The sequence below is a fragment of the Streptomyces sp. NPDC107517 genome (assembly GCF_055582645.1).
This window is the reverse complement of record NZ_JBVJPM010000006.1, coordinates 1-57,671: the sequence shown is the minus strand read 5'-3', so window position 1 is coordinate 57,671 and position 57,671 is coordinate 1. Positions and strand designations below refer to the sequence as shown.

Sequence of the window (57,671 nt, the reverse complement as noted above, 5' to 3'; positions counted from 1 at the left end):
GCATGGTGGTGCTCCCGTACGAGGATCAGGGCGAGACAGGGTGGGGTCGGGCCAGGGGCGCGGAAGGCCCAACAGGCGGGCACGCCGGACGAGTTGAAGGGTGTGCCGACTCGCGGCACGAGACGCTGCCACACCGGCGGGACGTACCCGCCTTCGGCCGGCTGCTCGGCGAAACTAGGCCGCCGCGCGACCGGCGTGCAAGCCCGCACCGGAAATCGAAACCGGGGTTGCGATGCGCGCAACCCCCACGCTCCCACCCGCGCCGGCCCCTCGTGTGACCACACTCTGACCAGGCACTTCGCCGATGGGCCGACCCTTTACGATGCGAGCGTGAACGAAGCGAACGTCCCCCGGTCCGTCCGCAGCCAAGGCCACGGCCTGCGCCGCGACGTCGACCTCCTCGAAGCCCTCGGCTCGCCCGAGGCCCACCGCACCGGCGGCCTCGGCGTCGTACGCATAGCCCAGCTGGTGGGGCGCGACAAGAGTCAGGTGTCCCGGGCGCTCAAGGCGCTCGCCGACGAGGGCATCGTCGAGAGGGACCCCGACAGCCTCGAGTACCGGCTCGGCTGGCGGCTGTTCTCGCTGGTCGCGCGGACCTCGGAGAGCCGGGTCGTACGCGTGGCGGGGCCCGTCATGCACCGGCTGGCCGCGGACCTGGAGGAGACCACCCACCTGTGCGTGCTGCACGACAGGGAGGTGCGCACCCTGCTCTCGGTGTCCGGACACTCCTACCGGCTGCGCGAATGGGAGGGCCGCGGCTGTTCCGCCTGGATCACCTCCGCGGGGCCGGTGCTTCTGGAGGGCGCCAGCCCCGATGATCTGTATGTGCGGTTCGGCGCCACCGAAGAGGTGTCGGTACCCGACCTCTGGTCCCGCATCCGGCGGGCCGAGGCGGAGGGATTCGCCCGGGAGGTCGAGGAGTTCGAGCCCGGGCTCGTCGGTGTCTCCGCCGCGGTGCGCGACTTCCGCGGCCGGGTCGTGGCCGCCCTCAACGTCACCGCGCCCGCCGAGCGGTTCGCGGAGCGCCTCGACCACGCGGGACGAGCCGCCGCGGCCGCCGCGGCGAAGGTGTCGGCCCAGCTCGGCTGGGAGCCGCGGCAGTAGGCGGAGGCACGGGGGAGCGGTTGCGCTGAGCGCAACTCACGTCTCGATCGCCACAGACGTCTTGTTCCCGGCGGTTAACGGCCCGTAAATTCCTCGCATCCCGGCCCCAGCGCGACGGACAGAGACCCCAGAGACGTCCCCGCCCCGCACCGGGCCTGCCCTTCGGCACGCCCTTTTCGGCCGGTCTGCTTGGCAACACTTTCTTCCACCTGCCGGTTCCGTGCGCCCTGAGCGCCCGCGACCCGGTGCAAGGAGCAGTCCATGGACATCGACCCCGGCGTCGGAACCGACCTCGCCACCGATATCGAGAGCATCGTCAAGTCGCCTTATGGAGAAGGGGACTTGTGGATCGGCGGGCAGTGGCGTGCCGCGTCCGACGGCCGCACGTACCCGGTGTACGACCCGGCCACCGGTGAGGTCGTCCGTGAGGTCGGCGCCGCCTCGGCGAAGGACGCGGCCGACGCCCTCGACGCCGCGTCGGCCGCGGCCGAGGAGTGGCGGCGCACCCCGGCCCGCCGCCGCTCCGAGATCCTCACCGGCGCCTTCCGCCTGATGCACGAGCACAGCGACGCCCTCGCCCGGCTCATCACCCTGGAGAACGGCAAGGCGTACCGCGACGCCAAGGCCGAGGTCGGCTACGCCGCCGAGTTCTTCCGCTGGTTCGCCGAGGAGGCCGTGCGCATCGGCTCCGGCTTCGGCGAGGCACCGGCGGGCGGCTTCCGGCACGCGATCCTCAAGGCACCCGTCGGCGTCACCGCGTTCGTGACGCCGTGGAACTTCCCCGCCGCTATGGCCACCCGCAAGATCGCCCCGGCGCTCGCGGCCGGCTGCCCCGTCGTGCTCAAGCCGGCGCCCGAGACCCCCCTGACCGCGCTGGCCGTCGCCGCGCTGCTCGCCGAGGCGGGACTGCCGGCCGGCCTGCTCAACGTACTGCCGACCGACCGCGCCCCCGAGACCGTCTCCGCCTGGCTGGACGACGAGCGAGTCCGCAAGTTCTCCTTCACCGGCTCCACCGCCACCGGCCGCGTCCTGCTGCGCCAGTGCGCCGACCACGTCGTCAACGTGACGATGGAACTCGGCGGCAACGCCCCGTTCGTGGTCCTCGCCGACGCCGACATCGACGCCGCCGTACGCGGTGCGATGGACGCCAAGATGCGTGGCGGGGGAGAGGTGTGCATCGCCGCCAACCGGTTCTACGTGCACGCCGACGTCGCCGCGGAGTTCACCGAGAAGTTCGGCGCCGCGATGCGTGAGGTCAAGGCCGGGCCCGGCTTCGCCGAGGGCGTCACCCTCGGCCCGATGATCAACCCGGCGGCGGTGGAACGCATCTCCGGCCTCGTCGCCGACGCCGTGAACCGCGGCGCCCGGATCGCCGCGCAGGGCGAGGTCCCCGCCGACGGCGGCTGGTACCACCCGGCCACCGTCCTCACCGACGTCCCCGCCGACGCCGACATCCTGCACACCGAGGTCTTCGGCCCGGTCGCGCCCATCGTCACCTTCACCGACGAAGAGGAGATGCTCGCCGCCGCCAACGACACCGCGTACGGCCTCGCCTCGTACGTCTACACCCGCGACCTGGCCCGCGGCCTGCGGATCGCCGAGCGCCTGGAGACCGGCATGGTCGGCCTCAACCGCGGCCTGATCTCCGACACGGCCGCCCCCTTCGGCGGCGTCAAGCAGTCCGGCATCGGCCGCGAGGGAGGCCGCGAAGGAATCGAGGCGTTCCTGGAGACCAAGTACGTAGCCCTGGACTGGCCCACCCTCTGATTCCCGGCCCGCCCCTGTCCCCACAACCTACGGAGTCCCCATGGCAATGACGCCTGTCTCCCAGCGCCCCCACGGCTCGCCGACGGCGGGCAGCCCCCGCGACCGGGCCCGGCTGCACTTCCGCCTGAAGACCGCGACCCAGTTGGGCCAGGGCCTGGACGGCTACGTCATCGGCGGCATCGGCATGGCGATGACCGCGCTCACCGCGGACCTGCATCTGGGCACGGTCGCCCAGGGTCTGGTCGGAGCCTCGCCGCTGATCGGCATCTTCTTCGGCGGACCGGTCTTCGGCTGGCTCGCCGACCGGTTCGGGCGCCGCCCCGTCTTCATGGTCGACATGCTGATCTTCCTGATCAGCTCGGTGGCGCAGTTCTTCGTGGGGGACGGCACCCAACTCTTCCTGATCCGCCTGGTGATGGGCCTGGCGATCGGCGGCGAGTACGCGGTGGGCGCACCTCTGCTGTCCGAGTACGCGCCCAGCAAGGGCCGCGGCCGACTGCTCGGCAGCCTGGAGATCAGTTGGTACGGGGGATACGCCCTGGCCACCGTGGTCGGCGCCCTCTTCGCCGAGATGGACGGCGGCTGGCGCTGGTCCCTGTCCAGCGGCGCGGTCATCGCCGTCGTCTGTCTGGCACTGCGCGGGGGCGTGCCGGAGTCGGCGCGCTGGCTCCTCAGCAAGGGCCGCACCGAGGAGGCCCAGACGCTCATCGAGCGGTACGGCATCGAGCTCGACGCGGACGCCGAACTCGCCGAGACCGGTGAACAGGCGGGATTCCGAGCCCTGTTCAGCCGCAAGCACCTTCGGGCGACCGTCTTCGCCGGCACTTTCTGGGCGGCGCTCGTCCTGCCGTACTTCGCGATCGGCGCCTTCTGGAGCGAGGTGTTCGAGGCACTGAACATGGGCGACAACGCGGTCGCCGCACTCCTCGTCTACGCGTTCACCGCCGTCGCGGGCGTCACGCTCGGCTGCCTCGTCGTCGAGCGCATCGGCCGCCGCAAGCTCCTGATCCCCCCGTTCTGGATCACCGCGGTCTGCCTCGCTCTGGTGGCCATGTGGCCGGACGTCACGCCCGTCGTGGTGGGCGGTTTCCTGTTCTTCATCTTCCTCAACGCGGCGTCCAGCGCGCTGACGGCGGTGTATCCGCTGGAGGTCTTCCCCACCGCGCTGCGCACCACGGGCGTCGGATTCGCTGCGGCCATCAGCCGGGTGGGTGCCGCGATCGGTACGTTCCTGCTGCCGATGGGACTGGAACACGTGGGCCCGCGATTCGTCCTGCTGGTCGGCGCGGCGGTGCTCGCGCTCGGCGGTCTGGTATCCCACTTCCTGGCCCCGGAGACGACGGACATGGACCTCGCCCACACGGCGCGCGCGGGGCGCTGACACGGGCCCCTGCCTCGATCTCGGCCTCCGGCTCTCGCTCTGCCTATGTGCTCCGACCACCCGAGGGTGGCCGGGGGCATGGGCCGCCGGCGAGGCCGGGGGCCGACCGTGCGGCTCCGAATGTCAGCCGTTCAGGGCGTCGATGAGGGCCTTGACGACGTCATCGGTGGATGCGGTCCCGCCCACATCGCGGGTCAGGATGCCGGCCGCGGTCGTGGTCTCGATGGCTCGGTGCAGCCGGGCGGCCTGTTCGGGCAGGCCGAAGTGATCCAGCATGAGCGCCGCGCTGCCCACCGCGCCGATCGGGTTTGCCAGGCCCTGGCCGGCGATGTCCGGCGCCGAACCGTGCACGGGCTCGAACATGCTGGGGAAGCGGCGCTCGGGGTTCAGGTTGGCGCTCGCGGCCAGTCCGAGGCTGCCCGCCAGAGCGCTGCCGAGGTCGGAGAGGATGTCGGCGTTGAGGTTGGAGGCGACAACGACCGACAGGTCCTCGGGGCGCAGGACGAACTTCGCCGACATGGCGTCGACGAGGACGCTCTCGGTCTCCACGTCGGGGTATTCGGCGGCGACGCGCTTGAAGACGTCGTCCCAGAGGACCATGCCGTACTGCTGGGCGTTGCTCTTGGTGACGCTCGAGACCTTGCGCCGGTCGCGGGTGCGGGCGAGTTCGAAGGCGAAGCGCATGATGCGTTCGCATCCGACTTCGGTGAACAGGGCGGACTGGACGGCGACTTCGCCGCCGGGGCCGCGACCCGCGAGGTTTCGTCCGCCCAGGCCGGCGTACTCGCCCTCGCTGTTCTCGCGCACGACGACCCAGCCGAGGTCGGTGTCGTCGGCCTTGCGCAGCGGGCTCCGGACACCGGGCAGGAAGTGGACGGGGCGGACGTTGGCCCACTGGTCGAAGCTCTGGCAGATCTTGAGACGCAGGCCCCAGAGGCTGATGTGGTCGGGGACGGTGGGCCAGCCGACGGCGCCGAAGTAGAGGGCGTCGAAGTCCTTGAGGCGGTCGAGGCCGTCGTCGTCCATCATCTTGCCGGTCTTGGTGTAGTGGTCGCACCCCCAGGGGAACTCCTGCCAGGCGAAGGAGAAGGCGCCGCCCGAGTCCTGGGCCAGGGCGTCCAGCACGGTGCGGCCCGCGGCGACGACTTCCGCGCCGACGCCGTCGGCGGGAATGGCGGCGATCCTGAAGATCTGGGGTGTGGTCACACGGGCCTCCGGCGATGAGCGGGCACATGGGGTGCGTGGCTGGACGTCCACGAGTCAACACAGGGGCCCGGCACGGCGTCCAAGACCTGCTTTCGATGCGACCCATAGCCGCAGCCGATGGGTGGGGCCGCAGGGCAGGGTGAACCGTCCGGCGGTGTCCGGCGGGTGGCGCGGGGGCCGTGCAGGGGAGGCCGGCGTATCGCCCGACGAGTGAAACGGCGGTTGCTCAGGAGAGGTTGGCGCGGTCCTCGGCGGTTCGCTGCCTGGCCAGGGAGCGGGTCAGGTCCAGGAACGAGCGAGCGGCGGGGGTCAGATGCGCGGGCAGGCTGATCATGGCGATGTGCAGGTGCGCGGTGGGCTCGATGGGTGCGACGGCGGCTCCGCACCGGCGGGCAAGGCGCGTCCAGGCCGCCGGGAGTACGGCAATGCCCACACCGCTCAGAACGAGCGGGAGGATCGACGTGCGATGGTCGACCACGACGACGATGTCGGTGTCTGTTCCGGCCTGGTGATGTCGTCGACGATGGTGCGCATCAGGCTGCCCGGGCGGGACGCTATGAGTTTGCTCCCAGCGAGGTCCTCCGGGCGCAGGGGGACAGCGTCCTGGATCTTCCCTCCCGGCGCGGAGACGGCGACGAACGGCTGGACCTCGACGGGCAGGACCTCGATCCCCGGGGCGTCGACCGGGCTGGCCGCTCCGAGCAGGCCGAGCTCACAGGCGCCGGTGCGCACGAGAGAGATCACTTCTTCGGGTGTGAACGCGGCCCGGGTGCTGACCGTCAGCGAGGGGTGGAGCTCGGTGAATCGCTGGGTCAGGGTGGTCAGCGGCTCGATACCGGGGGACGGCATGACCGCTGTCTCGACGGTCCCGCCGTGCAGCCCCGACAGGCCCGCCGCCTTCTCGCGCACGGCCTCGAGATCCCGCAGGACTCGTCGACTGGGCTCCAGGAGCTCGGCGCCGGCCTCACTGAGCACCACGCCGCGGCCCAGCCGGTGAAAGAGCGAGACGCCCAGATCGGCCTCGAGGTTCGCCATCGCCTGCGACAGCGAGGGCTGTGCGACATGGAGCGCGGCCGCCGCCCTGCTGAACCCGCCGTGCTCCACGATCGCGAGGAAGTACTCGAGCTGCCGGGCGTCCACGGCGCCTCCCCGACCCGTAGACGACAGAGCGATAGCCGCAGCCTATCGGTCAGGCTGCGGCGCAAGCGGCTGGCGTACGGGTGCCGAGTGCTCAGGCATCCGTGACCGGGACACCGTCGTCGACAAGAGACACGCGTGGTCAGCTGCTTCTCTTCTGATGCCGCTGTCGTCGACTCTCACGTGCGCCGAGTGGTCGTGAATGTCTGCGCTTTGGAGTGACGACGCGGCCCGGCTTCGGTGTGCCTGCTGCCCCGTGCCCGAGGCTGTCGGGCGACCGGACCCGCTCCGGTCTTGCAGCCGCTGGGCTACGGGAGGTTGCGGTGCACATTCTGCTGGTGGCGAGCGCGTTCAACAGTCTCACTCAGCGTGTCCACGCCGAATTGCGGGACCGAGGCCACAGTCTGGACGTACATCTCGCATCCACTGACGATGCGCTGCGCGACGCACTCGGCGCCTGCCGGCCGGAGCTGGTCATCGCGCCCATGCTGAAGAGGGCCATCCCCGAGGATGTGTGGCGGGGACACACCTGCCTCATCGTTCACCCCGGCCCCGTCGGTGACCGGGGCCCCTCCTCACTCGACTGGGCGATCAGCGCGGGCGTGGACCGTTGGGGCGTCACCGTGCTCCAGGCCAACCGCGAGATGGACGCCGGCGACGTGTGGGCATCGGCCGTCTTCCAGGTGTCTCCGGTCGGCAAGAGCGACCTGTACCGCAACGAGGTGTCGGACGCCGCGTTGGACGCGGTGCTCCTGGCCGTCGACCGATTTGCCTCGGGCACCTACGCGCCCCTGCCCCAGGCTCAGGTGAGAAACAGGGCCGCGGCGGGAACCCGCCCCTCCTACCCCCAAGGCCTGCGGCGCATCCGCTGGTCGCGCGACAGCACCGAGACCGTGGTGCGCAAGCTGCGCGCTGCCGACTCGTCCCCGGGCGTGCTGGACGAACTCCTGGGCAACGAGTGGCACTTGCACGGGGGCTATCCGGAGGACGAACTGAAGGGGCGCCCAGGGGAGTTGCTCGCCACCAGGGCCGGGGCGATCTGCCGGGCGACAGTGGACGGCGCCGTATGGATTCCCGAACTGAGGCGCCGCCGCAGACCGGGGGAGCCCAGGCCGTTCAAACTGCCGGCCGTTCAGGCCCTCGCCGACCGGATCCCCGAGCTTCCGGAGAGCGTCTTCGCGCCTGACGCGGACCGCGACCGGCGTACCTGGTCCGACATCAGCTACCGCGAGGAGGGGGCGGTCGGGTTCCTGTCCTTCTCCTTCCCGGGCGGCGCCATGAGCACGTCGCACTGCCGGCGCCTGCTCGACGCCTACCGGGCCGCCTGCTCGCGACCCACTGCCGTGCTCGTCCTCGGCGGCACCCGGGACTTCTTCTCCAACGGAATCCATCTGAACGTGATCGAGGCGGCCGATGATCCGGGCGCCGAGTCCTGGGCCAACATCAACGCGATGAACGACCTGGTCGAGGCCGTCCTGACCACCACTGACCGCCTGGTGGTCAGCGCCCTGGGCGGCAACGCGGCCGCGGGCGGGGCCATGCTGGCCCTCGCCGCGGACGAAGTGTGGTGCCGCGCGGGCGTGGTACTCAACCCGCACTACCGTCTGATGGGGCTGTACGGGTCCGAGTACTGGACCTATACGCTGCCGCGCCGCGTGGGCGCCGACGTGGCCGACCGGCTGACGCAGGAGGCGCTGCCGGTGAGCGCGTTGGTGGGGCTGCGGGCGGGTCTGGTGGACCGCCTCGTCGAGTGCTGTCCCCAGGACTTTTCCGCCGAGGTGACCCGTTTGGCCGTCCGGCTCGCCCATTCCTCCGGGATGCAGGAGCGCATCGCGGCGAAGAAGCGGACACGGGAGCGGGACGAAGCCGTCAAGCCGCTGTCCCTCTACCGGGAAGCCGAGCTCTCCAGCATGCTCCGCACCTTCTCGGATCCCCAGGCCCCCTACCACGCGTTGCGGCGCGCATTCGTGCGCAAGGAGCCCTCCACCGAGGCGCCGTCCCACCTGATCCGCGCCGGTGCGGGGGGTCGGTGACCTGTCCGGGTGGTCTGCGCGTGCCCGCGCACGGCCGCGTCGCGCACCGACCGGGTGCCTGCTATCAAGGAATACGAGGGCAGGTTTGTGCCCTTTCGTCGCATCCGTCCCCCTAGGAGGCATCCCTATGGATGCAGCAACGCCGACCGTGGTCGACTCCGACGTACCCGATCTGCCGACAGAGGAAGAATCCCCGACGATTCACATCCTCTGGATCAACGCGGGGCTGAGCTGCGACGGCGACTCCGTGGCCCTGACGGCGGCCATGCAGCCGAGCATCGAGGAGATCGTGCTCGGCGTGCTGCCCGGCCTGCCGAAGATCGCCGTCCACTGGCCGCTGATCGACTTCGAATGCGGACCCGTCGGCGGTGCGGACACCTTCATCGAGTGGTTCTTCAAGGGGGAGCGCGGCGAGATCGACCCCTTCGTGCTGGTCGTCGAGGGATCGATCCCCAACGAGTCCATCAAGCCGGAGGGTTACTGGTGCGGTTTCGGTGACGATCCGGAGACGGGCCAACCGATCACGACGAGCGAGTGGATCGACCGGCTCGCGCCCAAGGCGCTGGCCGTCGTGGCCATCGGGACCTGCGCCACCTACGGCGGCATCCACGCGATGGCGGGCAACCCGACCGGCGCCATGGGCGTGCCCGACTACCTCGGCTGGGACTGGAAGTCCCAGGCAGGCATCCCGATCGTGTGCGTACCGGGATGTCCCATCCAGCCGGACAACTTCTCCGAGACTCTGACCTATCTGCTCTACCAGGCGGCAGGCTCGGCCCCGATGATTCCGCTGGACGACAAGCTGCGTCCGACCTGGCTGTTCGGGGCCACCGTCCACGAGGGCTGCGACCGGGCCGGCTACTACGAGCAGGGCCAGTTCGCCACCACCTACGACTCACCCAAGTGCCTCGTCAAACTGGGCTGCTGGGGACCCGTCGTCAAGTGCAATGTGCCCAAGCGCGGCTGGATGAACGGCATCGGCGGCTGTCCGAACGTCGGTGGCATCTGCATCGCCTGCACCATGCCCGGCTTCCCCGACAAGTTCATGCCGTTCATGGACGAGCCGCCCGGCGGCAAGCTGTCCAGCGCGGCGAGCGGCGCGTACGGGTCGTTGATCCGAAAGCTCCGCTCCATCACGGCCAACACCGTGGACAAGGAGCCCAAGTGGCGCCACCGCGGCGAGGAGTTGACGACCGGATACCGGCCGCCGTGGTGAATGGATGTCCCGCACGGCGCCCTCGGGTGGCCGTCCCAGGTGATCCGACCTCCCGTACGAAGACTTGACGAAGGGCGCTGCACAGAAGATGGCACCGAAGACGAAGACCGACGGCAACGAACTGGTGGAGATGTCCTGGGATCCGATCACCCGGATCGTGGGAAGCCTCGGCATCCACACCAAGATCGACTTCAAGCAGAAGCGGGTGGCGGAGTGCTACAGCACGTCGTCGGTCTTCCGCGGCTACAGCGTGTTCATGCGGGGCAAGGACCCCCGCGACGCGCACTTCATCACCAGCCGCATCTGCGGCATCTGCGGCGACAACCACGCCACCTGCTCCGTGTACGCGCAGAACATGGCGTACGGAGTGAAGCCGCCGCACCTCGCCGAGTGGATCATCAACCTCGGCGAGTCCGCTGAGTACATGTTCGACCACAACATCTTCCAGGAGAACCTGGTCGGGGTCGACTACTGCGAGAAGATGGTCCGCGAGACCAACCCCGGCGTGCTGGAACTCGCCGAGCGCACCGAGGCGCCGCACGCCGCGGAACACGGCTACCGCACGATCGCCGACATCATGCGCTCGCTCAACCCGCTCGAGGGTGAGTTCTACCGCGAGGCCCTCCAGGTCAGCCGCTACACCCGGGAGATGTTCTGCCTGATGGAGGGCCGCCATGTGCACCCCTCCACGCTCTACCCGGGCGGTGTGGGCACCATCGCGTCGGTCCAGCTCTTCACCGACTACATGAGCCGCCTCATGCGGTACGTGGAGTTCATGAAGCGCGTCGTTCCCCTGCACGACGACCTGTTCGACTTCTTCTACGAGGCACTGCCCGGGTACGAGGAAGTCGGCCGCCGCCGCGTGCTGCTCGGCTGCTGGGGCGCGCTCAACGACCCCGAGTACTGCGACTTCACGTACGCCAACATGAGCAACTGGGGACGGAAGATGTTCGTCACCCCGGGCATCATCGTGGACGGCAAACTCGTCACGAACGACCTCACCGAGATCAACCTCGGCATCCGGATCCTGCTCGGCAGCTCGTACTACGAGGACTGGCAGGGCCAGGAACAGTTCGTCACCCACGACCCGCTCGGCAATCCGGTCGACCCGCGCCACCCCTGGAACCAGCACACGATCCCCGCTCCCCAGAAGCGCGACTTCGAGGGCAACTACAGCTGGGTGATGTCCCCTCGCTGGTTCGACGGCAAGGACTACCTGGCGCTCGACACCGGCGGTGGCCCCATCGCCCGCCTGTGGTCGACCGCGCTGTCGGGACTCGTCGACACCGACTACGTCAAGGCCACGGGCGACAGCGTCGTCATCACCCTGCCCCGCACGATGACCAAGCCCGAGACGCGCTTCGAGTGGAAGATCCCGAAGTGGAGCAACGCGCTGGAGCGGAACAGGGCCCGTACGTACTTCCAGGCCTACGCCGCCGCCATCGCGCTGCACTGCGCCGAGAAGGGCCTGGCGGAAGTCCGCGCCGGACGTACCCAGACCTGGGAGAAGTTCGAGGTGCCGGACGAGGGACTGGGCGTCGGCTTCACCGAGGCGGTGCGCGGAGTCCTGTCCCACCACATGGTGATCCGCGACGGCAAGATCGCCAACTACCATCCCTATCCGCCGACTCCGTGGAACGCCAGCGTGCGGGACACCTACGGGACGCCCGGCCCGTACGAGGACGCCGTGCAGAACACCCCGATCTTCGAGGAGAACACCCCGGAGAACTTCAAGGGCATCGACATCATGAGGGCCGTGCGCAGCTTCGACCCCTGTCTGCCCTGCGGCGTCCACATGTACGTCGGTGGCGGCAAGACCGTGCAGAAGATGCACGTGCCGACCGGACTGAGCGGCCTGGCCGGATGAGCGCGGCCACCACCACGGCCCGGCCGCAGGGAAAGACGGCGGTGAACGCGGCGGAGGCCGGCCGGCGAGTCGAGGAGATCATCGACCACCTGACCTCCGAGGACGACTCCGAAGCCGCCCGGGCGGCCGAGGAACTGGTGCGCGTACTGATGGACTTCTACGGCACCGGCCTGGCCCGCATGGTCGCGCTGCTCGACGCGGCCGAGTCCGAGGGCGAACCGCTCGCCGCACTGCTCGACGACGAACTGGTCACCAGCCTGCTCGTCCTGCACGACCTGCACCCCGAGGACACCGCCACGCGCATCTCCCGTGCCCTGGGCAGCGTGCGCAGCCATCCCGTCGAGCTGGTGAGCTTCGACGAAGCCACCGGCACGTTGCACCTGCGCTCCGCGGAGAGCTCGGGCTGCGGCTGCGCGAGCACCGCGGCGGCCGGCCGTCAGGCGGTGGAGGATGCACTCGCCTGCTTCGCGCCGGAAGTGACGACGGTCGAGATTCAGGGGGCGGAATCCTCCCAGGAACCCCCTCTGCTGCAGATCTCGCGGCGGCCCTCAACTGCTGCCGGCAGCGCGCCCGTCTCGCCGAAGGCACCATGAGTACGCCGCACGAGCGGACTCGTCCGCCCGCATCGGGGCTGCGGCGGTTCGCGGCGCCGCGCACGCCTCGGCCCGAGACGTGCGAACTGTGCGGAGCGCCGATCGACGACGGCAACCACCGGCACATGGTCGACACGGAGAACCGCGCCCTCGCCTGCGCCTGCACGCCGTGCGCCATGCTCTTCGAGCAGAGCGGCGCGGGTGGCGGGAGGTTCCGCACCGTCCCGGACCGCTATATGGCCGACCCGGACCATCACCTGGACCCCGGTGCCTGGGAGCTCCTGCAGATCCCGGTCAGCGTCGCGTTCTTCTTCCGCAATGCCTCGCTCGACAGACTGGTCGCGCTCTACCCCAGCCCGGCGGGCGCCACCGAGAGCGAACTCGACCCGTCCACCTGGCAGACCGCACTCGGCAAGAGCCGTCTGGCCGAACTGCTCGAACCCGACGTGGAGGCGTTGCTCCTGCGGCGGGTGGAGGAGCGGACCGAGTGCTATCTCGTGCCGGTCGACATCTGCTACGAACTCGTGGGACGGATGCGCATGCTGTGGCAGGGCTTCGACGGCGGGGCGGAGGCCCGTGCCGATCTGACCGCGTTCTTCGATCACATCGCGCAGCGGGCCAGGACACCTGAGGAGGCGCACCGTCGATGACGGAGTTCTCGTTCTCCTGCGTGGGCGTGCGCGCAGACCAGTACGCCGCCGGCCCCACCCTGGTCTTCCGGCTGCGCATCGACGCGTCCGAGCAGACGCGCGTGCACGCGCTCGCCCTGCGCTGCCAGATGCGCATCGAACCGGCCAAGCGCGGCTATGACGCCGACGAGGCCGAAGGACTGCATGACCTCTTCGGCCAACGAGCCCGCTGGGGCAGCACCCTGCAGCCGCTGCAGTTCGCACAAATCTCCCTCATGGTCCCCAGTTTCACCGGGCAGACCGACGTCGACCTGGTCGTGCCCTGCACGTACGACATGGACGTCGCCGCGACCCGCTACTTCCACGCTCTGTCGAGTGGCGACGTGCCGCTCCTCATGCTCTTCTCCGGGACCGCGTTCACCGGGGCCGGAGGGTTCCACGTCGAGCCCGTGCCCTGGGACCGGGAGGCCGCCTGTCTCATGCCGGTCAAGGTGTGGCAGGAGATGATCGACCAGCACTTCCCGGGAACCGGCTGGATGAGGCTGCCCCGCGACACCATGGACGATCTGCTGGCGTTCCGTTCGCGGCTGGCGTTGTCCTCCTGGGAAGCGACGGTGCGCACCCTCCTGGAATCCTCTGACGCGGACGCTCTGTCCCGGACCACCGAGAGGTCGGCGCCGTGACGACAGCCATGTTCAGCCAGGAGACCGAGTCACGGTTCGCCGCCGCCCGCGCGGTGGCCGACGCGGTGCTGTTCGAGGGCTACGTGCTCTACCCGTATCGGGCGTCGGCGGCCAAGAACCGGCTGCGCTGGCAGTTCGGAGTGCTGGTCCCGCCCGCCTGGGGTGCGGACTGCGACGAGCACGACTTCCAGCACACCGAGTGTCTGGTGGAGCCCAGGGCGGGCGCCACCCTGTCGGTCGAGGTGCGTTTCCTGCATGCTCAGCGCCGCACGGTGCAACGGGCCTGCCAGGACGGCTCGTTCGAGGACACGTCCGAACTGTCGCTCCCGGACCGTGTGCTGGTTCCCTGGGACGAGGGCGCGGAGGAACGCGTCGAAGTGACCGCCACCGTGGCCGAGCTCGCCGGCGACGGAGTCACAGTCCCCTTCAACCGCCCCGCGCGCGAGGAGACCGAACTCGTACATGACGCCGAGGGCCGACTGGTGGGACGACTCGTCCGCCGGTGCGAAGAGGTCAGCGGAGTCGTACGCCTCTCCACGAGCGAAGTCGACGGCCCCTACCGGGTCTCACGGCTGACCGCCGTGGTGGAGAACACCAGCACCTGGTCCCCGGACGACGGGAGAGCCGACCGTGACGCCGCGCTCCCGCACTCGCTCGTCGCCGCACACCTGTTGCTGTGTCTCAGCGCAGGCTCGTTCCTCTCCATGACCGATCCCCCGGAATGGGCCAAAGGCGCTGTCGCCGCGTGCCGCAACCTGCACACCTGGCCGGTACTCGCCGGCGAGCCGGGCCAGGCGGACCTGATGCTCTCCTCGCCGATCATCCTGGAGGATCATCCGGCCGTCGCCCCCGAAAGTCCCGGAGCGCTGTACGACGCCACCGAGATCGACGAGATCCTGGCCCTGCGCACCGCGGCCCTCACGGATCAGGAGAAGCGTGAGGCCCGCGGCACGGACGCGAAGGCCGCCGCCGTGATCGACCTGGCCGAATCCATGCCTCCCGAGGTGCTGGAACGCCTGCACGGCGCGGTTCGCTCACTGCGGGAAGTGACGGGCTCTGCCCCGAAAGCGCCCGGCGACGAGGTCGAAGCGGACCTTCTCGTCGAGCCGGGTCAGCCGCATGTCGTCATGCCCGAGACCCCCTGGTGGAATCCGGAGGGCGACACCGGCCTGGACCCGGCCCGCGACGAGATCTCGGTCGACGGCCGGCCGGTGAGTGCCGGAAGCCGGGTGATCCTGCGCCCGGGCCGGCGTCGCACCGACGCCCAGGACCTGTTCCTGCACGGACGCACCGCGCTCGTCGAGGCCGTGTTGCACGATGTCGACGGGGGCGTGCATCTGGCGGTGACCGTCGACGGCGACCCGGGCGCCGACATCCGTCGCGAGCAGGGACGTTTTCTGTACTTCCAGCCCGACGAGATCGCACTACTGGAGGACGAGTGACCGGGGACGACAAGACCGGCGCTCGAACGCTCGTCGCCGGCGTGGGGAACATTTTTCTCGGCGACGACGGATTCGGCGTCGAGACGGTGCGCGTACTCGCAACACACCATCTTCCCGAGCACGTCGAGGTCATGGACATCGGCGTACGGGGGGTGCACCTCGCGTACCAACTGCTCGACGGATACGACACCCTCGTGCTCGTCGACGCCACCGCCCGCGGCGGTGACCCAGGCACGCTCTACCGCATCGAAGTCGACTCGCCCGGTGACATCGCGCCGCAAGGACCCGTGCTCGACGGCCACCACATGTCGCCGGACGCGGTCCTGGCCCTGCTGGAGACCCTCTGCTCCGGGACCGGCGGGACACCTCCCGGCCGCACCGTCGTGGTCGGCTGCGAGCCCGCATCCCTGGAGGAAGGCATCGGTCTGAGCGCTCCGGTGGCCGCCGCGGTTCCGGAAGCCGTGCGTCTGATCCAGACGATCGTGAGTGAGGGCGAGGCGCCCGTGGTCGGTACCGCTGCCCATGAGGCCCGTAAATGAGGAGAGGTTCATGAAGAAGTCCGTGATCGGGGCCATCGCCGTCGTCGCGCTCGCCGTGCTGGCACGGCAGTTCGTGCCCGACGTCCAGCGCTACCTGCGAATGAGAAGCATGTGACGACCTGCTTGCGCCGAACGGTGCACCCGGGCAGGGGATTCGGCGAGCCCCGCGGCCGCTCGGCAGCGGGCCCCCTGTAATGGAGCCGAGCGCAATGGCCGCCCTGCGATCGGCCTCTGCCAGGACGGAGACCGATGCACGAGATGTCCATCGCCATGGCTGTCGTCGGCCAGGTGCAAGAGGCGGCGGAACTGAACGGCGGGGTCACCGCGGTCAGTTCGGTGCGACTGCAGGTCGGCGAGCTCGCCGGCGTCGTCCCGGACGCGCTGTCCTTCTGCTTCGAACTCGCCTGTGCCGAAACCCTCCTCGAGGGGGCCGAGCTTGTCACCGAGTCCGTGCCCGGCCGGGCACGCTGCTCACCTTGTGCCGACGAATGGGAGGTGGGCATGCCCCCGCGACTGTGCTGTCCGCGCTGCGGTGAACCGACGCCGGAACTGCTGGCGGGCCGAGAGCTGCAGATCGTCAGCGTGCGCTGGGAGGAAGAGCCGGCCACCCGACGACGAACCTGCGAACCGATCTCCGAGGAGCGCTGAGTCATGTGCCGAACCGTGGACCTGCACCAGGCGGTGCTCGCGAAGAACGACGCGACCGCACACGCTCTACGCGCCGAACTCGCGGGCCGCGGCACCACGATGGTCAATCTGCTGTCCAGCCCCGGGAGCGGGAAGACGGCCCTGCTGGAACGCGAACTCCTGCGCGCCCGTGAGCGCGGAGTGCCGACCGCCGCGCTGACCGCCGACCTCGCCACCGAGAACGACGCCAGACGACTGGCCCGGTCCGGCGTGCCGGTCAAGCAGGTGCTCACCGACGGGCTGTGCCACCTCGAAGCCTCGATGCTCGGGCGGCACCTGGAAGGCTGGCTGCCGGAAGCCACCCGCCTGCTGTTCGTGGAGAACGTCGGGAACCTGGTCTGCCCGGCCTCCTACGACCTCGGAGAGGACCTTCGAGTCGTCCTCGCTTCCGTCACCGAAGGCGAGGACAAGCCTCTGAAGTATCCCACTGCCTTCGGCCTCGCGCACCTGGTCGTGGTCACCAAGGCCGACATCGCCGAAGCGGTCGAGTTCGACGAGGAGGCCTTCCGCGCGCACGTCGAGCAGGTCAATCCCGGAGTGGAGGTCGTCCTGACCTCGGCCCGACGGGGCAGCGGTGTGGGGGAGTTGCTCGATCGCGCCCTCGCGGTCGCGGACGGCGGGGCCGTCCACGAGCCGGTCATGGCCGCACAGCCGCACGAGCACCACCACCACGATCACGTGGACGACGTCGTCCTGACGCGGCCCCTCCCGTGAGCACACTTCAGCCCGGCCCGGCCGTGGCCCAGGCGGTTCAGCGCCGTCGCGTCACCGTACGAGGTGTCGTACAGGGTGTCGGGTTCCGTCCTTTCCTGTACACCCTGGCCACGTCGCTGGAGCTGGCCGGGCATGTGACGAACACCGAGGACGGTGTCGTCGCCGAGGTAGAGGGAGATCACTCCGCCGTCGCCCGGTTCTGCGACCGGATCGCTCAACAGGCCCCGCCACTGGCCCTGGTGGAGTCCGTGGAACACGAGCAGGTCCCCGTCGTGGGCGGCAGCGGATTCGCCATCGTCGTCTCGCGGTCGCAGGGAACGTCACGCACTCTCGTCTCCCCTGACACGGCCACCTGTGCCGCGTGCCTCGCCGAAATGGCCGACCCCGGAGACCGCCGGCACCGTCACCCGTTCATCACGTGCACACACTGCGGGCCGCGCTTCACCATTGTCACCGGACTCCCTTACGACCGTGCGCACACCACCATGGCCGGTTTCCCGATGTGCGCCGACTGCACACGCGAGTACACGGACCCGGCCGACCGCCGATTCCACGCCCAGCCCGTCTCCTGCCGCTCCTGCGGCCCGCGCCTGAGCCTCGTGCACGCGGCGCCCCGACCTGATACCGACGCCGACCCGATCCACGAGGCACGCGCCCTCCTGGCTGCCGGCGCCATCCTCGCCGTCAAGGGCATCGGCGGCTACCACCTCGCTTGCGACGCCGAGAACTCCCGGGCCGTGTCCGCGCTCCGCAGCCGCAAGGGGCGGGGCGACAAGCCGTTCGCGGTGATGGTGAAGAGCCTCGCCGACATCGAGCACCTGGTGCACATCAGTCCCCCCGAGCGGAGCCTTCTCACTGGTGGTGTCCGCCCGATTGTTCTGCTGAGAAGTCGAGTTGATGCCCCGCCAGGGGAGCTTCGGCTCTCGGACGCGGTGGCGCCGGGCAGTCCCGATCTGGGGGTCATGCTTCCGTACACCCCCGTGCACCACTTGCTGCTCGGCCTGCCCGGGGACCCGGACGGGCCGCGCGTGCTGGTGATGACCAGCGGCAACGTGGCCGGTGAGCCCATCGTCACCGACGACGCCGAGGCATTGGAGCGGCTGGCGCCGCTGGCCGACGCCTGGCTCACCCACGACCGCCCCATCCACGTGCCCTGCGACGACTCCGTGGTGCGCGTGTGCGACGGGGAACGGATGACGGTACGTCGCGCGCGTGGCTATGCCCCGCTGCCGGTCTCCCTGCCGGTGCCCGTCACGCCCACGCTCGCCGTGGGGGGAGACCTCAAGAACACCTTCTGCCTCGGCGAAGGCAGGAGGGCCTGGCTGTCCGCGCACATCGGGGACATGGACACCCTTCAGACCCAGCACGCCTTCGCGCGCGCAGAACGGCAGTTGGAGACGATCACAGGTGTGGAACCCGGACTGCTGGCGGCGGACCGGCACCCCGGCTACCGATCCGGGCAGTGGGCCGAACGGCACGCGAACACCCGCCGGGTCGTACGCGTGCAGCACCATCACGCCCATGTCGCCGCGGTCATGGCCGAGCATGGCCTCGACGGCACCGGGCCTGTCATCGGCATCGCATTCGACGGCACGGGATACGGCGACGACGGGGCGGTGTGGGGCGGCGAGATCCTGCTCGCGGAATACGACACGTCCCGGCGTCTCGGGCATCTGGCGTACGTCCCCCTGCCGGGAGGCGACGCCGCCGTGAGCCGCCCGTACCGGATGGCGCTCGCGCATCTGAGGGAAGCGGGCATCGCATGGGCGGACGACCTGCCCAGTGTGGCCGCCTGCCCGCACGACGAACGGCGGGTACTGGCCCAGCAGTTGGAGCGGAATCTGAACTGTGTGCCGACGTCGAGCATGGGCCGGCTCTTCGACGCCGTCTCCTCGCTGGCAGGCGTGTGCCACCGGGTGGGATACGAGGCACAGGCCGCCATCGAGCTGGAGGCGGCCGCACTGCGGGCGGCCGCGGACGAAGATAGCGCCGGCTACCGGTTCGCGCTGAGTCCGAAGACGTCGGAGCCGATGACCGCCGACCCCGGACCTGTGGTGCGAGCCGTGGTCGAGGACGTCCGCGCAGGCGCGGAGCCGGAGGTCGTCGCGGCCCGCTTCCATGCGGGAGTGGCAGATCTCGTACGCCGGATCTGTGCGGTGGCGCGCGACCGGCACGGCACGGCCACTGTCGTCCTGACCGGTGGTGTGTTCGCCAACGCCCTGCTGTCCTCGGCATGCGCACGGGGGCTCCGGCGGGACGGATTCACGGTGCTGCGCGCCGGCGAAGTCCCGCCGAACGACGGGGGACTGGCGCTCGGTCAGTTGATGATCGCGGGGCGTGCAATCCCCGTATGACTCTGCAGTCGGCAAGCCGGATCGGACCACCACAGCGAGGAGAGTCCCCATGTGCCTGGCGGTACCCGGGAGAGTGACGGAAATCGAGGATCGAGACGGCACCCGCATGGCCACCGTCGACTTCGGCGGCGTGGTCAAGGAGGTGTGCCTGGAGTACCTGCCGGACCTTCAGGTGGGCGAATACGCCATCGTCCATGTGGGATTCGCGCTCCAGAAACTGGACGAGGAATCGGCCAGGCAGACGCTGGAGCTCTTCGAGAGTCTCGGCATGCTCCAGGAGGAGTTCGGCGACCCGTGGGAGCTTGCGGCCGAAGCAAGCGGACCTCAGTGGGCCGACGACGAGGAAGTACCACAGGAGGCCCGACAGTGAAGTACCTCGACGAGTTCCAGGATCCGGACCTGGCGCGGCGTCTGCTCGACGACATCCACTCCGTGGTGACCAGGCCGTGGGCCCTCATGGAGGTGTGCGGCGGACAGACGCACACCATCATCCGGCACGGGATCGACCAACTCCTGCCCGATCAGGTGGAGTTGATCCACGGGCCGGGGTGTCCCGTGTGCGTCACCCCGCTCGAGGTCATCGACAAGGCTCTCGAGATCGCCTCCCGGCCGGGAGTGATCTTCTGCTCCTTCGGCGACATGCTCCGGGTGCCGGGGACCGGCCGAGACCTCTTCCAGGTGCGCGGTGAGGGCGGCGACGTGCGCGTCGTGTACTCGCCGCTGGACGCCCTGCACATCGCCCGGCAGAACCCCGACCGGGAAGTGGTGTTCTTCGGCATCGGCTTCGAAACCACGGCCCCGCCCAATGCCATGACGGTCTATCAGGCACGCAAGATGGGCATCAGGAACTTCAGTCTCCTGGTGTCGCACGTGCGGGTCCCGCCGGCGATCGAGGCGATCATGGAGTCCCCGAACTGCCGGGTCCAGGGATTCCTCGCCGCCGGACATGTCTGCAGCGTGATGGGCATCGGCGAGTATCCCGGACTCGCGGACCGCTATCGCGTTCCGATCGTGGTCACCGGCTTCGAACCTCTCGACATTCTGGAAGGCGTACGCCGGACCGTGCGGCAACTGGAGCGGGGTGAGCACACGGTCGACAACGCCTATCCGCGCGCTGTCCGGCCCGAGGGAAATGCCGCGGCCCAGGCCATGTTGGCGGACGTCTTCGAGGGCACCGACCGGGCCTGGCGCGGCATCGGTGTCATCCCGAACAGCGGCTGGCGGCTCTCCTCCCGGTACCGCGACTTCGACGCCGAGCACCGATTCTCCGTGGCCGGCATCGACACCCGTGAACCCGCGGAGTGCCGCAGCGGCGAGGTTCTGCAGGGCCTGCTGAAGCCGAACGAGTGCGCCGCGTTCGGCACCACCTGCACACCGCGCAATCCACTCGGAGCCACGATGGTCTCCAGCGAGGGTGCGTGTGCCGCCTACTACCTGTACCGACGCCTCGACATCACCACCGCGCCGCTGGAGGCGAGCCCCGTTGCCTGAGACCACCACCCAAGTGACAGCCGTGGATCCGACCGCATGGACCTGCCCGGTGGCGTTGCGTGATCATCCGAGGGTGGTGATGGGACACGGCGGGGGAGGGGCACTCTCCGCCGAACTGGTGCAGCACGTCTTCGCGCCCGCCTTCGGCGGCGAGACGCTGTCGCAGCTCGGTGACTCCGCCGCCATCTCCCTCGGCGGTGCCCGGATGGCGTTCTCCACCGATTCCTACGTGGTGCGGCCCCTGTTCTTCCCGGGCGGCAGCATCGGCGACCTCGCGGTCAACGGCACCGTCAACGACCTCGCGATGAGCGGCGCGCGGGCCGCCTACCTGTCCTGCGGCTTCATCCTGGAAGAGGGTGTCGAGATGTCCGTCGTGGCCCGGGTCGCCGAGACTCTCGGCGCGGCCGCACGGACCGCGGGCGTCGAGGTGGTGACCGGTGACACGAAGGTCGTCGAGAGCGGTCACGGAGACGGTGTCTTCATCAACACCGCCGGGATCGGGCTCATCCCGTCAGGCGTGGACATCCGCCCCCAACGTGTCGTCCCCGGCGACGTAGTCATCGTCAGCGGTGACATCGGCGTTCACGGAGTGGCGATCATGAGCGTGCGTGAGGGTCTGGAATTCGGTGTCGAGATCGAGAGCGACTGTGCGGCGCTGGGCGGCCTGGTGGACTGCATGCTCGCCGTGACACCGGACCTCCACGTGCTGCGCGACCCCACCCGGGGCGGACTGGCCGCCGCGCTCAACGAGATCGCGGTCGCCTCCGGCGCCGGCGTCGTCATCCGGGAAGGTGACGTGCCAGTCCCGCCCGCCGTGGCCAACGCCTGCGCGATCCTGGGTCTCGACCCCCTCTACGTGGCCAATGAGGGAAAACTCGTGGCGTTCGTTCCGCGCGAACACGCGGACGCCGTCCTCGACGCGATGCGCGCTCATCCACTGGGTGCGAACGCGCGAGTGATCGGCGAGGCCGTCGCGGAGCATCCGGGCATGGTCGTCGCCCGCACCGGCCTGGGCGGCACACGCGTCGTCGACCTGCCGATCGGTGAACAACTCCCGAGGATCTGCTGACGATCGGAGCACTCGGACAGGAGGTGCGACGGAGCGTGGACGAGGGCGGCGGTGCCCGATGAGAGCACCGCCGCCGGGCCGGGGGCCGCACCGTCGCAAGCGACATGGCAGCTGTGTCGCCGAGGGCACCGTCGCAGGACACACAGACCTCTCGACCTCGCTGATGGCCTCGCGCGTGGGATCTGGAGCACCCAGCCGGCCAACGGAACAGACGACCGAGGTCCCCTCGTCTGCACACACGCATCACCTGGAGCCGCGGGTCGGAGGGTCGATCACCAGCACGAGCTTCCCGCGCACGTGGCCGTCTTCGCCGACTCGGTGCGCTTTGGCGACTTCGGCGAGCGGGAAGGTCTGCGCGACGGGCAGTGAGAAGCGCCCGGACTCGATCAACTCACCGATCTCGCCGAGCACATGGACCGCACGGCCGCTGTCCCCCCGGCTGAATGTGACCCCGTGCTCCTGAGCGCCGGTGAAGTCGGCGATCGTCACCACATGCCCCGGGCCGCCCGCGAGCCCGATGAGCTCGGGCAGGATGCCGCTCCCGGCCACGTCGAGTGCGAGATCGACGCCTTCGGGCGCGAGTGCGTGAACCCGGTCGACAAGGCCCTCGCCGTAGGCCACGGGTTCGGCCCCCAGCGAGCGAAGATACTCATGGTTCGACGGACTCGCGGTGCCGATCACGCGCGCACCGCGCACCACGGCGAACTGAACCGCGGCGCTGCCGACACTTCCGGAGGCCCCGTTGATCAGCAGCGTGCTGCCGCTTGCTACGCCGAGCTGGTCGAGCGCGCGCACGGCCGTCTCGTTGGCGGCCGGCAGCGCGGCAGCGCTGGGAAAGTCGAGTGACGGCGGGATCGGCGCATAGTGGGACAGCACCGCCAGCCCGGCCTGGGCCGCCCCCTCGGTGGAGAAGCCGAACACGCGATCGCCGACGACCACGTCCGTAACGCCGTCGCCCAGTTCGTCGACGACGCCCGCCGCTTCGTAGCCCAGAGTCTGCGGAAGCTCCTCATCCATCAGGCCCTTGCGCTTCTTCCAGTCGCTCGCGTTGATGCCGGCTGCGCGCACCTCGATCCGGACCTCGCCCGGACCCGGATGCGGATCGGGCAGATCCACGATCTCCAGAACCTCCGGGCCACCGAACCGACTGAAACGGACTGCCCTCATCATTCACTCCGATCTCGACCCCGAGGTGTCGCGGTTGCCGCGCATGGACAGCCTGCCACCCTCGCCTGCCGGACCCGAGTCAGCGCCACATGCCCGGTGGCCGGAGGGCGGGCAGTGCGTGGGCCCCGCTCATGCCGTCCGATACTGCCTCCAGCACCGTGAGCAGGAAGGCTTACGGAGCCATGCACTGTGACCGCACCGCACCGCACGGCAGCCGCTCTCAAGGACCATGCGCTGTCAACGCGCCCATGCCTACCTGGAGATGAGCAATCGGGTCCCCTGCTATGGTGCGCCGATGTCATCGATCAAGAAGTTCCAAGTCACCTTCGACTGCGCGGATCCTGAGCGCGTCGCTCGCTTTTGGTGCGAGGTGTTGGGATACGTCGTACCGCCGGCGCCGGAGGGGTTTGCCACCTGGGACGATTACAACCGCTCGCTGCCGCCTGAGCGTCAGGGTGCAGGGTTTGTCTGCATGGAACCCTCAGGTGTGGGCCCGCGCATGTACTTCCAGCGTGTCCCCGAAGGGAAGGTTGTCAAGAACCGGGTGCATCTTGACGTGCGGGTCGCCACCGGGCTCGTGGGTGAAGAGCGGCTCGCCGCACTCGAGGCCGAGTGTGCGCGTCTGGTCCCGCTCGGCGCGGTGCGCGGGCAACTGCTGATTGCCGATGAGTACAACGAGTCGTGCCTCGTCATGCAGGACATCGAGGGCAACGAGTTCTGCCTCGACTGAGCATCCTCCGAGCCGGCAAGGTGGAGAGATGTCTCCCTGTTTGCGGGGGTCGAAGTCGCCGCGGGGCGGGTTGAACATGTGGTGCACGGCCACATCCCATTCACCGGGTGCCGCATCGTCGATGTAGGCGAGTGGCGCTCGGCCATCAGCCTCTCGGCGGGCTAGGTCCACTGCGGCGTGGTGCGTGACCCGAAGTCGTTCCGCAACTTGGGGACTTGTGTCGCGCCAGCCCTGCGCGCGCCGTGGTGCCCGCGGGCGCCCGCCAGGGGCGTAGGAGCCGGGGGCGTCAACGTTACCTACCGGTCGGTGCGAACCCCACGCCGCAGGCCCATGCCGTCGATCGCGGCAGTGCTTCTCGTCGCAGCTGAACTCTTGCGGGCGCCCCGGTGAAACGTGATCGATCTTGGCTCGGATCTGATGAATGATGATTAGTCTCCGCTGCCATGAAACAAATACGCGCAGCGGGCGGGCTCTGTCTCGTACTGCTGTTCCTCGTCCTGGGTGCCGGCGCCCAGCCGGCCATGGCGCATGTCTCGCGCGAGCATGCCGAGCTCGTCGTTTCCACCGGTGTCAACGTGACCAGCGGCCGTCTCATCGTGCACCGCGACGTGGTGTCCCCCGTCGATGCCGGTGCCTGGGCAGCCAGGGTGCTGCCCGCCGGCTGCCCGGCCACCGGCTCGGGTGTGCCCGGCGACGACGGCGGGGTTCCCGGCGGTGTCGTGATCGAGCTGGCGTGGAGTTGCCACCTCGACGCGCTCGACCTGAGCACGCTGCTGAAGAAGGGCGGACTGAACCAGGTCGTGGTCGAGTTCGACGGCACCGCGGTCGACGCCGACGCGGCCGCGCCCCTCGTCGACGCGAAGGGCGCACACGCGCCACCGGAGTTCCCCTGGCTCACCGTCGCACTCGTGGCGGCGGGCGGGGTCGCACTCGTCCTCGTGGCCCGGTCCTTGCCGACCCTGCTCCGTGGCCTGCGCACAGGCCGCCGTATCCGTGTCGCGACCGCCGGAGTGGTCGTCCTGTCCTTCCTCGCGCCCCAGGCGGCGTTCGCCGACGACACGGCGCCGGGCGTCGACACCGTCACTGTCGAGGGCACCGTCTTCAGGGACGGCAACGCCAACGGCAAGCGGGACAGGGACGAGCGGGCGATGCCCGGCGTCGATGTCACCGACGGCGCCGCCTGGACGACGACGCGCGCCGACGGCTCGTACACCCTGGAGATCGATCCGGCGCGCCGCGAAACGGACCTCGTCAGCATCGTCTCGCCCGACGGGTACACCCCGGCCCTGCGCAAGGACTACATCCCGCAGTTCTTCCACAAGGTCCCCGAGACCGGTGGCAGTGGCGTCGACTTCGCGCTCGTTCCGGACCGCAACGCCTCTCGCCCCACCGAGAAGTGGGTGATGAACTCCGACCCCGAGGTCGGCAACCGCACCGACGCCGAGGCCCGCACCGCACTGCCCCAGTGGACCGGCCAGGTGCGGGCGATGTCGGAGGTCGACGGCGCGACGATGCAGATCGCGACCGGGGACCTGACCGTCACGGACTACGCGGAAGAGCCACGACGCCAGGGCGCGTACGACCTGTTCAGCAAGGGGCTCGAGACGGGGCGGCTCGGCCACCCCTTCTACCCCGTGATGGGCAACCACGACTTCGGCGGCACGGCCACCTCCAAGGGCTATGCCGGCAGCCTGGAGTACTTCCGCCGCAACCTCGCCCCCGAGTGGTACAGCTTCGACCGCAACGGCCGCCACGTCGTGGTGCTGGAGGACAACTACGACGCCAGCGGGCTCGGACCGCAGCTGGAATGGCTGCGCAGAGACCTCGCCCGGCACGCGGTCGGCAAGCAGGTGCTGGTCTTCGCGCACCGCTCGCTGTTCACCCAGTGGGGCCCCGGCGCGGGCATGCAGCCGACCATCGACGAACTGGCCAAGTACGACGTACGGATGGTCGCGGCCGGGCACAACCAGCAGGCGGAGTTCCGTCGCGGCGCCTTCAAGCGGGCGGTCGAGATCAACAATCAGGGCACGTACGGCATCGACGGCGCCCACCCCGACTACAAGGTGCTCGACTTCAGCGGGATCACCGACGATCCTCGCACGAGCCGCAACGAGGACACCGGCCATGTGACAGGCATTCACCGGCAGTTCGACATCGACGACGACTCCGCACTCGTCAGCCCGGCTCAGGACAGCGTCCACGGGGCGAGGGCCGGGGTGCCCGTCGAGGTGTACGCGGAGGACGACGGCCGTACCCCCGCGAAGGCCGCGCTGACCGTGCGGGACGGCCGAGGCCATGTCGTGAAGCGGACGAACACGCGGTTCGGCACGGGAGCCGCCAAGCCCGGCATCCAGAACTGCTACACCCCGCCCGGCGGCAAGACCGAACCCTGCCCCGACGCTCGCGGGGCATGGACCCGGGCGAGCGGCACGCCGCTGCGCGGACTGCGGCCCGGCACCTACACCGCCGAGGCGACGGCGTACGACACCAGGGGCAAGGCGTTCCCGGTGCAGAAGAGCACCTTCGACGTCGTCGCCGACTCCGAGCTGACCAAGCCGAAGACCGGTCAGGACTGGCTGAGGCAGGGCGGCGACGAGGCAGGACGTTCCGCGAGCGGCGACGACCCGGGCGAACGGCTCGACCTCAAGTGGACCCGGCACACCGGCGAGCAGTTCAACCTGAACGGCTCGGTGATCGCGGACGGCAGACTCATCGTCTCCTCCCGCGCCTTCGACTCGCCGTACAGCATGATGCTCGCGTACGACATCGCATCCGGCCGGGAAATCTGGCGTACCTACCTGGACGGCGACGCCGAATCGGCGCCGACCCTCCACGGGGGACGGGTCTATCTGACGACCGGAGTCGGACGGATCTATGCCCTGGACGCCAAGGACGGGCACGTCGCCTGGGAGTCGATCGACCGTGAGGAGACCCACGGCGACACCGTGCGCCGCTACGGACGCGCGGGCGGACCGGTGAGCGTCTTCCAGCTCACCGGCCAGGACCGTACCGTCGCCGTCTACCAGGACGTGAACATGGTCCGCTGCCGGGACGCCAGGACCGGCGCGCTGCTGCCGGGCGGCTTCGGGGCCGCGTTCTCCTGGGGCCAGGCGCACAGCACCGCCGTCCGCGAGCCGGGTTCCGACACGGCCTATCTGCACTCCATGTCGAGCAACACCGTCGTCGCGATGGACCTCGCGAAGTGCACCCAGCTGTGGGCGAAGGACACCGCGGGTGACATCGACAGCCACTCCTCGCCGGTGCTGACGCAGCCCGTGTCGGGCCCGGCGAAGCTGGTGACGTTCACGGCGTACGGCGTCCGTGGGCACGACCCGCAGACGGGCGCGGTGACCTGGGAGTCCAAGCTCGGCGGCGGCAGCGTCTGCGAGCCCGGCCGGGCCCCGCTCACCAGCCCCGCCGTGTGGGGTGACATGGCCTATGTCGCGGGCCGCGACGGTGTGGTGCGCGGCTACGACACGAGTGCGTCCGATCCGTCGAAGCCGGTGTGGGAGACCAAGGCCGGGTACCTGCCGGGCAAGAGTCCACTGGACGACCCCTGGCGGGTCGCCATGGGCTGTGACACCGGCGCGGGATCACCCACGATGCACCCCTTGGTGACGAAGTCCCTGGTGTACGTGGGGACATGGGACGGCCGTCTGCTCGTGCTCGACCGGGCCACCGGCAGGCAGCAGGCCGCGTACAACCTCGGCGGGGGAGTGGCTTCAGCGCTCTCCGTCAGCGGTGACTGGGTCTTCGCCCTCACGGACGACGGCACGGTCCACGCGCTGGCCGCGCGCCGGGACTGAGAGGAAGCATCAGCGTGCAATCACTCCGTACCGGGGTGCTGCTCCTGCTGGCCGCCGTCCCCGTGCTGCTCTTCGGCAGCGCGGGGACGGCGCAGGCGCACCCCTTCGGCACCCCGCCCGTCGTCAGGATCGAGGCGGACGGCCCGGTCGTGGACGCGGCCTGGTCCGCGCAGAAGGACGACATCGCCGTCGTGAAGAAGCATTCCGGTGGCGACGTGGCTCGATATCTGCGCTCGCACATCGTCGTACGTCAGGACGGAGCCCTCTGCCGCGTCGCGAAGGCGGACGGCATGAGACTCCGCTTCGTCTGCCGCCGTCCGGTGGACCGCATCACCCTGACGGTCACCGCGCTGACAGACGTCAACCCCGCCTACCGCACGCTCTCCGTGACGGACCAGGGCGGCGGCGGACTGCACACGGCGAAGGAGCCCACGCGGGAGCTCTCCCTCGTGTCGGGCGAATCCGGTGCGGGATCCGGCTCGCCGGCTCCGAACGGGATGTGGACGACCGACCTGGCGTCATTGCTCGACCATGGCGCGGCGCTTCCCACGGCGCTGCTCGTGGCTGCGGCTGTGGGCGCGCTCCATGCCTGTGCGCCCGGACACGGCAAGTCGCTGGCCGCCGGCTATCTCGTGGGCGGCCGGGGCAGGCCCCGCGACGCGATGTGGCTCGGCGGGATCGTCGCTGTGATGCACACGTTCTCTGTCGCGGTCCTGGCCGTCGGCTGGTGGCTGCTGGCCAAGAGCACGCCGGACATGGCGACGCTCACGGGATGGCTGCAACTGGTCGCGGCGCTGGTGGTGGTGGGGGTGGGTGTGCGCCTGCTGTACACGCATCTACGTCACCGCAAGCAGGTCGATGCGCATGCACAGGCGGATCACGGGACCGGGCAGGGTGGTCGTCGTGATCACGGCCACGGGCATGGGCATGGGCATGGGCATGGGTACGGCGGTGGTCGTGATCACGGGCACAGCCACAGTCACCACATCCCCGACGCGCCGTCCCTGCTCACCTGGCGGGGGCTCGTCCTGCTCGGCGCGGCCGGCGGGCTGCTGCCCTCGCCCTCGGCGTTCCTCGTCCTGCTGGCCGGGCTCCTCACCGGCAAGGTGGCCGTTGCCTTGGTGTTGGTCGCCGCGTTCGGCGTCGGTATGGCCGTGACGCTCACCGGCGTCGGAGTGCTTGTGCTGCACAGTCGTGACGCCTTTCTCGACCGGCTCTCGCGCTCACGGGCCCTGCGCACCTGGAGCATGAGAATTCCGCTGTTCGCGGCCTCGGCAGTGGTGGTCGGCGGGACGGTGGCGTCGGCACTGGCCGCGGGACAACTCCTGGCACCCTGATTGATGCACCGGGCTGGGCGTCTGGGGCATCGTCGGAATTCATTCCATGTCGGCCGGTGGTGGTCGTGAGTCTTCCGGCAGTGGTCACCAAGACGTCCAGCGAGGCCCGTCACGAACTCCCGTGCTTCCGTCAGGATGGTCGATGCGGAGTCGAGCGCCCGGGTCCGACGTGCCACGCGGGATCTCACCGGTCGAGGCCCTGCGCAACACTGTGGCGGTGGAACTGGAAGACGCTGAGCCGCAAGAGGAGTTGTGGCGCCGGCGCCTGGACGCCCAGGTGCTGTGCGCACTGCCGGATCCTCTCGCGCGCTCTGTCGGCGCCGACTTGGCCGACGGGACCGGGCCGCCGGAACCGACCTGGACCGCCCGGGGCCTCAAAATGCCGTCGAGACTTCAACCGGAACAACAGCATCCCTGTGGCGGGCTGCCGCCAGGGGTCAAGAGAGGTGTCATGAAACAAGAATTCGAGTTCTTTGCGGGAGACACTGCGCCGTGGCGGGAAGCCGCGCAGCCGGGCACCGAGGAGAAGGTGTTGTCGCGGGACCCGGATGACCCCGATGTGCTGACCCGGCTCGTGCGCTGGCTGCCCGGTCTCGACGCCAGTGCCGCTGGAGTGATCACCCACGACTATGTCGAGGAGGTGTACCTGCTGGAAGGCGACCTGGTCGACCTCACGCTCGGGCAGACGTTCGGGCCAGGCCACTACGCGAGTCGCCGGCCCGGGATGCGCCACGGCCCCTACCGCACTCCGGCCGGCTGCACCATGCTCGAAATCCGCTACCGCGCCTGATCTGCGACCAGGGTGAGGGCGCTGCGGTCGAACGACCCGCCCTGCGTTGCGGCGTACGCGACGGGGCAGTGCCGGCCGTCGGGTCGGAAGGACCGTTTGCGTCAGTGAGCCAGCGGCGTGGGGAACGCCGCGTCCGATCTGCCCGGCGGTGGCAGGACCGACGCAGGCGCCTCGCATTCCAGGGAGGTCCCGGGTCGTGCCCCGTCCGTCAGCCCCGCCGTTTCGGTCGCAGCAGTTGTTCCCGTAGCGCCGTGAGCTGGTGGGAGGAGTCCACCGCGCGGGACTCGTCGAGCGTGGCGAGCGCGAGCAGGAGTGCGTCGGCGACGAGGAGGCCGGTCAGTGACTCCGCCGTGATGCCGGTCGGGGTGTGCGGCGCGGTCAGGACCGCCTCGACGAGGTCCTCGTAGGCTTCGCCCAGTTCGTCCGTCACCAGGACGACCTTGGCGCCGACCGCACGGGCCCGCTCCATCATCACGGTGAGCTCCACGAGTTGGCGGCCGGGCTGGAAGATGACCACCGCGTCGCCCTGCCCGAGGGCGAGAAGCCGGTCGGCAAGGGCGAAGCCGGTCTCGGAGACGAATCGGGCCCGGCGGCCGATGCGGCCGAGTGCGAGGGCCAGGTGGCGAGCGCCCGGTTCCGAGGCGGCGACGCCGTAGCAGAACACCTCGTGGGCTTCGGCGAGTGCGGTCACCGCGCGCTTCAGGGCGTCCGGTTCGGTGAGGCGCCGGGTCTGGTCGATGCGCTCGCGGGCCTCGTCGAAGACGTCGCTCCAGATGGAGGAGAGGTCCCGGCCCACGTGCGCGATGCGCTGTTTGAGGCGGACCTCGGGGGCGACGGTGGAGGTGAAATCGTTGGCCAGCTCGCGCTTGAGGGCCGGCAGGCCCGCGTAGCCGAGGCGCTGGAGCGCCCGGACGACGGTGGCGTTACTGGTGGAGCTCGCCGTACCCAACTCCTGCGCGCTGGCGAAGAGCAGCTGCTCGACGGGTGCGCTGGCCAGGTACTGCGCCACGGCACGCTCGGAGGTGGACAGTTCCTCCCATTGGTCGCGAATCGCTGCCCGGAGACGCGTCGCGCCGGCCCCATCCTCTGAAATTTCCATTACAACCATTGACTTTCGTGTGATCGGCGTTACTGTCCTGGGCAGAACGTTCCAAGTGGAGCTCTTTCTGAAATCGACGTTACAGGATCCTCCGGTCCTCCGCCGTCGTTCGGGAGCGCTCCGTCGCGAGGAGAACAATGACACCCCGTCCCACGGAAACCGCCCCCACCCGGGTCCTTCCGGTCATCGAGATCTCCGGCAGCCCGCTCGACCGGGGCCGGCAGTACGGCGAGGCCGTGCGGCCCCAACTGCACGCCGCCCTCGCCTACTACGAGGAGGCCTTCGGCCAGTCCGCCGGACTGACCTGGGACCGCGTCACCGCACGCGCCGCCCGCTGGCTGGAGCCCGTACGCGACTACGCACCCCACCTCGTCGACGAGATGCGGGGCATCGCGGACGGCGCCGGAGTCGACCTGCTCGACGTCCTCGCCCTGAACGCGCGGGGCGAGGTCATCTACGACAAGTCCTTCGCGCAGATGGAGGCCGACGGCAGGACAGCCGAGGAGGAGCCCGCCGAGGGCTGCACCTCCTTCGCCGCCTACGGCGAAGCCAGCGGCGACGGGCACGTCTACGCCGGGCAGAACTGGGACTGGCGAGCCGGGGTCGCGGACACCGTCGTCATGATCCGGATCGTCCAGCCCCCCAAGCCGACCCTGATCATGCAGGTCGAGGCCGGCCAGATCGGGCGCCAGGGCGCCAACTCCGCCGGGATCGCCTTCAACGCCAACGGGCTCGGCGGCCGCTTCGACGACGCGATCGGCCTGCCCCAGACCGTCGTGCGCCGCAGCGTCCTCGACCAGAGCAACATCACCGACGCCCTCGACGTGCTCTGCCGCACCCGCGCCCACATCGCCAGCAACGCCCTGCTGACCTGCCGCGAGGGCTTCGCCATCGACCTGGAGACGACGCCGGCGGGACACGGCTGGATGTATCCGACCGACGGCCTGCTGGTGCACGGCAACCACTACCAGGCAGGCATCCCCGCCCAGTTGGCGACCGCCGGCTACCGGCCCATGTCGTCCGACTCTCTGGTCCGCGTGCCGCGCGCCGAGCAGGGACTCAGGGCGTTGCGCGGCTCCGCCGGGCCCGACGAATCTCGCAAGATCATCCGCCATGCCATGTCGGACCACCTCGGTCTCCCCGAGTCCCTGTGCACGCACCCGGACCCCCGGCAGCCGGCCCTCAAGCACTGGATGACGCTCGTCTCCTCCCTGGCCGACCTGACCACCGGCGACTACCACGTGACCGCCGGAACCCCTTGCGACCGCGAGTACCAGCACCTCCCCTGGAACCTCTACGACGGCCCGTACGGCCAGAACTGACAGGAAATCAGCGATGACCCACACCAGTTCCAGAAGAAGGGCGGCCGTGGCCGCGGGCCTCGTCGCCGCGACGATCGCCGCGGCCGCGGGCTGCAGCGGAGCCACCCGGAACACCGCGGGCGGCTCCGCGACCGCCGACGCCGCCAAGCTCACCCTCACCCCCACGACCACCGCCGCCAACGGTGAACTGGCCAACGCCAATTGGCTCCTGGAGGACGAGCCCGACTCACTCGACCTGGACACCCAGGGCACCAGCGCGGGCCGCGTCGTCCTCACCAACGTCTGCGAACGCCTCTATCAACTGCAGCCCGACATGTCGACGAAGCCCCTCCTCGCCGAGAAGGCCCGTACACCGGACGACAAGACCCTCGTCCTCACCCTGCGCTCGGGCGTCACCTTCCACGACGGCACCCCGATGACCGCCGACGACGTGCTGTGGAGCCTGAAGCGGCACGCCGACCCCGACATGGAACAGGGCGACGAGTTCGGCAACATCGCCGCGATGAAGAAGACCGGCGTCCGCCAGATCACGATCACCTTCAAGGCACCGGACGCCATGTTCTTCAAGGCACTCGCGGGCGACGCGGGCATCGTATGGAACAAGGAGCAGGTCGAGAAGGCCGGCAAGGACTTCGGCACCCCCGGACAGCCCGACGCCTGCACCGGTCCGTACGAGCTGAGCAGCTGGAAGTCCGGCGACTCCATCACCATCCGCCGCTACGACTCCTACTGGGGCAGGAAGCCGCTGACGAAGCAGGTCACCTTCCGCTGGGCCGCCGACAGTGCGCTCGTCAACGCCCTGACGACCGGCGCGGCGGACGGCGCGTACGCCGAATCGCCCAACACCGCCGCCGCCCTCCAGGGCAAGAAGGGCATCGAGCAGTACTACGGCCCCTCCACCGCGTCGCTCGTCCTCATTCCCACCGAGCGCGGCGGACTGAAGGACGCCAAGGTCCGCCGGGCGCTGTCCCTCGCGCTCGACCGCAAGGGCATCGCCGCGTCCGGCTACGGCGGCATGGTCCAGCCCTGGGGCACCCCGGTCGGCTCAGGCGCCTGGGGCTACGAGAAGCCCGTCTTCGAAACCGCCCAGAAGGCCGTCGACTACGCCCCCGCCAGCCCCTCGGCCGACGATCTCGCCACCGCCAAGCAGCTGGTGAAGGAGTCCGGGACCGATGCCGCCACCCCGATCGTGATCGGCACGGACGCCAGCCAGGGCCGCACCGTCATCGCCAACGCAGTGCGCGCGGCCCTCCAGCGGATCGGCCTCAAGGGGCAGATCAAGACGGTCCCGACCTCGCAGTTCGAGCAGTTCTACAGCGACCCGCAGGCCCGCGCCGACATCGACGTCCTGGCCGGCGACTGGTACATCTCCAAGGCCGACCCGATGGGCTTCTACGACAACGCCCTGTCGGACTCCTCGAACAACTGGGTCGGCTTCAAGGACGCGGCGTACGACACCGAGGTGAAGAAGGCACTCGCCACCCTCGACGACGCACAGCGGGCCAAGCTCGCGGTCGACGTCCAGAAGAAGTTCACCGACGCCGCCGTGTGGATCTCCGTCGCCCAGGTCCCGTCCGTCCTCGTCCTCAACTCGAAGCTCACCGGACCGCCCGCCTCCATGGCGTACCTCTACTACCCGTGGGCCGCCGAACTCGGCGCGAAGAAGGGCTGACCACCGATGCTTGCCCGGATCTCCCGGCGCCTCGCCGGACTGCTCGCCACCCTAGTCGCCGCGTCCTTCGTCATCTTCGCCGCCGTGTACGCGGCACCCGGCGACCCCGCCGTCTTCCTGGCCGGCGGCCGTGACAAGCTCACCCCCGAAAAGCTCGACCTGGTGCGCGCGCAGTACCACCTCGACGAGCCGCTCGTCGTGCAGTACGGGCGCTGGCTCGGCGACTGTCTCCACTTCGACCTCGGCCGGTCCTTCAAGTACGGCGACCAGGTAGCCGACCTGGTCAGCGCCCGCTTGCCGACGACGCTCGGCCTCGTCGCCTACGCGACCGTGCTCTTCGTCGTCCTCGGCGTCGGCGCGGGAATCCTCGCCGCCGTGCGCCGCGGCACCTGGATCGACTCGGCGGTCGTCGGCGGCACGACACTCGCCGCGTCGGTGCCCTCGTTCGTCTCGGCGATCGCCCTGGTCGCCCTGTTCGGAGTCCAGCTCGGCTGGTTCCCGGTGTCGGGCAGCGGCGAGGGCCTAGCCGGCGGACTGCACCATCTGACCCTGCCCGCCTTGTCGCTCGCACTGGGGGCGCTCGCTCTGATCAGCCGCGTCACCCGGCAGTCGATGGTCGACGCGGGTGCGGCCGACCACGTGGAGGCCGCCCGTGCCTCCGGCATCCCTGAGAGCGAGATCGTGCGCCGGCACATCCTGCGCAACGCACTCGGCCCGATCGTCACCATGTGCGGCCTCGTCATGGCGGGCATGCTCGCCGGCACCGTCGTCGTCGAGACGGCGTTCGGGATCAGCGGCGTCGGATCACTGCTCGTCGGCGCGATCAACACCCACGACTTCCCGGTCGCACAGGCCGTACTCCTCCTCATGGTCACCGGCTACATCGTGGTCACCACCCTCGTCGACCTGGTCCACCCGCTGCTCGACCCGCGGGTGAAGGAGGCCGCCGCATGAGCGCCCAGACCCTCGCACCCATCGGCCTGAAACCCGCGAAGGGCCGGCGCCCCTTCGGCGTCGTCGTCGCGGGCGGCGTGATGACCCTCGTCGTACTCGCCGCAGTCCTCGCACCCCTGCTCGCCCCGTACGCACCCGACACCATCGACCTCTCGGCGTCCCTCGTCGGCACAAGCGGCGACCATCTTCTCGGCACCGACTCCTCCGGGCAGGACCTGCTCTCCCGAGTCCTGTACGGAGCCCGCACCAGCCTCATCGCCCCGATCCTGCTGCTGGCCATCGCGGCACTCCTCGGTGTCACCCTCGGCACGCTCGCCGCCTGGCGCGGCGGCTGGGCGGACACCCTCGTCTCCCGCCTCACCGACGTCATGTACGCGTTCCCCGGGCTCCTGTTCACCGTCCTGATCATCGCTGTGTTCGGCTCCGGCATGACGACGTCCGTGCTGGCGCTCGGCCTCGCGTACACCCCGACCGTCGCCAAGTACACCCGCTCGGTGGCGCTCGCCGAGCGCCGCAAGCCGTACATCGACGCCTACCGGGTCCTGGGCATGGGCGGCGCACGGATCTGCGCCCGCTTCCTCGTCCCCAACCTCGGCCGGTCCGTCGTCGGCTATCTCGTCGTCCTCTTCGGCGAGGCCCTGATGTCCCTGGCCACGCTCTCCTACCTGGGATTCGGCGCCCAGCCGCCCAGCTCCGACTGGGGACTGATGGTCCAGGAGGGGCAGGCCGCCGTCGTCCAGGGCGCGCTCCTGCCCGCACTGGTCCCGGGCTTCGCCATCGCCCTCGTCGTGGTGTCCTTCAACGTCGTCGGGGTCTGGGCCGCCGACCGACTCGGCAGCAGGAAGTAGCCATGCTCCTCGACATCGACAACCTCACCCTCCAACTGCCCGGCACCGCCCGGCCGGTCCTCAGCGGCGTCTCCCTCCAGGTGGCGAGCGGCGAAGTGGTCGGCCTGGTGGGCGAGTCCGGCTCGGGCAAGTCGACCACCGCCAAGGCGGCCCTGCGCACGCTTCCCGACGGAACAGCCCTGTCCGGATCCGTACGCGTCGACGGTACGGACGTCCTCGACCTGACCGGCGACGACCTGCGCCGCCACCGTTCCCGTACGGTCGCCATGGTCCACCAGGACCCGCGCTCCGTCCTCAACCCGGTCCGCCGGGTCGGCGACTTCCTCGTCGAACGATTGACGGGAACCGGCCTCGACAAGAAGACGGCCCGCACCCGCGCCGTCGAACTCCTCGACACCGTCGGCCTCTCCGACCCCGAACGCCGGGCCCGCCAGCGCCCGCACGAACTGTCCGGAGGCATGCTCCAGCGCGTCGTCATCGCCGGCGCCCTCGCCGCCGAACCCCGGCTCCTGCTCGCCGACGAGGCGACCAGCGCTCTGGACGTCACGACCCAGGCGGAAATCCTCTCGCTGCTGCGTACCCTGCGCGCCGACCGGAGCCTGGGCCTGCTGTTCATCACGCACGACCTCCACCTGGCCGCCGCGTACTGCGACCGCGTGTACGTCATGTACGCGGGCCGCGTTGTCGAGCAACAGCCCGCCACCCGGCTCTTCGACCGGCCACGTCACCCCTACACGAAGGGACTGCTCGCCTGTTCGCCGACGCTGGGGGAGGGGCGTCGCGAGTTGCGTCCGATCCCCGGGCGCCCACCGTCCCTCGCGGACACGTTCGGCGGCTGCGAGTTCGCGGACCGCTGCGCCGACGCGGAACCGGCGTGCTCGACCTGGACGCCCGAGCCGTCGCCCCTGTCCGGCGGGGGCAGCGCTGCCTGTCGCCGACTGCCCGAACTCGCCGGCCCGGGCCCGGCCCTGTCGAAGAGGAGCGCCCGATGACCGCCGAAGTGCCGCAGGACGTACCGCTGTTGGCGGTGGAAGGACTGCACAAGACGTACGGTCTGCCCGGCGGGGGGCGTCTCACCGCAGCCGACAGTGTCACCTTCACCGTCCCGGCGGGCGGCTCGCTCGGCATCGTCGGCGAGTCCGGATCCGGCAAGACGACCGTCGCGCGCATGCTCGTCGGCCTCGTACGGCCGGACGCCGGCACCGTCTCCGTCGCCGGCTGGACCCGCACACCACGCACCCCGCGCGGCAGCCGGGCACGCCTCGCGCGGGCCCGCGAGATCCAGATGGTCTTCCAGGACCCGTACGTGTCCCTGGACCCCCGGCTCACGTCCAGACAGTGCCTGACCACGGCCCTGCGCCTGCACGGCCGGGAGGAGTCCCTCGCCGACGGACTTCTGGAACAGGTAGGCCTCGGCGCACGTGAGTCGGGGGCCAGGCCGCACGGCCTGTCCGGCGGCCAGCGCCAGCGGCTCGCCATCGCGCGGGCGCTGGCGGTCGACCCCGAGGTGCTGGTCCTAGACGAGGCGGTGGCCGCGCTCGACGTGTCGATCCAGGCGCAGATCCTGCACCTGCTCGAAGAGATCCGCCGCGACACCGGGGTCGCTCTCGTCTTCGTCAGCCACGACCTGGCGGTCGTCCAGCACATCACGGACGAGGTCGTGGTCATGCGCCGAGGCACCGTGGTCGAACAGGGCCCGACGGCCGATGTCCTGGCCGGCCCGCAGGACCCGTACACGCGGCTGTTGCTCGCCTCGGTGCCACGCGCGGGCTGGGACCCGGCGGACGCGGTCAGGGCGCGAGCGGCCACGGTGTGAACGATCTGATCGGCCGAGCCCGTCCCCTGCGCCGGTGAGCGGCACCCTGCCGACGGCCCGGTGTGCGGACCGTCGCCAGGGTGCCCTGCGGAATCAGCCGTGTCAGGACAGTGGCTCCACCCACACGTCCCGGAATCGCACCTTGTTCCCGTGGTCCTGGAGCCGGATCGCGCCGGCCGCCGCGGACTCCGGGTCACCCGCGCCCGTCGGGCCGTCGACCGCCACGTTGTCATGGACCTTCTTGCCGTTCCACACCACCGTGATCCTTGCGTCGGACGTCTTCTTGCCGTCCGTGTCGAAGCGGGCCGCGCGGAACGTGATGTCGTACGTCTGCCAAGTCTCCGGCGCAGTGGACGCGTTGAGATCGGCGGCCTTCTTCAGGTAGATCGCCCCCGCCTCGTTGTCCGCGAGTTTCTCCACACCGAACGAGTCGAGGATCTGCACCTCGTAACGCTCCTGGAGATAGACCCCGCTGTTGCCCCGGTTCTGTCCGGTCACGTCGTCCGGGAGCTTCGGCACGCGGAACTCGACGTGCAGCTTGAAGTCCTGGAAGTGCTGCTTCGTGCGCAGGTCGCCGCAGCAGACCTCCATGGACCTCTCCGCGGTGTGCGGCCATTCCGCGCTGCGGCCGTCGGAGTGCTGCCAGGCGGTGGAGATGCTCCCGCCGGAGAACAGGTCGATCCGGGCGCCGGGCCGGCGCACGTCGAGCGCGTCGAGATTCACATGACCGGTGTCATCGGACCCGACGGAGTACGTGATCGTGTTGCGGCCCTTGCGCAGTTCGAGCCGCTCGGTCCTGGTGGACCAGCGGTTCCACTCGCCCGTGGACGGCAGGCTCGTCCGCTTCGGTTCGCCGCCGTTGACAGTGACGCTGATCGTCTTCGTGCCCGGCGCGGGGTGCGGGCCGTTCGCGTACCGCAGGCCCACGTCGTACATGCCCTTCTTGTCGACCGTGACGTCGAAGCTCGCTTTCGCCCCCTGCTCACCGAAGCCGTCGACGAACCCCCCGCCGGTGTAGCCGGCGTGCTCCGTGTCGATGCCGGCAGTGCCGGAGAGCTTCGCGGCCTCGGCGTCGTACGTGGTGACCGGCTCCTCGGGGCCAGGCTTGGCGTTGAGCGTGTACCAGGCCTCGGTCGACCACAGCTGCTCGCCCTCGGACGACGAGAACGGACGGGGCGAGCGCACGTGCACCACGCGGTCCGGCTTCAGGCCCGGGACGGTGAGCCGGACCTTGCGGCGGTCGTCGGAGAGCATCGCCGACGCGACCGGCAGCGACTCCTCGTCGACCTTCGGCCCGCCGTACGCGGGTGTCGGCACATAGCGCCACTGCTCGACGGAGTACGCGCCCTCGGTCAGCTTGGTCGCGGTCTCCTCGGACAGGGGCTTGGTGTAGGTGAGTTCGAAGCCGTCGCGGGTGGCGCGCATCGTCTTGATGTCGAAGGCGGTCTTCCCGGTCGGCGTCAGCTTCTGCAGTCCGAAACGGAGCTTGCCCTCCTGGCCCCAGTTGCCGTCGGCGCCGAGCCCGCCGGTGTAGATCGCGCCGTCGGGCCCGGTGCTGATCCGGGTGACGCCGGACTCGAGGCCCTGCGTGTGCCGGAACACCGCGCCCTGGTACTCGCCGGCGACCTTCTCCAGGTCGGCCCGCTGGAGTCCTCCGTAGGTGACGTCACCGAAGACCATCTGCCCGGCGAACGGCCCCTTCTTCAACTGCATAGGTGTACTGGGGGAGTTGGCGATCTCGTTCTGCGGAAGCCAGAGCGCCGGCTTGGTGACGGGCTTGTCGTCGAACGGACCGTCCGGGTTCATGTAGTGGTTGAAGAACCGGTCCTGCTTGATGTGTACCAGCTTGGACGCGGGCAGCCAGCCGCCCTGGTTGTCCGCGACGAACAGATCGTCGCCCGGTCCGCGCCCGATCCCGTTCGGGGTGCGCAGGCCGCCGGCGAGGTAACTGACCTTGCCCGACGCCTTGTTGACCTTGATGGTCGTACCGCGGTTCGGCGCGGGCTGCGGATCGGTGCTCGCTCCGCCGTAGTTGATCGCGACCGAAAGGTTCAGATAGAAGTCGCCCTTGTCGTAGAGCAGCCCGAAGGCGAACTCGTGGAAGTTCCCGCCGTACGGCCACTCGGCGATTTTCCGCTTCTCGTCGACGACGTCGTCGCCGTCGGTGTCGTCGAGTTCGGTCAGTTGATGCTTCTCGGAGACATACAGCTTTCCGTCCACGTACTTGATCCCCATCGGCTCCTTGAGCCCGTCGGCGATCTTCTTGTACGTGACCTTGTCGGGCCCGGTGTCGCCGGTGACGTGGTCGAGGAGGTACACCTCGCCCTTCGTCTCGGTGCTGCCGCCCCAGGTGGTGATCGCAAGGCGGTCGTCGGGCAGCCAGTCCATCGCGGAGACCTGCGGCTCGAAGCCCTTGGGCCGCAGGTCGGTCAGCTTGTACCCCGGGTTGACCTCGGTCAGCGGCAGCCCGTCTCCGGGGGTGTCGTACGTTCCCTCGCACTCCTTGCGACCGGGCGCCGTCACGCGTACGACATCGGCGTCCGTGCTCAGCACGGAGTTCGGCACCGTGGTGAACCCATCCGCTCCCGGCGGCTTCCACTGCAGGGTGACCTGCTGGCCGCCACCCGCGTCGAAGTGGTCGATGCGCAGCGACTGGTAACCGGCGTTCAGCGTGATCTCGCCGTCCTTGGGCTCGGCTCCGTGCAGCCCGTCGTGATCGATGACCTTCTGTTCGCCGAGGAAGAGCCGCGACCCGTCGTCGCTGATCAGACGGAAGCCGTACGAGCCGGCCTCCGGCACCTTCAGATTGCCGGTGATCTGCGACACGAAGTTGTTCTCGAACCCGAACCCGTCGGTGGAGTTCCAGTCGGCGGTGGGGATCAGCTTGTCGACGTTCGGGGTCTGCGCGGGTTTGAGGTCGCAGAGTTTGCTCAGTGGTGACCGGACGTCGAAGACGCGCAGGGTCACGCCCGGTTCCTGCGGGGGCAGATCCGCGAACGGCCGCGGACTGTCATCGGCCGCGCCCGGCGTCGGGGCGACCAGGCCGGTACCGAGGAGTGCGGTGAGCAGCAGCCCGGTGGCTCTTCGGGCGCCGCGACGTCTGGAGCGGGACATGTGCACGGGGCGTGGTGTCACTCTTCCTCCTGCGTGGTTCCGCTGTGGGTAACGCAGACTTCTGTGGCCGAGCGACGCTCAGCGTAGGGACGGGGTCGCGGAGCGTCCACGCTTTGTCCACAGAAAAGAAAAACTGAAAGGGAGTTGGCCGAGACGCTGCCACCTGAACGCTCTTGCGCCACGCTCGGTCCTGGTCGGCCGCCGCCGCGTTCCCCTGCGCCTCGTGTGTGCTCCACCATGCGGCTGTGTCACCCGGGAGCGCGCCGGGCCGGCACGGCGCGCTGATGTCGTGGCCCTTCCGAGCGGCGCAACGGTGACGGCCCACAGTCCACGTCCCTTCGAGGTGGGGCGCGTCTCCATTACGGTCGCCGACCGGCCGGACGTAACTTCCCTGCAACTCCTGGGACATGTACCGCTGTCCGATGCCGGGCGGCCAGGGCCGGGGGTTGTCCGTCTCCCCATCCCTCGCGATCACCTGGTGGCACGATGCATCCTGCTTCCCCCCACTCCTCGCGGCGCGGCTTCCGACGCGTGCTGCGGCCTGCCGACCGCGGACGGCGGTCGCGTTCCGGGTCCGCGGTCGCGCTGGTGCTGTCCGTGGTGGCCCTGGTTCTCGGGCTGCTGTCCCCGGCGCCGGCGCAAGCCGCGTCCCTGCAGGAGGTGACGAGTTTCGGCTCCAACCCCGGCAGTCTGCAGATGTTCCGCTACGTCCCCGACGGGTTGCCGTCCGGGCGCCCGCTGGTGGTCGCCATGCACGGCTGCACCCAGTCGGCCTCGGCGTTCGACGACGAGACCGGCTGGACGAAGTGGGCCGATGCCTGGGGCTTCGCGCTGGTGCTGCCCCAGCAGAAGAGCGCCAACAACGCCAACTCGTGCTTCAACTGGTTCCAGTCGTCCGACTTCTCGCGCGGTCAGGGCGAGGCCTTGTCCATCAAGCAGATGGTCGACAAGACGGCGGCCGACTACGGGACCGATCCCGCACGTGTCTATGTCACCGGCCTGTCCGCGGGAGGGGCCATGACCGCGGTCATGGCGGCCTCCTACCCGGACGTCTTCTCCGGCGCGGCGGTGGCCGCCGGCCTTCCCTTCGACTGCGCCCGCAGCGTCACCGAGGGGCTGAGCTGTATGAACCCCGGCAGCAACCTCACCCCGCAGCAGTGGGGCGACAAGGTACGCGCGGCCGATCCCGGCTACAGCGGTCCCTACCCGACGGTGGCGGTGTGGCAGGGCTCCCAGGACACGACTGTCGCGCCGATGAACATGACCGAGCTCGTGGAGCAGTGGACCAACGTCCACGGCACCGACACCACGGCCGACGTGAGCGACACCGTGCAGGGCTTCCCGCACAAGGTCTACCAGGACGCTTCCGGCCGCGCCGTCGTCGAGTCGTACAGCATCACGGGCATGTCCCACGGTCAGCCGGTCGACCCCGGCACCGGAGCCACCCAGTGCGGCACGGCCAGCCAGTACCTGCCGGACATGAACATCTGCGCCTCGTACTGGATCGGACACTCCTGGGGGCTCGACGCCACCGACGGCGGTGGCTCCCTGCCCGCCCCGACAGGGCTCACCGTCAGCGCCACCACCGACACCTCGGCGTCCCTGTCCTGGACCGCCGTCGACGGTGCGGCCTCCTACCGCGTCTACCGCGGCGGCACCCAGGTCGGCTCGCCTGCCTCGACCTCGTTCACCGACACCGGGCTCGCCCCCGGCACGACGTACAGCTACACCGTGGCCGCCGTGGACGGCTCCGGGGCCGTAGGCGCGTCCTCCACCGGGGCACAGGCGACCACGACCGGGGCCACCCACCACTGCTACACCGACAACAACTACAACCAGGTCGCCGCCGGACGTGCCCACCAGAGCCTCGGCTACGTCTATGCCAACGGCTCCAACCAGAACATGGGCCTGTACAACCTCTACGTCACCCACACCCTGGAGGAGACCTCGCCCGGCAGCTTCGTGATCGCCGACTCGGGGTGCCCGTCCTGACGGACCCATCCGCTGCGGCGGCTTCACCTTCACTGGGTGAAGCCGCCGCAGCACGTCATCACCTGTCCTGTGATGGGGGCGATTTGTGCGGTGGTCTCAGCAGGCACCGCGTCTCCGGCCGCCTCCTCACCGACCGAGTCGGCCGGTCTCGGCTCCAGCGCCAACAGCTCCGCGCTCAGTTGAACGGGTATGTCCTGGACATCCGGACCTGGGCGTCTCGGCCAGGGTGTCTGAAGAGCTTCGGTGTGCGACGTGACAAGAGTCGCACCGATGTGAGCACGGAGTGAAGGGCCGATGCTCGAAAGTCCCTTGCACCAGGGCCTTACCGTCCAGTAACCCGCCTGCGGGCGAATTCCGCAGCCCCTGGACAGAGATCCACTGCGTGCTAGCGTCCCGGTCGCCGGGGGGCCGACACAGAACAGTGAGAGGAAACCCGTGGGTCACATGCATCACATGGCCGGAGGCTGGGCGACGCCGGTCCTGTCGTATGCCATGGCAGTCGTCGGATCCGCGCTGGGGTTGCGCTGCACCGTGCGTGCCGTGACAAGCGGGGGACGGTCCAAGAGGAACTGGCTGGTCAGCGCGTCGATCGCGATCGGTGCCGGAATCTGGACCATGCACTTCATCGCGATGCTCGGCTACACCGTCGACGGCACCGCGATCCGCTACGACATCCCGCTCACCCTTCTCAGCCTGCTGGTCGCCATCGCCGTCGTAGGCGCCGGAGTCTTCACCGCCGGATACGGCAAGTCCCGCGTGCGCTCCATCCTGTTCGGTGGCGTCGGCACCGGACTCGGGGTGGCCGCGATGCACTACATCGGCATGGCCGCCGTACAGCTCAACGGCACGATCTCCTACGACCCGGCTGTCGTCACGGCCTCCGTCGTCATCGCGATCGCCGCGTCCTCCGCGGCGCTGTGGGCCGCGCTCTCCGTACGGGGCCCAGCCGTCGCCGCCGTCGCCGCCCTCGTGATGGGACTCGCGGTGAGCAGCATGCACTACACCGGCATGGCCGCGGTCACCGTGGACGTGCATGCGAGCAATGCACCCCTGCCGGGCGCGAGTGCCACCGCGTTCATCCTGCCGCTCGCCGTGGTCCTCGGTTCCTTCCTGTTCCTCACCTGCGCCTTCGTGGCTCTGTCCCCGACGGCGCGGGAACGCGCCGAGGGCGAGGCCGCCGCGCGACCGCTGCACGAGGTCGAGCTTCCGGTCGCCTGATCCGGACTCCCTGAGCAGCCTTCCACCACGGCGCGCGTCCCGCCTTCGCCGCCGCCGTTCCCCGGGCCGAACGCCACTGCGCGCGCCCTCAACACTCCTGCACCGCCAAGGAGATCCCTGTCATGCCCGCACGCTTTCCGCTGCCCGAACGGTGGCGTCCCAAGTCGATCCGAGCGAAGGTCGTCACCCTGCTGACGGTGCCGGTCCTCTCCCTGATGGCCCTGTGGGGGCACGCCGCCGTCACCACCGCGTCGCAGGTCTCGTCCACCGAGCAGTTGCGGCAGATCAACTCGGCCCTGGTGAAGCCGGTCGCGGACTTCACCACCGCGGTCCAGGACGAGCGTGCCGCCGCCCTGAAGTACCGGGCCGCTTCCGGCCCGTCCGCCCGCCACGACTTCGACGCCGCGCGGTCCCGCACGGACAGGGCCGTCACGGCCCTGCGCGCGGGCATCCGCTCCAGCAGCACCGATCTCGCCGCCCTCGACGCCCAGCTGCCCGACCGGATCAGCGCTCTGCTGAAGAGCGCGGGGTCCCTCCCCGAGCAGCGCGGGACGCACCACGACTCCGCCGCCGTGTTCTCCGGCTACGGCACGGCCGTCGACCGGGCCTTCGCGGTGCGCGCGGGGCTCGCGGGCGCCGACCGCCCCGACCGCGCCTCCCACACCCGCACCGTCCTCGAACTGGCCCGTGCCCGTGAGGCGTTGAGCCGCCAGGACGCCGTGCTCGGAGCCGCGCAGGCGCGCGGCACCATGTCAGCCGCCCAGTACCGAGTGTTCATCGGCGACGTCGCCCAGCAGCGCGGGCTCACCAAGGCCGCGGTGCCCGACCTTCGGGCCGAGGGCGCCGCCCGCTACCGCGCCGTCCTCGCGTCCCGCAGCGCCACCGAACTCACCACCGCTCAGGACGCCGTCCTCGACGCCGGTCAGCGAGGGGCCGTCTCCGCCGTCTCGGCAGGGGACTGGCACTCCGACGTGGGACACACCCTGGCCGGGCTCGCCACGGCGGAGCGGGCCGCCATCGACACGGGCGCCGACACGGAGCCGTACTCCCTTGCGACCCTGGGCAGCTCCGGCCTCGCTGTGGCCCTAGGCCTGCTCGGTGTGGTCGTCTCACTGCTGCTCTCCGTACGCATCGGGCGCGGCCTCGTCGACGACCTCACCGGACTGCGGAACTCCGCCCTGGAACTCGCCGCCACCCGGCTGCCGGACGCGATCCGCCGCATCCACAGTGGCGACGAACTCGACCTCGAAGCCGAGGCCCCGCTCGCCCGCACCCCCATCCGGGACGAGATCGGCCAGGTCGGCGCCGCGCTGACCACCGTGCAGCGGGCCGCCCTGCGGGCCGTCGCGGGACGCGCCGCCGTCCTCACCGGAGTCTCCGGCGTGTACGTCAGCCTCGCCCGCCGCAGCCAGGTGCTGCTCCACCGCCAGCTGGAGCTCCTCGACGCGATGGAACGCCGTACCGAGAACCCCACGGACCTGGAAGACCTGTTCCGTCTCGACCACTTGACGACCAGGATGCGCCGCCACGCCGAGTCCCTGCTCATCCTGTCCGGCTCCGCACCCGGCCGTGCCTGGCGCAACCCCGTCCCGCTGATCGACGCCGTACGCGCGGGCATCGCGGAGACGGCAGACATCGACCGCGTCCAGCTGCACGACATCCCCGACCTGAGTCTGGCCGGCACGGCGGTGGCCGACCTGATCCACCTGATCGCCGAACTCACCGAGAACGCCGCCGCGTTCTCGCCGCCGCACACCCCCGTGGTGGTGCGCGGAGAAGAGGTCGGGGCCGGTGCCGTCCTGGAGATCGAGGACCGCGGCCTCGGTATGGGCGACGAGGCGCTCGCCGCGGCCAACGAGAAGATCCGGGCCGCGGACATCGACCTCCTCGACTCGCGTCGCCTCGGCCTGTTCGTGGTCAACCGCCTCGCCGAGCGCCAGCAGGTGGACGTCACCCTGCGCCGCTCGGTCTACGGCGGCGTCACCGCCGTCGTCTTCCTTCCGCAGCAGCTCCTCGAGGCACCGCACCCGGGCCTGCGGCCCCTGCCGGAGCAGCCGGCGCTGGAGTCCGGTCACGTACCGGCCCCTGCTCCGGTCGCCGTTCCCGTGCCGGCACAGCAGCGCCCCGAACAGGAACCGATGGCCCGAACCGAGGGTGAGCCCGAGCCGCCGCTCGTTCGCACCACGCCCCGCCAAGAGCCCACTCACGCCCGTCACGCGGCCCCCCGGCCGGCGCCGCCCTCGCCCGCCCCCACCACGGAAGCCGCCTCGAGCCATGACTTCGAGGACGGTCTGCCGCGCCGCGTGCGCCAGGCCAGCCTCGCCCCCGAACTGCGCGGTGACGAGAACGCGGGCGCTGCTTCACGTCCGGCCCAGGGCCCGGCCGCCCGGTCCCCGGAGGCCGCGCGCGCCACGATGGCGTCCCTGCGCTCCGGCCGGCGCCGCGCGTCCGCGGCTCAGGGCGAGCCGGGCACACCCTCCGGCCCGTCCGGCACCCCGCATGCCGCGCCCCACCCCCGCCACGCGACCGAAGAAGGATCCCAAAACCGATGACCCCGACCTTCAACGTCACGAACCTGGGTGACCACGCCGACGACCATGGCACGGGCGGTGTCGACTGGCTCCTCGACGACCTGGTCCACCGGGTCGGGGAGGTCCGGTCCGTGGTCATGCTGTCCACCGACGGCCTGTGCGTCGGCGCCTCCCGCGGCCTGGGCCGTGACGACTCCGAGCGGTTCGCCGCCATCGCCTCCGGCTTCCACTCCCTCGCCAAGGGCGCGGGCCGTCACTTCGACGCGGGCGGCGTCGTCCAGACGATGGTCGAGCTGCACGGCGGTTTCCTCTTCGTGGTCGCCGCGGGCGACGGGTCCTGCATCGCGGTGTTCACCGACGGGCACGCCGATATCGGCCTCGTGGCGTACGAGATGGCCCTGCTGGTCGAGCGCGTGCGGGAGCACCTCGCCGTACCCGTGCGGACGGACGGCGCCCCGACGCCGGACGGCGGGACGCCGTGACCGACCTGCCACCCGGCCGCCGGCCGACGCCCGGCGTGTCCGACCGGGACCGCGACCCCTGGACCGACCGCTACGACGACGAGGCCGGCCCTCTGGTCCGCCTCTACGCGATGACCGCGGGCCGCGCGCGTACGGACAACGGAGCGGAACGCCTCGACCTGATGGCGATCGTCCGCGCCACGTCCGCAACACCGCGCGGCCCGATCCCGCCCGAGCAGCGCCGCTTGCTGGCGCAGTGCGCTCAAGGGCCGTGCCCCGTAGCGGACTTGGCGTCGGACTCGGGTCTGCCGCTCGGCGTCGTACGCGTCCTGCTCGGCGATCTCACCGCCCAGGGGCTGATCCGCATCACCCCGCCCGAGTCCACCGCCGCCGGGAAAGAATCTCCCCCCGCCCACCTCCTGCGAGAAGTGATCAATGGCCTCCGTGCACTCTGACCGCGCCGCGCACGCGGCGCCCGCCGACTTCACCGCTCTCAAGCTCCTGATCGCCGGCGGCTTCGGCGTGGGGAAGACCACGCTGGTGGAGTCGGTCAGTGAGATCCGCCCGCTGCACACCGAGGAACCCCTGACCGAGGCCTCACGTCCGGTGGACAGCCTGGAGGGCGTGGCCACGAAGTCCACGACGACGGTCGCCATGGACTTCGGCCGTATCACCCTGCGCGACACCCTGGCCCTCTACCTCTTCGGGACTCCGGGCCAGGACCGCTTCTGGTTCGTCTGGGACGAGCTGGCCACGGGCTGCCTGGGCGCGGTCGTCCTCGCCGACACCCGGCGTCTCGCGGACTGCTTCCCCGCCATCGACTACTTCGAGAGCCGCGGCATTCCCTTCATCGTCGCCGTGAACTGCTTCGACGGCATCCGAACGCACAGCCAGGGAGCGGTGGCGCGCGCCCTCGACCTCACCGCCGACACCCCGGTCATCCTGTGCGACGTGCGTGACCGGGAGTCCGGCAAGGAGGTCCTGATCTCCCTGGTCGAGCACGTCCTGGCGCTGGAGTCGGTCACCGACTGACCACCTGCGCAAGGTGCTTGCCCAGGTGCGCCGGGTATCCCGAGGGGCAGCCGATGCACGGCAAGGCGCGGCCGTGGGGGCAGCTTCGGTCCGAGACGCGGCTGAAGATCCTGACCGGCGTCGGAGGCGGCGGGAAGACCCACGCGGCCGAAGGTTCTCGGGTGGGGCCGGCGGACGGCGAATTGAGTTGCACGGGCGGCGGCGCGACTCGCACCATCTGTTCATGACCGCAATCACTGCCTCTCTGCCGCCGGCTCCCTCCCTTCGACGCGGGCGCGTTCAGCAGCAGCCCGGCCGACCGTGGAGGCCGATTCTCGTGCGATCGTGATCGCCGCGGTGGTCGCGGGGCTCCTTGCCGGTTATGGCATCGCCATGCCGGTGGGGGCTGTCGGGACATATCTGGTGGCCCTCACAGCACGGACGGCTTTGAAGATCGGTGCTTGCGCCGCGCTCGGGGTTGCCACCGCGGACGGCCTGTACGCCCTGATCGCCGAGGCCGGGGGTTCGGCGCTCGCCCACACGATCCAGCCGGTGCTGCTGCCGCTGCGCTGGGTATCGGCGGTGGTGCTCGTCACGCTGGCGGCCCGGAGCGGTGCCGCGGCTGTGCGGAAATACCGCAGACGTCACGCGCCCGCCCCGGCGGACGAGGGAGTACCGGTCAGCGCGGCCCGCGCCTATCTGGGGCTCTGTGGGATCACGATGATGAACCCACTGACAGTGATCTACTTCGTGGCGTTGGTACTGGGCGGCCAGGCCTCATCGGCGCCGAGCCACGTGGAGCAGGCCGCCTTCGTCCTTGCCGCCTTCGCCGCGTCCGCCAGCTGGCAACTGCTTCTCGCCGGCGGCGGTGCACTGCTCGGCCGAGCCCTGACCGGCGTTCGCGGGCAGCTCGTCACCGCTCTGGCGTCAAGCTTGCTGATGACGGTCCTTGCGTTCCGCCTCCTGGCCACATCGATCTGATACGCCGAGATCCCGCCCTGACGGGCGATCACCTACCGCGTCCCTGGGTGAAAGCCCGAGGCTGAGCCGCGCCGGAGCCTCGCCCGGCTTCAGATGGCCGAGGAGGTCAGCCGCCCCGTTTGAGTCTTACGACGACGGGGGCGCTGAAGGGGTCGCCGGATTGGTTGACCTGGACGTGTCCGGCACCGAGCCACTCGCCGGTGCCGGGCACCCGGTGGATCTCCCCGAGCCACAGGGACTGGTTCGACACTTTGCGGGCGCCGCTGGACAGGGGGAGACGGTGGCGCTTGATCTTCACGCATGTGCCGTCGTCGGTGAGATACCAATTACCGTCCAGGAAAAGGCCTTTGTCGTCTTCACCGACCGGCGTGCGCACCCCGCAACCGCCCGGCGCGGGCTCCTGCTCGACCCACTCGGAGCCGTCCCAGCGCAGCCGGAGGTACTGGTCCGCGGGTTCGTCGTCGACCTCGCCGTGGTTGAAGGTGTTGATGCCGTACGCGCGGACCTCGCCGCTGTCGAGGGCGAAGACCCGGCTGAGGGCAGCACTGGGCTCCGGCGGGACGGGGTCCTTGAAGTGGGCCTGCGGGGTGTCCACCGGTGTCCAGGACGTACCGTCCCAGTGCATCGAGGCGGGCTGGCTGTAGCCCTCGTCGGTGCCCGGTTCGGTGCCTGGCCCCGTTGAGCGGCTGCCGACCGCCCAGACGTCGGCCGGTCCAACGATCGCCAGGTCGGAGGTTCCGTAGGGCAGTCGGGTCGTGGTCCAGCGGGTGCCGTCCCAGTGCTGTGCGGTCTGCTCGGGGGCGTCGAGGATCCAGATGTCGTCCGGGCCCGTGGCCTCGAAGTCCCCGGCGTCGCCTGGCGGAGGGTTCGGCACCGGCGACCAGCGGGTGCCGTCCCACTGTGCCCAGCGGTTCACGGTGGACGCATCTTCAGCGGTGCGCGGCCGCAGCCACAATGTCTTCTCACCGACCTCTTCGAGGGCGGGCGGGTAGAGGCTGGTGCCCAGGGCTTCGGGCAGAGGCTCGCGCTTCCACTGCGTACCGTCGTAGTGCAGGAGACGGGCCTTGGACTCACCGTTGTTCTCCGTCGCCACCGCCCAGATGTCGTCCTCGGCGAGGGCGGCGACATCGGTGACCTTTCCGCTGAAGTCCGCGATGTGCTCGAACTCCCAGGTGAGGGAGTCGGCAGAGCTCTTCGGCGGCGCGCCTTTGCCGCCGGAGTCCGCCGTGCCGCCGGAGCCCGTGGCGCATCCCGCAGCTGTGAGGAGAGTGGTCAGCACGGCGACGGTCACCCTGCCCATGCCCCCGCGCCCGATGCCTGGCGCTCCGCCCATATCGCACCTCTCCTCGCTCCCCCCGGAGCTGCTCTCCAGCAGGGTCCTTCGACGCCGCGCGCATCTCCTCGCCCAGCCAGGACGGCTCGTGGCCCGCCCGCCACTGGACGACCGGCCACCGCCAAGTCGTCGGTGGCGGCCGGAATCCCTTCCTGCCTGGGACAGACAACAGAAAGCTCCACTGAACACTCTCGCACCTCCGGTGCCGCCCTCTGTAACGCCCGTGCCAGCACTATGATCGTCGCGGATCAGCCCCCATCTGCAGGAGGCCATGATGTCCCACCCCTCCGTCCTTGCCGCACTGACGTCCGCCTTGCGCAGTGGCGCGATCGAGGTCGTCGACCTCACGGCGCCGTTGTCGTCGTCCACACCGGTGCTCCAGCTGCCCGCCCAGTTCGGCCAGACCGCGGTCTTCGAACTCGAGGAGATCAGCCGCTACGACGACCGGGGACCCGCCTGGTACTGGAACAACTTCCGCAGCGGCGAGCACACCGGCACGCACTTCGACGCCCCCAACCACTGGGTCACCGGGCAGGGCCTCGCCGACGTGGCATCCGTGCCCGCACAGCAACTGATCGCCCCGGCAGCCGTGTTGGACTTCTCCGCCGAGGCGGCCGCGAACCCGGACTTCCTGGTCGACGTCGAGCACGTCAAGGCGTGGGAAGCACAGCACGGGCCGCTGCCCGACGGGGGCTGGCTGCTGCTGCGCACAGGATGGGACGATCGCTCGCATGCTCAGCAGGAGTTCCTCAACGCCGATGAGAACGGCCCGCACACCCCGGGGCTTTCGGCGGAGTGCGCCCGCTGGGTCGCCGAAGAGGCGCCCGTGATCGGTCTCGGGGTCGAGACCGTGGGCACCGACGCGGGCCAGGCATCGGGCTTTGATCCCGCCTTCCCGTGCCATTCCTTCCTGATGGGCAGCGGCAAGTACGGCCTGACCCAGCTGCAGCACCTCGCCGCGCTGCCGCCGACCGGCGCCGTTGTCCTGGCCGGGCCGCTGCCCATCGTCACCGGATCCGGCGCGCCCGCCCGCGTGCTCGCACTGGTGGAGCGCGCGTGAAGGTCGCAGAAGCGGTCGGCCGGGCCCTGGCCGCGGCCGGCGTCGACCACGTCTTCGGGGTCGTCGGTTCGGGGAACTTTCACCTGACCAACGCCTTGGTCGCGGCCGGCTCCCGGTACGTCGCGGCCCGCCACGAAGGCGGGGCGGCCACCATGGCCGACGCCTATTCCCGCATGAGCGGCAAGGTGGCGGCGCTGTCGGTGCATCAGGGGTGCGGGCTGACCAATGCCCTCACCGGCATCGCCGAGGCGGCCAAGAGCCGCACCCCGCTGCTCGTTCTGGCGGCGGAGACCACCGAGACCACCTCGAACTTCTACGTCGACCAGGACGCGCTGGCCCACTCGGTGGGTGCCGTCAGCGCGCGTGTGACCTCGGCCGAGGACGCGGTCGAGCAGGCATGCGCCGCCGTGCGGCGAGCCCTGCACGAGCGTCGCACCGTACTGCTCAACCTGCCGCTGGAGATCCAGGCCCTGAATGTTCCCGAGGGCACCTCGATCACGCCGCCTCCCGAACGGACCCCGGTCGAACCGGAGTCGGACGCCGTCGCCCAGCTGGTGCAGACTCTCGAACGCGCGGAGCGCCCAGTCTTCGTCGCCGGACGGGGAGCACGGACGCCGGCCGGCCGCGACGCCCTGGCCGCGCTCGCCGAGCAGCACGGCGCGCTGCTGGCCACCTCTGCCGTCGCCCGCGGCCTGTTCCACGACAACCCGTGGTCGCTCGACGTGTCCGGAGGCTTCGCCTCGCCCCTGACCGCGGAACTCGTCAAGGGCGCGGATGTGATCGTGGGCTGGGGCTGCGCACTGAACATGTGGACGACGCGGCACGGCAGGCTGATCGGCCCGGAGGCCACCGTCGTTCAGATCGACGACGACCCGTCCGCCCTGGGCCGGCACCGCACTGTCCACCTCGGCGTGATCGGCGACGTCGAACGCACGGCACGGAGGGCCCTCGAAGCGAGCGGCGGGCGACGAACCGGCTACCGCACCCCCACCGTCAGAGAGTCCATCGCCGCACGCGTGCGCTGGCGCGACGTGTCCTACGAGGACGAGAGCAGCCATGAGCGCATCGACCCGCGCACTCTGAGCATCGCTCTGGACGACCTCCTGCCCGTCGAGCGCGTGATCGGCGTGGACTCCGGGAACTTCATGGGCTACCCGTCCATGTTCCTGTCGGTGCCCGACCACAACAGCCTGTGCTTCACCCAGGCCTTCCAGTCCATCGGCCTGGGCCTTGCGACGGCGATCGGTGCGGCGCTGGCCCGGCCCGACCGGCTGCCCGTCGCCGCGCTGGGCGACGGCGGCGCGCTGATGAGCGCCGCAGAACTGGACACAGTGCGCCGCCTGGGACTGCCGATGGTGGTCGTCGTCTACAACGACGACGCGTATGGGGCAGAGGTCCATCACTTTTCTCCGGGCCAATTCCCCCTGGACACGGTCGAGTTCCCGCCCACCGATATCGCCGCCATCGCCCGGGGCTACGGCTTCGAAGCGGTCACCGTCCACACTCCCGCCGACCTCGAACCCGTCCGGAACTGGGTCGCCGGGCCCCGTTCCACACCCCTGCTCATCGATGCCAAGGTCACCGCCGAACACGGGGCCTGGTGGCTGGAGGAAGCCTTCCGCGGCCACTGAGAGACGGCGAAAGCACCTTGTTTCCGTCGGATTGTGCAGGAGAGGCCCGGAGTGTGAGGCGTGGGCTGCGAGGCCTGTTGGTGTCCACGGGGGCGTTGGCGAGCCTTGATCCGGCCGAGTCTCGGCCGCTCTCGCAGACTTGTTCGCGGGCGGGCTGAGAGAGGCGGTCGCGGCGGGCGTCCCGGACGCGCATGCCATGACCGTATCGACCGCCGCAGACCCGCACCCGCCCCACCTGGGTGATCAACCAGGACAGCACTCGGCAATCCCGCATCCTTCGGGTCACCGCCCGGTAGGTCTTGTGACCGCTCACTGATGAACTGGTGCCATCCACGCCGACGGCCCGCACCGGCTCTCGCGGACCCGGCCGGTGAATACGGAGAGGTGCTGCGTGGCGCTCGTGGAGTGCGCCACGCACCGCCGCCGACGCATTGCACAAAGCAGAGCGGTACGGCCGCACCCTGGTCAAGATCGGCCGGTTCGAACCGACCTCCCAGACCTGCTCCACCTGCGGCGTCAAGGATGGACCCAAACCCCTCAACGTCCGGGAGTGGACCTGTGCTGCCTGCGGTACGGTCCACGACCGGGACACCAACGCCGCGATCAATGTGAAGACGGCCGCCGGGCTGGCGGTATCGGCCTGCGGAGCGCCGGTAAGACCAGGAGCGATCCCGGCACAGCGCGAAGAACCAGGAAGCCACGGATTCCCGACCGACCCCTTTGCCGCGCAGCGGCACAGCAACGATCGAGAAGGCCAGAATCCTCGGGCTGCAGCCCGAGGAGCAAGTCAACACAACATCGCCGACCCCTGGGCCGGCCAGCGCCATTCGTACCAGGAGGACGACGGCCCGTAACGGGCCGATTCGCCGACACAACCTCCAAGCCGAGCGGCGCACATGCCACGCTTATTGGCCGATCTGCCAAGCATTAGCAAGTTCACTAGGCGATTCCTTGCGGCAGATGCAAGATAGGTATTGCTGTTCGGGGCGCGGACGTGTCACGCCTCGGCCCGGCCCACAAGGCGAGGTCCCTCCATGGTCATGCGCACCCACGACGGCAGCGCCAGCGACGTCGACTACGGCACCATCGGCTCCGGATACGCCTCCTACCGCCGCCCTGACGAGCGCATCGCCCACGTCATCGCTGAGGCCCTCGGCGATGCGCGCACCGTCCTCAATGTCGGGGCGGGAACCGGGTCTTATGAAACCGAGGCGCGCACGATCACGGCGGTTGAGCCCTCCCTGGCCATGCGCGTCCGGCGCCCGGCCCAACTCGCCACCGCGATCGACGCCGTCGCCGAAGCCCTCCCCTTCGCCGACGGGCAGTTCGACGCGGCGATGACCCTCTTCAGCGTCCATCAGTGGTCCGACGTCGAAGCCGGGCTACGGGAGATGCGACGCGTCACCCACGGCCCCGTCGTAATCCTGACCTGCGACCCTGCCCGCGTTCGCGACTTCTGGCTCTACGAGTACGCGCCCGACGTCCTGGAGGTCGAAGCGCGCCGTTACCCTCCCCTGGACCGGCTCAACGCCACGCTCGGCGGCACCACCACCATCAAGCCCGTTCCCATCCCGCTGGACTGCACCGACGGCTTCAATGAGGCGTACTACGGCCGCCCCGAACTCCTCCTCGACCCCGCCGCCCGGCAAGCCTGCTCGGCCTGGAGCTTCGTCGACGACCGCGCCCGCCAGGACTTCGACACCTCGCTGCGCCGCGCCCTCGGCTCGGGCGCCTGGGACGAAGCGTTCGGCCACCTGCGCAGCCGCCCGACCTACAACGGATCCCTTGTCCTGCTGCGTGCCACCCCATGACCACGGCAGCGACACCTCCCGCGGAAAGGGGCGCAGGGTGGACCCGCTCGCACGCCGCCAGATGATCGCCAACGTGCAGGTCGAGCGACAGCGACTGCTGCCGGAACACGAGGAAGCCACGCAGACCACCATCGAGATGCTCCGCGCCGGCACCGGCCGGGCCGGCGACCCCCGGCTGGTTCCGTATCTCAACCTTGCGTTCCTGCTAGGCGTCAAAAGGTCATACGGCGACGACAAGTTGATGGCCCTGGCGCTGTCGGTGGCGAACTGGGCCACCACCGCCATCAACGACCTCGCCCATCACACCGGCCGTACCCCTCAACAGATCATCGACCAGTACGAGACCGACATCATCGCCGGCTACGAGGACCTCACCTGACGCCGGGCGTACGCATCGGCCCATCGTGGTGGCCCCGGCAACAACGGCGGCCTTGCTGTAGCCGTTGGTTCGGCCATGGCCTCGGGGTGCGCGAGGCGGAGCATCGTCACGTTACGTTCTAATCCTCCGGCTCCCAGGCCTGAAGCAGGTCGAAGAGACGTCGGTCGCCGTCGACCTTCAGGGAGTCCGCCGGAATACGGCCGTACACGAAGAGAACCAGCTCGCTGGCCGTGCCGCGAACGGAGACGCCAGCCGCGTCCGGGTCCTCGTCGGCAGCGGTGACAGGCGTCGTGCCGGGCGCGGAGATACGGGTCGAGCGTGCGCCGTCGCCGTCGACCGTGAGGCGCCAGGAGTGGCCCTCGGTGGCGTGGAAGTCGAAGGCAGTGGGCTTGTGCGGCCAGGCGCTCGTCGTTGCGACGCAGGTGAACAGGAACTCCTCGACACCGTCGAGAGCCACCTCGTCCGGCAGTGGCTCCGGGGCACCCACGGTGACCTGGGCGTCGTAGGTGTGCACCGCGATCTGCTGGAGTTGGTGCCGGGCGACGGCGCCACAGGTCTGCGGCGACTGGGACGCACCCCACCACGTCCAGCAACCGCGATCCGGTCCGGCCTCCCGCAGTGCGTCCAGCAACTCCTGCGTCGACGCGGCCAACCAGGCCGGCATGTCCTCGCGCTCCCGAGGCGCAGCCAGGGCGCCCTCTGGTACGGACTTGGCCGGAGCAGGCCCGGCGGCGACGGTGGCGGCCCAGGCACGGCGCCCCTCGCCGATGTGCTGCGCCAGATCGAACAGCGTCCACTCCGGGCAGGTCGGCACCTGTACGTCGAGGCTGGGCGCGGAGGCGACCGCGGCGCGGAAGGCGGTTGACCGTTCGTCGATCAGTCGCAGCAGAGCGGGGAACGTAAGTGTCGTTGTCACATGGACTCTTTATCACCGTGTTCCGACAATCGGACAGTGATTTTCACGGCTGACGCGACAGGCGCGGGCCATGGCGCGGGCCGGCGCCGATGAGCTGGTCGGCGAGGTGGTGTGAGTGGTGCAAATAAGCTTTGGCACATGGGAGTTGCCGGATGCACTGGGCATGCTGGACCTGGCCTTGATGGCGGCGTGCGAGCAGAAGCCCCTCCGACGCCCATCATCTCGGGGACGAGGAGTTCGTCGTGGCCCTTGCCGCCGGAGACGACACCGATGACGGTGAGCTGGTCACCTGGCGAGTCCCACATGCGCAGAGAGCGCTGCTGGCCCACCGTCCCGGTGGACAGCAGCAGAAGGGCGATGTCACCGGCGCCTCGCCCTCCCTGCGTCTTGGATCGCATTCGAGGGCCGGCTCACCTCAGCCGCGACTGAACCCCGACAACGTCGTCAAAGCGGTGTCTGTGGCCCTCTGCCCCGCCGTCCGCATTCGTGAACCCGTTCGGGGTAGGACGGATCGACGGAATATGGGTGGAGCGGGAAAAGGCAGAGTGCGCCGAGTGGACAGGAGTGCCGCAGGTGGGTGGCGGGCGCGAGCACGGCGATTCCGAGGAGTACGACGCCGAGGTGCGCCAGCTCGCGACACTCAACCGTTTGGCGGGCCCGACCGCCGTCGGATCCGGCACGGCGTCCGAGCGGACGCGACACCGCGGAGCCGACCTGCTCGTGACGGGGCATGCCCTGGCGCGGGCCGCATCGCTCGGGGAGGCGCTCACCCTGATCTCCCAGCTGGCAGACGCCGGCCTGCCGTTGTGCGGTCAGGCGGTGTTCCGGTCCGACCGCGAAGTCCTGAAGTGCGTGGGCCAGGTCGGCTTCCGCGACGGCGAGGTCGACGCGCTTCGACTGCCTCTCGGCACGATTCATCCGGCCGCGCAGGTGGCCCGGAGCAGGTCGACACGGTCCTCCTGCTCGTCTCCGAACTCCTCGGGAACGTACTGATCCACACCGATCACGCCGCTGTCCTTCGGGCCGAAATCGGCGGCGCCGCCCAAGGCCGGCGACGACTGCGCGTGGAGGTCACCGACCGCAGCGACGAGGTCCCTCACCGGCGCGCCCCCGGCGAACTCTCCTCCTCCGGACGCGGCCTCGTCCTCCTCGACCTGCTGGCCCACCGCTGGAACATCCGCCCCGAACCGGAGGGGAAGACGGTCTGGTTCGAACTCGACGAGGAGGGCCCGGAAGAACCCTGACCCGCGGCCGACCGAGCGTCTGTGCTGTTCTCTCCGCCGCCCGTCAGCCGATCCAGCCCAGCGCACTGCCATCCGCACCCGAATGGCGCCCTGGTGAGGTCGCTCCCGATCCTGACCGTGAAGGCGCCCGCGGCGAGCCGCTGTGTCTCGTTGTAGCCCGTCACGCCGCCCGGTGCGTGATGTGTACTCCGTCGGCCCGCCATTCCCGGAATGCCAAGATGCGGTAGACGATTTCGTCGTCGGAGCCGTGTCAGCGGTCCCGCGTCCGTGGAGAGCACCTTCGAGGCTCCCGATGAAGAGCGCCTCGCTGGGGCCGAGTTCGCCAAGATGGCGGACGAGCTTAGGCAGTGGAGGCGCGGAGGCCTCGGAAGGCGGGGCGGCCTCTGATTCTTCCTGGCCTGTCACAAGGGCGGCCCTGTGCTTCCGCCTGTCGTGGTGGGAGAGCGGGGGCTTTCGTGCGGGGTGGTGTGGCTATGCGATGGGTGTGGAGCGGATGGCGGAGATGTCGAACTGGAGTCGGACTTTTTCGCTGACCA

General features: G+C 70.0%; 49 protein-coding genes and 2 pseudogenes (1 of these 51 running past the window's edge). 42 read left to right on the top strand and 9 right to left on the bottom strand.

The window, feature by feature from the left end:
• On the bottom strand, positions 1-4 hold the 5' end (the start) of the coding sequence (fae, locus tag ACZ67T_RS16150; protein WP_469984507.1) for a formaldehyde-activating enzyme. The gene continues 545 nt to the left of window position 1, outside the view; 4 of the gene's 549 nt are visible here — the first part of the coding sequence; it begins with the start codon at positions 2-4; its stop codon lies beyond the left edge, outside the window.
• A 326-nt stretch (positions 5-330) separates the two neighbouring features.
• Here fae and ACZ67T_RS16145 point away from each other — a divergent pair, with 326 nt between their 5' ends.
• From ACZ67T_RS16145 to ACZ67T_RS16135, 3 genes are all read left to right on the top strand, one after another.
• The gene (locus ACZ67T_RS16145) at positions 331-1,104 is read left to right on the top strand and encodes an IclR family transcriptional regulator (RefSeq protein WP_469984505.1); all 774 of its coding nucleotides are present in this window, start codon (positions 331-333) and stop codon (positions 1,102-1,104) included.
• Positions 1,105-1,365: 261 nt separating this feature from the next.
• A complete protein-coding gene (locus tag ACZ67T_RS16140; protein WP_469984503.1) occupies positions 1,366-2,871 on the top strand; it encodes an NAD-dependent succinate-semialdehyde dehydrogenase in 1,506 nt (501 codons plus the stop codon).
• Positions 2,872-2,911: 40 nt separating this feature from the next.
• Entirely contained in the window at positions 2,912-4,252 is a 1,341-nt protein-coding gene (locus tag ACZ67T_RS16135) for an MFS transporter (RefSeq protein ID WP_469984501.1), read from the top strand.
• A 123-nt stretch (positions 4,253-4,375) separates the two neighbouring features.
• Here ACZ67T_RS16135 and ACZ67T_RS16130 read toward each other — a convergent pair whose 3' ends face one another.
• The 3 genes from ACZ67T_RS16130 to ACZ67T_RS16120 all read right to left on the bottom strand — a co-directional run bounded on the left by ACZ67T_RS16130 (position 4,376) and on the right by ACZ67T_RS16120 (position 6,598).
• Entirely contained in the window at positions 4,376-5,458 is a 1,083-nt protein-coding gene (locus ACZ67T_RS16130; protein ID WP_469984499.1) for a tartrate dehydrogenase, read from the bottom strand.
• Positions 5,459-5,684: 226 nt separating this feature from the next.
• Positions 5,685-5,936, bottom strand: a complete 252-nt coding sequence (locus ACZ67T_RS16125) for a LysR substrate-binding domain-containing protein (protein WP_469984498.1) — start codon at positions 5,934-5,936, stop codon at positions 5,685-5,687.
• The gene (locus ACZ67T_RS16120; protein ID WP_469984496.1) at positions 5,897-6,598 is read right to left on the bottom strand and encodes a LysR family transcriptional regulator; all 702 of its coding nucleotides are present in this window, start codon (positions 6,596-6,598) and stop codon (positions 5,897-5,899) included. Before ACZ67T_RS16120 ends, ACZ67T_RS16125 begins: the two co-directional genes overlap by 40 nt.
• Before the next feature lie 320 nt (positions 6,599-6,918).
• Between ACZ67T_RS16120 and ACZ67T_RS16115 the strand changes: the two genes are divergently transcribed.
• The 15 genes from ACZ67T_RS16115 to hypE all read left to right on the top strand — a co-directional run bounded on the left by ACZ67T_RS16115 (position 6,919) and on the right by hypE (position 21,912).
• The gene (locus ACZ67T_RS16115; RefSeq protein WP_469984494.1) at positions 6,919-8,628 is read left to right on the top strand and encodes a hydrogenase maturation protein; all 1,710 of its coding nucleotides are present in this window, start codon (positions 6,919-6,921) and stop codon (positions 8,626-8,628) included.
• A gap of 127 nt (positions 8,629-8,755) precedes the next feature.
• Positions 8,756-9,844, top strand: a complete 1,089-nt coding sequence (locus ACZ67T_RS16110) for an NADH-quinone oxidoreductase subunit B family protein (RefSeq protein WP_469984493.1) — start codon at positions 8,756-8,758, stop codon at positions 9,842-9,844.
• Between the two features lie 88 nt (positions 9,845-9,932).
• On the top strand, positions 9,933-11,711 hold the full coding sequence (locus ACZ67T_RS16105) for a nickel-dependent hydrogenase large subunit (protein ID WP_469984492.1): 1,779 nt from the start codon (positions 9,933-9,935) through the stop codon (positions 11,709-11,711).
• Positions 11,708-12,304 carry a hypothetical protein gene (locus ACZ67T_RS16100; protein ID WP_469984490.1) on the top strand — a complete coding sequence of 199 codons (597 nt, stop codon included), beginning with the start codon at positions 11,708-11,710 and terminating at the stop codon, positions 12,302-12,304. Before ACZ67T_RS16105 ends, ACZ67T_RS16100 begins: the two co-directional genes overlap by 4 nt.
• Entirely contained in the window at positions 12,301-12,954 is a 654-nt protein-coding gene (locus tag ACZ67T_RS16095; RefSeq protein WP_469984489.1) for a DUF5947 family protein, read from the top strand. The genes ACZ67T_RS16100 and ACZ67T_RS16095 overlap by 4 nt, the downstream gene beginning before the upstream one ends.
• Complete coding sequence (locus tag ACZ67T_RS16090) at positions 12,951-13,616, top strand: DUF6084 family protein (RefSeq protein ID WP_469984488.1); 666 nt, start codon at positions 12,951-12,953, stop codon at positions 13,614-13,616. The genes ACZ67T_RS16095 and ACZ67T_RS16090 overlap by 4 nt, the downstream gene beginning before the upstream one ends.
• A gap of 8 nt (positions 13,617-13,624) precedes the next feature.
• Positions 13,625-15,058 (top strand): hypothetical protein, encoded by a 1,434-nt coding sequence (locus tag ACZ67T_RS16085; protein WP_469984994.1) that lies wholly within the window; start codon positions 13,625-13,627, stop codon positions 15,056-15,058.
• A complete protein-coding gene (locus tag ACZ67T_RS16080) occupies positions 15,055-15,597 on the top strand; it encodes a hydrogenase maturation protease (protein ID WP_469984486.1) in 543 nt (180 codons plus the stop codon). Before ACZ67T_RS16085 ends, ACZ67T_RS16080 begins: the two co-directional genes overlap by 4 nt.
• Before the next feature lie 10 nt (positions 15,598-15,607).
• Positions 15,608-15,712 carry a DUF6893 family small protein gene (locus tag ACZ67T_RS16075; RefSeq protein WP_469984484.1) on the top strand — a complete coding sequence of 35 codons (105 nt, stop codon included), beginning with the start codon at positions 15,608-15,610 and terminating at the stop codon, positions 15,710-15,712.
• A gap of 134 nt (positions 15,713-15,846) precedes the next feature.
• Positions 15,847-16,245, top strand: a complete 399-nt coding sequence (locus ACZ67T_RS16070) for a hydrogenase maturation nickel metallochaperone HypA/HybF (RefSeq protein ID WP_469984482.1) — start codon at positions 15,847-15,849, stop codon at positions 16,243-16,245.
• Between the two features lie 3 nt (positions 16,246-16,248).
• On the top strand, positions 16,249-16,998 hold the full coding sequence (gene hypB, locus ACZ67T_RS16065) for a hydrogenase nickel incorporation protein HypB (RefSeq protein ID WP_469984480.1): 750 nt from the start codon (positions 16,249-16,251) through the stop codon (positions 16,996-16,998).
• A complete protein-coding gene (hypF, locus tag ACZ67T_RS16060; protein WP_469984478.1) occupies positions 16,995-19,352 on the top strand; it encodes a carbamoyltransferase HypF in 2,358 nt (785 codons plus the stop codon). Before hypB ends, hypF begins: the two co-directional genes overlap by 4 nt.
• Before the next feature lie 49 nt (positions 19,353-19,401).
• Entirely contained in the window at positions 19,402-19,722 is a 321-nt protein-coding gene (locus tag ACZ67T_RS16055; RefSeq protein WP_469984476.1) for a HypC/HybG/HupF family hydrogenase formation chaperone, read from the top strand.
• Positions 19,719-20,843, top strand: coding sequence for a hydrogenase formation protein HypD (gene hypD, locus ACZ67T_RS16050; RefSeq protein WP_469984475.1), 1,125 nt, complete (start codon positions 19,719-19,721; stop codon positions 20,841-20,843). Before ACZ67T_RS16055 ends, hypD begins: the two co-directional genes overlap by 4 nt.
• Positions 20,844-20,922: 79 nt before the next feature.
• Positions 20,923-21,912, top strand: a complete 990-nt coding sequence (gene hypE / locus ACZ67T_RS16045) for a hydrogenase expression/formation protein HypE (RefSeq protein WP_469984993.1) — start codon at positions 20,923-20,925, stop codon at positions 21,910-21,912.
• Positions 21,913-22,155: 243 nt separating this feature from the next.
• On the opposite strand, the gene ACZ67T_RS16040 is transcribed toward hypE, so the two are convergent.
• Complete coding sequence (locus ACZ67T_RS16040; RefSeq protein WP_469984473.1) at positions 22,156-23,079, bottom strand: NADP-dependent oxidoreductase; 924 nt, start codon at positions 23,077-23,079, stop codon at positions 22,156-22,158.
• Between the two features lie 295 nt (positions 23,080-23,374).
• On the opposite strand from ACZ67T_RS16040, the gene ACZ67T_RS16035 reads away from it, so the two are divergent.
• The 4 genes from ACZ67T_RS16035 to ACZ67T_RS16020 all read left to right on the top strand — a co-directional run bounded on the left by ACZ67T_RS16035 (position 23,375) and on the right by ACZ67T_RS16020 (position 29,742).
• Positions 23,375-23,809: a VOC family protein gene (locus tag ACZ67T_RS16035; protein ID WP_469984471.1), complete on the top strand. Its 435-nt coding sequence runs from the start codon at positions 23,375-23,377 to the stop codon at positions 23,807-23,809.
• A gap of 443 nt (positions 23,810-24,252) precedes the next feature.
• On the top strand, positions 24,253-27,615 hold the full coding sequence (locus ACZ67T_RS16030; RefSeq protein ID WP_469984469.1) for an outer membrane protein assembly factor BamB family protein: 3,363 nt from the start codon (positions 24,253-24,255) through the stop codon (positions 27,613-27,615).
• A gap of 14 nt (positions 27,616-27,629) precedes the next feature.
• On the top strand, positions 27,630-28,952 hold the full coding sequence (locus ACZ67T_RS16025; protein ID WP_469984467.1) for a hypothetical protein: 1,323 nt from the start codon (positions 27,630-27,632) through the stop codon (positions 28,950-28,952).
• Positions 28,953-29,169: 217 nt separating this feature from the next.
• Positions 29,170-29,742, top strand: coding sequence for a cupin domain-containing protein (locus tag ACZ67T_RS16020; RefSeq protein WP_469984466.1), 573 nt, complete (start codon positions 29,170-29,172; stop codon positions 29,740-29,742).
• A gap of 208 nt (positions 29,743-29,950) precedes the next feature.
• On the opposite strand, the gene ACZ67T_RS16015 is transcribed toward ACZ67T_RS16020, so the two are convergent.
• On the bottom strand, positions 29,951-30,841 hold the full coding sequence (locus ACZ67T_RS16015; RefSeq protein WP_469984465.1) for a MurR/RpiR family transcriptional regulator: 891 nt from the start codon (positions 30,839-30,841) through the stop codon (positions 29,951-29,953).
• A gap of 137 nt (positions 30,842-30,978) precedes the next feature.
• Here ACZ67T_RS16015 and ACZ67T_RS16010 point away from each other — a divergent pair, with 137 nt between their 5' ends.
• The 6 genes from ACZ67T_RS16010 to ACZ67T_RS15985 are packed head-to-tail and all read left to right on the top strand — an operon-like array spanning position 30,979 to position 37,453.
• The gene (locus ACZ67T_RS16010) at positions 30,979-32,163 is read left to right on the top strand and encodes a C45 family autoproteolytic acyltransferase/hydolase (RefSeq protein ID WP_469984463.1); all 1,185 of its coding nucleotides are present in this window, start codon (positions 30,979-30,981) and stop codon (positions 32,161-32,163) included.
• Between the two features lie 13 nt (positions 32,164-32,176).
• Positions 32,177-33,835 (top strand): ABC transporter substrate-binding protein, encoded by a 1,659-nt coding sequence (locus ACZ67T_RS16005; RefSeq protein ID WP_469984461.1) that lies wholly within the window; start codon positions 32,177-32,179, stop codon positions 33,833-33,835.
• A 6-nt stretch (positions 33,836-33,841) separates the two neighbouring features.
• Complete coding sequence (locus ACZ67T_RS16000) at positions 33,842-34,789, top strand: ABC transporter permease (protein ID WP_469984460.1); 948 nt, start codon at positions 33,842-33,844, stop codon at positions 34,787-34,789.
• Positions 34,786-35,637, top strand: a complete 852-nt coding sequence (locus ACZ67T_RS15995) for an ABC transporter permease (RefSeq protein WP_469984458.1) — start codon at positions 34,786-34,788, stop codon at positions 35,635-35,637. Before ACZ67T_RS16000 ends, ACZ67T_RS15995 begins: the two co-directional genes overlap by 4 nt.
• A gap of 2 nt (positions 35,638-35,639) precedes the next feature.
• Positions 35,640-36,629: an ABC transporter ATP-binding protein gene (locus ACZ67T_RS15990; RefSeq protein WP_469984456.1), complete on the top strand. Its 990-nt coding sequence runs from the start codon at positions 35,640-35,642 to the stop codon at positions 36,627-36,629.
• The gene (locus tag ACZ67T_RS15985) at positions 36,626-37,453 is read left to right on the top strand and encodes an ABC transporter ATP-binding protein (protein ID WP_469984455.1); all 828 of its coding nucleotides are present in this window, start codon (positions 36,626-36,628) and stop codon (positions 37,451-37,453) included. The genes ACZ67T_RS15990 and ACZ67T_RS15985 overlap by 4 nt, the downstream gene beginning before the upstream one ends.
• Positions 37,454-37,555: 102 nt before the next feature.
• Here ACZ67T_RS15985 and ACZ67T_RS15980 read toward each other — a convergent pair whose 3' ends face one another.
• A complete protein-coding gene (locus ACZ67T_RS15980) occupies positions 37,556-40,567 on the bottom strand; it encodes a 3-keto-alpha-glucoside-1,2-lyase-like domain-containing protein (protein ID WP_469984992.1) in 3,012 nt (1,003 codons plus the stop codon).
• A 486-nt stretch (positions 40,568-41,053) separates the two neighbouring features.
• Here ACZ67T_RS15980 and ACZ67T_RS15975 point away from each other — a divergent pair, with 486 nt between their 5' ends.
• From ACZ67T_RS15975 to ACZ67T_RS15945, 7 genes are all read left to right on the top strand, one after another.
• Positions 41,054-42,559, top strand: a complete 1,506-nt coding sequence (locus tag ACZ67T_RS15975) for an extracellular catalytic domain type 1 short-chain-length polyhydroxyalkanoate depolymerase (RefSeq protein ID WP_469984454.1) — start codon at positions 41,054-41,056, stop codon at positions 42,557-42,559.
• A 435-nt stretch (positions 42,560-42,994) separates the two neighbouring features.
• Positions 42,995-43,777, top strand: a complete 783-nt coding sequence (locus tag ACZ67T_RS15970) for an MHYT domain-containing protein (RefSeq protein WP_469984453.1) — start codon at positions 42,995-42,997, stop codon at positions 43,775-43,777.
• A gap of 122 nt (positions 43,778-43,899) precedes the next feature.
• Positions 43,900-46,329 carry a sensor histidine kinase gene (locus ACZ67T_RS15965; RefSeq protein ID WP_469984452.1) on the top strand — a complete coding sequence of 810 codons (2,430 nt, stop codon included), beginning with the start codon at positions 43,900-43,902 and terminating at the stop codon, positions 46,327-46,329.
• Positions 46,326-46,790 (top strand): roadblock/LC7 domain-containing protein, encoded by a 465-nt coding sequence (locus tag ACZ67T_RS15960; RefSeq protein WP_469984451.1) that lies wholly within the window; start codon positions 46,326-46,328, stop codon positions 46,788-46,790. The genes ACZ67T_RS15965 and ACZ67T_RS15960 overlap by 4 nt, the downstream gene beginning before the upstream one ends.
• Positions 46,787-47,224, top strand: coding sequence for a DUF742 domain-containing protein (locus ACZ67T_RS15955; RefSeq protein ID WP_469984449.1), 438 nt, complete (start codon positions 46,787-46,789; stop codon positions 47,222-47,224). Before ACZ67T_RS15960 ends, ACZ67T_RS15955 begins: the two co-directional genes overlap by 4 nt.
• Entirely contained in the window at positions 47,205-47,801 is a 597-nt protein-coding gene (locus ACZ67T_RS15950) for a GTP-binding protein (RefSeq protein WP_469984448.1), read from the top strand. The genes ACZ67T_RS15955 and ACZ67T_RS15950 overlap by 20 nt, the downstream gene beginning before the upstream one ends.
• Before the next feature lie 324 nt (positions 47,802-48,125).
• Entirely contained in the window at positions 48,126-48,761 is a 636-nt protein-coding gene (locus ACZ67T_RS15945; RefSeq protein ID WP_469984446.1) for a LysE family transporter, read from the top strand.
• Positions 48,762-48,867: 106 nt separating this feature from the next.
• Here the strand turns inward: ACZ67T_RS15945 and ACZ67T_RS15940 are convergent, their stop codons facing one another.
• Positions 48,868-50,094, bottom strand: a complete 1,227-nt coding sequence (locus ACZ67T_RS15940) for a hypothetical protein (protein ID WP_469984444.1) — start codon at positions 50,092-50,094, stop codon at positions 48,868-48,870.
• Positions 50,095-50,368: 274 nt separating this feature from the next.
• Between ACZ67T_RS15940 and ACZ67T_RS15935 the strand changes: the two genes are divergently transcribed.
• From ACZ67T_RS15935 to ACZ67T_RS15915, 5 genes and pseudogenes are all read left to right on the top strand, one after another.
• Positions 50,369-51,154 carry a cyclase family protein gene (locus tag ACZ67T_RS15935; protein WP_469984443.1) on the top strand — a complete coding sequence of 262 codons (786 nt, stop codon included), beginning with the start codon at positions 50,369-50,371 and terminating at the stop codon, positions 51,152-51,154.
• Positions 51,151-52,785 (top strand): thiamine pyrophosphate-binding protein, encoded by a 1,635-nt coding sequence (locus tag ACZ67T_RS15930; protein WP_469984441.1) that lies wholly within the window; start codon positions 51,151-51,153, stop codon positions 52,783-52,785. The genes ACZ67T_RS15935 and ACZ67T_RS15930 overlap by 4 nt, the downstream gene beginning before the upstream one ends.
• 434 nt (positions 52,786-53,219) lie before the next feature.
• Positions 53,220-53,639 (top strand): annotated as a pseudogene (locus ACZ67T_RS15925) (zinc ribbon domain-containing protein); the annotation flags it as partial.
• A 180-nt stretch (positions 53,640-53,819) separates the two neighbouring features.
• Positions 53,820-54,596 carry a class I SAM-dependent methyltransferase gene (locus ACZ67T_RS15920; RefSeq protein ID WP_469984439.1) on the top strand — a complete coding sequence of 259 codons (777 nt, stop codon included), beginning with the start codon at positions 53,820-53,822 and terminating at the stop codon, positions 54,594-54,596.
• Between the two features lie 37 nt (positions 54,597-54,633).
• Positions 54,634-54,975: a hypothetical protein gene (locus ACZ67T_RS15915; RefSeq protein WP_469984437.1), complete on the top strand. Its 342-nt coding sequence runs from the start codon at positions 54,634-54,636 to the stop codon at positions 54,973-54,975.
• Positions 54,976-55,093: 118 nt separating this feature from the next.
• On the opposite strand, the gene ACZ67T_RS15910 is transcribed toward ACZ67T_RS15915, so the two are convergent.
• On the bottom strand, positions 55,094-55,891 hold the full coding sequence (locus ACZ67T_RS15910; protein WP_469984436.1) for a maleylpyruvate isomerase N-terminal domain-containing protein: 798 nt from the start codon (positions 55,889-55,891) through the stop codon (positions 55,094-55,096).
• A gap of 573 nt (positions 55,892-56,464) precedes the next feature.
• Here ACZ67T_RS15910 and ACZ67T_RS15905 point away from each other — a divergent pair.
• Complete coding sequence (locus ACZ67T_RS15905) at positions 56,465-56,884, top strand: hypothetical protein (RefSeq protein WP_469985025.1); 420 nt, start codon at positions 56,465-56,467, stop codon at positions 56,882-56,884.
• Positions 56,827-57,135: pseudogene (locus ACZ67T_RS15900) on the top strand (ATP-binding protein); the annotation flags it as partial. The gene ACZ67T_RS15905 and the pseudogene ACZ67T_RS15900, both read left to right, overlap by 58 nt.
• Positions 57,136-57,671: the final 536 nt, after the last annotated feature.

What these genes read in the sequence shown, in the direction of transcription:
- ACZ67T_RS16140 (WP_469984503.1), top strand. Translation starts at nt 1,366, where the DNA reads ATGGACATCGACCCCGGCGTCGGAACCGACCTCGCCACCGATATCGAG.
- ACZ67T_RS16135 (WP_469984501.1), top strand. Translation starts at nt 2,912, where the DNA reads ATGGCAATGACGCCTGTCTCCCAGCGCCCCCACGGCTCGCCGACGGCG.
- ACZ67T_RS16110 (WP_469984493.1), top strand. Translation starts at nt 8,756, where the DNA reads ATGGATGCAGCAACGCCGACCGTGGTCGACTCCGACGTACCCGATCTG.
- ACZ67T_RS16105 (WP_469984492.1), top strand. Translation starts at nt 9,933, where the DNA reads ATGGCACCGAAGACGAAGACCGACGGCAACGAACTGGTGGAGATGTCC.
- ACZ67T_RS16100 (WP_469984490.1), top strand. Translation starts at nt 11,708, where the DNA reads ATGAGCGCGGCCACCACCACGGCCCGGCCGCAGGGAAAGACGGCGGTG.
- ACZ67T_RS16095 (WP_469984489.1), top strand. Translation starts at nt 12,301, where the DNA reads ATGAGTACGCCGCACGAGCGGACTCGTCCGCCCGCATCGGGGCTGCGG.
- ACZ67T_RS16090 (WP_469984488.1), top strand. Translation starts at nt 12,951, where the DNA reads ATGACGGAGTTCTCGTTCTCCTGCGTGGGCGTGCGCGCAGACCAGTAC.
- ACZ67T_RS16085 (WP_469984994.1), top strand. Translation starts at nt 13,625, where the DNA reads ATGTTCAGCCAGGAGACCGAGTCACGGTTCGCCGCCGCCCGCGCGGTG.
- ACZ67T_RS16075 (WP_469984484.1), top strand. Translation starts at nt 15,608, where the DNA reads ATGAAGAAGTCCGTGATCGGGGCCATCGCCGTCGTCGCGCTCGCCGTG.
- ACZ67T_RS16070 (WP_469984482.1), top strand. Translation starts at nt 15,847, where the DNA reads ATGCACGAGATGTCCATCGCCATGGCTGTCGTCGGCCAGGTGCAAGAG.
- hypB (WP_469984480.1), top strand. Translation starts at nt 16,249, where the DNA reads ATGTGCCGAACCGTGGACCTGCACCAGGCGGTGCTCGCGAAGAACGAC.
- ACZ67T_RS16055 (WP_469984476.1), top strand. Translation starts at nt 19,402, where the DNA reads ATGTGCCTGGCGGTACCCGGGAGAGTGACGGAAATCGAGGATCGAGAC.
- hypE (WP_469984993.1), top strand. Translation starts at nt 20,923, where the DNA reads ATGGGACACGGCGGGGGAGGGGCACTCTCCGCCGAACTGGTGCAGCAC.
- ACZ67T_RS16040 (WP_469984473.1), bottom strand. Translation starts at nt 23,079, where the DNA reads ATGAGGGCAGTCCGTTTCAGTCGGTTCGGTGGCCCGGAGGTTCTGGAG.
- ACZ67T_RS16035 (WP_469984471.1), top strand. Translation starts at nt 23,375, where the DNA reads ATGTCATCGATCAAGAAGTTCCAAGTCACCTTCGACTGCGCGGATCCT.
- ACZ67T_RS16030 (WP_469984469.1), top strand. Translation starts at nt 24,253, where the DNA reads ATGAAACAAATACGCGCAGCGGGCGGGCTCTGTCTCGTACTGCTGTTC.
- ACZ67T_RS16015 (WP_469984465.1), bottom strand. Translation starts at nt 30,841, where the DNA reads ATGGAAATTTCAGAGGATGGGGCCGGCGCGACGCGTCTCCGGGCAGCG.
- ACZ67T_RS16010 (WP_469984463.1), top strand. Translation starts at nt 30,979, where the DNA reads ATGACACCCCGTCCCACGGAAACCGCCCCCACCCGGGTCCTTCCGGTC.
- ACZ67T_RS16005 (WP_469984461.1), top strand. Translation starts at nt 32,177, where the DNA reads ATGACCCACACCAGTTCCAGAAGAAGGGCGGCCGTGGCCGCGGGCCTC.
- ACZ67T_RS16000 (WP_469984460.1), top strand. Translation starts at nt 33,842, where the DNA reads ATGCTTGCCCGGATCTCCCGGCGCCTCGCCGGACTGCTCGCCACCCTA.
- ACZ67T_RS15995 (WP_469984458.1), top strand. Translation starts at nt 34,786, where the DNA reads ATGAGCGCCCAGACCCTCGCACCCATCGGCCTGAAACCCGCGAAGGGC.
- ACZ67T_RS15990 (WP_469984456.1), top strand. Translation starts at nt 35,640, where the DNA reads ATGCTCCTCGACATCGACAACCTCACCCTCCAACTGCCCGGCACCGCC.
- ACZ67T_RS15985 (WP_469984455.1), top strand. Translation starts at nt 36,626, where the DNA reads ATGACCGCCGAAGTGCCGCAGGACGTACCGCTGTTGGCGGTGGAAGGA.
- ACZ67T_RS15980 (WP_469984992.1), bottom strand. Translation starts at nt 40,567, where the DNA reads ATGTCCCGCTCCAGACGTCGCGGCGCCCGAAGAGCCACCGGGCTGCTG.
- ACZ67T_RS15975 (WP_469984454.1), top strand. Translation starts at nt 41,054, where the DNA reads ATGCATCCTGCTTCCCCCCACTCCTCGCGGCGCGGCTTCCGACGCGTG.
- ACZ67T_RS15965 (WP_469984452.1), top strand. Translation starts at nt 43,900, where the DNA reads ATGCCCGCACGCTTTCCGCTGCCCGAACGGTGGCGTCCCAAGTCGATC.
- ACZ67T_RS15960 (WP_469984451.1), top strand. Translation starts at nt 46,326, where the DNA reads ATGACCCCGACCTTCAACGTCACGAACCTGGGTGACCACGCCGACGAC.
- ACZ67T_RS15950 (WP_469984448.1), top strand. Translation starts at nt 47,205, where the DNA reads ATGGCCTCCGTGCACTCTGACCGCGCCGCGCACGCGGCGCCCGCCGAC.
- ACZ67T_RS15940 (WP_469984444.1), bottom strand. Translation starts at nt 50,094, where the DNA reads ATGGGCGGAGCGCCAGGCATCGGGCGCGGGGGCATGGGCAGGGTGACC.
- ACZ67T_RS15935 (WP_469984443.1), top strand. Translation starts at nt 50,369, where the DNA reads ATGTCCCACCCCTCCGTCCTTGCCGCACTGACGTCCGCCTTGCGCAGT.
- ACZ67T_RS15920 (WP_469984439.1), top strand. Translation starts at nt 53,820, where the DNA reads ATGGTCATGCGCACCCACGACGGCAGCGCCAGCGACGTCGACTACGGC.